The sequence below is a fragment of the Cyclobacterium qasimii M12-11B genome, from assembly GCF_000427295.1.
In the GTDB taxonomy this organism is placed as follows: domain Bacteria; phylum Bacteroidota; class Bacteroidia; order Cytophagales; family Cyclobacteriaceae; genus Cyclobacterium; species Cyclobacterium qasimii.
Window position 1 is genome coordinate 1 of record NZ_ATNM01000134.1, and the last position, 57,671, is coordinate 57,671.

General features: G+C 39.1%; 50 protein-coding genes and 1 pseudogene (1 of these 51 running past the window's edge). 25 read left to right on the plus strand and 26 right to left on the minus strand.

What is annotated here, in order from left to right; genetic code table 11:
* The 5 genes from ADICYQ_RS15770 to ADICYQ_RS15790 all read right to left on the minus strand — a co-directional run.
* The coding region (locus ADICYQ_RS15770; protein ID WP_040416666.1) for a GntT/GntP/DsdX family permease at window positions 1-212 on the minus strand (212 nt) is incomplete at its 3' end.
* A 147-nt stretch (window positions 213-359) separates the two neighbouring features.
* On the minus strand, window positions 360-1,547 hold the full coding sequence (locus tag ADICYQ_RS15775) for an MFS transporter (protein ID WP_040416669.1): 1,188 nt from the start codon (window positions 1,545-1,547) through the stop codon (window positions 360-362).
* Window positions 1,548-1,596: 49 nt separating this feature from the next.
* Window positions 1,597-2,931, minus strand: coding sequence for a sulfatase-like hydrolase/transferase (locus ADICYQ_RS15780; protein WP_051160253.1), 1,335 nt, complete (start codon window positions 2,929-2,931; stop codon window positions 1,597-1,599).
* Window positions 2,932-3,115: 184 nt separating this feature from the next.
* Window positions 3,116-3,688 carry a DUF6515 family protein gene (locus ADICYQ_RS15785; RefSeq protein WP_020890640.1) on the minus strand — a complete coding sequence of 191 codons (573 nt, stop codon included), beginning with the start codon at window positions 3,686-3,688 and terminating at the stop codon, window positions 3,116-3,118.
* A 374-nt stretch (window positions 3,689-4,062) separates the two neighbouring features.
* A complete protein-coding gene (locus ADICYQ_RS15790) occupies window positions 4,063-6,417 on the minus strand; it encodes a hypothetical protein (RefSeq protein WP_020890641.1) in 2,355 nt (784 codons plus the stop codon).
* 219 nt (window positions 6,418-6,636) lie between these two features.
* On the opposite strand from ADICYQ_RS15790, the gene ADICYQ_RS15795 reads away from it, so the two are divergent.
* The 5 genes from ADICYQ_RS15795 to ADICYQ_RS29805 are packed head-to-tail and all read left to right on the plus strand — an operon-like array spanning window position 6,637 to window position 11,045.
* The gene (locus ADICYQ_RS15795) at window positions 6,637-7,857 is read left to right on the plus strand and encodes an Lnb N-terminal periplasmic domain-containing protein (protein WP_020890642.1); all 1,221 of its coding nucleotides are present in this window, start codon (window positions 6,637-6,639) and stop codon (window positions 7,855-7,857) included.
* 55 nt (window positions 7,858-7,912) lie between these two features.
* Window positions 7,913-9,949, plus strand: coding sequence for an excinuclease ABC subunit UvrB (gene uvrB / locus ADICYQ_RS15800; RefSeq protein ID WP_020890643.1), 2,037 nt, complete (start codon window positions 7,913-7,915; stop codon window positions 9,947-9,949).
* Window positions 9,950-10,390, plus strand: a complete 441-nt coding sequence (locus ADICYQ_RS15805; RefSeq protein WP_020890644.1) for a hypothetical protein — start codon at window positions 9,950-9,952, stop codon at window positions 10,388-10,390.
* 5 nt (window positions 10,391-10,395) lie between these two features.
* A complete protein-coding gene (locus ADICYQ_RS15810) occupies window positions 10,396-10,833 on the plus strand; it encodes an AlbA family DNA-binding domain-containing protein (protein ID WP_020890645.1) in 438 nt (145 codons plus the stop codon).
* Window positions 10,834-10,865: 32 nt separating this feature from the next.
* The gene (locus tag ADICYQ_RS29805; RefSeq protein WP_020890646.1) at window positions 10,866-11,045 is read left to right on the plus strand and encodes a hypothetical protein; all 180 of its coding nucleotides are present in this window, start codon (window positions 10,866-10,868) and stop codon (window positions 11,043-11,045) included.
* A 6-nt stretch (window positions 11,046-11,051) separates the two neighbouring features.
* On the opposite strand, the gene ADICYQ_RS15815 is transcribed toward ADICYQ_RS29805, so the two are convergent.
* Window positions 11,052-11,396 carry a regulatory protein RecX gene (locus tag ADICYQ_RS15815; RefSeq protein WP_020890647.1) on the minus strand — a complete coding sequence of 115 codons (345 nt, stop codon included), beginning with the start codon at window positions 11,394-11,396 and terminating at the stop codon, window positions 11,052-11,054.
* Between the two features lie 210 nt (window positions 11,397-11,606).
* Here ADICYQ_RS15815 and tpiA point away from each other — a divergent pair, with 210 nt between their 5' ends.
* Entirely contained in the window at window positions 11,607-12,368 is a 762-nt protein-coding gene (tpiA, locus tag ADICYQ_RS15820) for a triose-phosphate isomerase (RefSeq protein WP_020890649.1), read from the plus strand.
* Window positions 12,369-12,453: 85 nt separating this feature from the next.
* Window positions 12,454-13,287, plus strand: coding sequence for a 50S ribosomal protein L11 methyltransferase (gene prmA / locus ADICYQ_RS15825; RefSeq protein ID WP_020890650.1), 834 nt, complete (start codon window positions 12,454-12,456; stop codon window positions 13,285-13,287).
* Window positions 13,288-13,555: 268 nt separating this feature from the next.
* Here the strand turns inward: prmA and ADICYQ_RS28810 are convergent, their stop codons facing one another.
* The 3 genes from ADICYQ_RS28810 to ADICYQ_RS15835 all read right to left on the minus strand — a co-directional run bounded on the left by ADICYQ_RS28810 (window position 13,556) and on the right by ADICYQ_RS15835 (window position 15,714).
* The gene (locus tag ADICYQ_RS28810; protein ID WP_020890652.1) at window positions 13,556-14,413 is read right to left on the minus strand and encodes a DUF4270 family protein; all 858 of its coding nucleotides are present in this window, start codon (window positions 14,411-14,413) and stop codon (window positions 13,556-13,558) included.
* 79 nt (window positions 14,414-14,492) lie between these two features.
* A complete protein-coding gene (locus tag ADICYQ_RS28815) occupies window positions 14,493-14,942 on the minus strand; it encodes a hypothetical protein (protein WP_235114734.1) in 450 nt (149 codons plus the stop codon).
* Window positions 14,902-15,714 carry a glycogen/starch synthase gene (locus ADICYQ_RS15835; protein WP_020890654.1) on the minus strand — a complete coding sequence of 271 codons (813 nt, stop codon included), beginning with the start codon at window positions 15,712-15,714 and terminating at the stop codon, window positions 14,902-14,904. Before ADICYQ_RS15835 ends, ADICYQ_RS28815 begins: the two co-directional genes overlap by 41 nt.
* Before the next feature lie 127 nt (window positions 15,715-15,841).
* Between ADICYQ_RS15835 and panC the strand changes: the two genes are divergently transcribed.
* From panC to ADICYQ_RS15865, 7 genes are all read left to right on the plus strand, one after another.
* On the plus strand, window positions 15,842-16,549 hold the full coding sequence (gene panC / locus ADICYQ_RS15840) for a pantoate--beta-alanine ligase (RefSeq protein WP_235114736.1): 708 nt from the start codon (window positions 15,842-15,844) through the stop codon (window positions 16,547-16,549).
* A complete protein-coding gene (locus tag ADICYQ_RS30370) occupies window positions 16,549-16,698 on the plus strand; it encodes a pantoate--beta-alanine ligase (RefSeq protein ID WP_020890656.1) in 150 nt (49 codons plus the stop codon). The genes panC and ADICYQ_RS30370 overlap by 1 nt, the downstream gene beginning before the upstream one ends.
* Window positions 16,699-16,706: 8 nt before the next feature.
* Window positions 16,707-17,054, plus strand: a complete 348-nt coding sequence (gene panD / locus ADICYQ_RS15845; protein WP_020890657.1) for an aspartate 1-decarboxylase — start codon at window positions 16,707-16,709, stop codon at window positions 17,052-17,054.
* 81 nt (window positions 17,055-17,135) lie between these two features.
* On the plus strand, window positions 17,136-18,047 hold the full coding sequence (locus ADICYQ_RS15850; protein WP_051160248.1) for a lysylphosphatidylglycerol synthase transmembrane domain-containing protein: 912 nt from the start codon (window positions 17,136-17,138) through the stop codon (window positions 18,045-18,047).
* A 39-nt stretch (window positions 18,048-18,086) separates the two neighbouring features.
* Window positions 18,087-18,779: a zinc metallopeptidase gene (locus ADICYQ_RS15855; RefSeq protein ID WP_020890660.1), complete on the plus strand. Its 693-nt coding sequence runs from the start codon at window positions 18,087-18,089 to the stop codon at window positions 18,777-18,779.
* Between the two features lie 257 nt (window positions 18,780-19,036).
* Window positions 19,037-20,176, plus strand: a complete 1,140-nt coding sequence (locus ADICYQ_RS15860; protein ID WP_020890661.1) for an acyl-CoA dehydrogenase — start codon at window positions 19,037-19,039, stop codon at window positions 20,174-20,176.
* Window positions 20,177-20,317: 141 nt separating this feature from the next.
* On the plus strand, window positions 20,318-21,247 hold the full coding sequence (locus ADICYQ_RS15865; protein WP_020890662.1) for a helix-turn-helix domain-containing protein: 930 nt from the start codon (window positions 20,318-20,320) through the stop codon (window positions 21,245-21,247).
* Window positions 21,248-21,285: 38 nt separating this feature from the next.
* Here the strand turns inward: ADICYQ_RS15865 and ADICYQ_RS15870 are convergent, their stop codons facing one another.
* The 3 genes from ADICYQ_RS15870 to ADICYQ_RS15880 are packed head-to-tail and all read right to left on the minus strand — an operon-like array spanning window position 21,286 to window position 22,664.
* Window positions 21,286-22,008 (minus strand): phosphoglycerol geranylgeranyltransferase, encoded by a 723-nt coding sequence (locus ADICYQ_RS15870; protein ID WP_020890663.1) that lies wholly within the window; start codon window positions 22,006-22,008, stop codon window positions 21,286-21,288.
* Between the two features lie 57 nt (window positions 22,009-22,065).
* Window positions 22,066-22,323 (minus strand): hypothetical protein, encoded by a 258-nt coding sequence (locus ADICYQ_RS15875; protein ID WP_040416674.1) that lies wholly within the window; start codon window positions 22,321-22,323, stop codon window positions 22,066-22,068.
* Window positions 22,320-22,664, minus strand: a complete 345-nt coding sequence (locus ADICYQ_RS15880; protein ID WP_020890665.1) for a phage holin family protein — start codon at window positions 22,662-22,664, stop codon at window positions 22,320-22,322. Before ADICYQ_RS15880 ends, ADICYQ_RS15875 begins: the two co-directional genes overlap by 4 nt.
* A gap of 264 nt (window positions 22,665-22,928) precedes the next feature.
* On the opposite strand from ADICYQ_RS15880, the gene ADICYQ_RS15885 reads away from it, so the two are divergent.
* Together ADICYQ_RS15885 and crtD are read left to right on the plus strand one after the other, a co-directional pair.
* On the plus strand, window positions 22,929-23,585 hold the full coding sequence (locus ADICYQ_RS15885; protein WP_020890666.1) for a DsbA family oxidoreductase: 657 nt from the start codon (window positions 22,929-22,931) through the stop codon (window positions 23,583-23,585).
* A 238-nt stretch (window positions 23,586-23,823) separates the two neighbouring features.
* Window positions 23,824-25,291, plus strand: a pseudogene (gene crtD, locus ADICYQ_RS15890) (1-hydroxycarotenoid 3,4-desaturase CrtD).
* Here the strand turns inward: crtD and ADICYQ_RS15895 are convergent.
* The 5 genes from ADICYQ_RS15895 to ADICYQ_RS15915 all read right to left on the minus strand — a co-directional run bounded on the left by ADICYQ_RS15895 (window position 25,288) and on the right by ADICYQ_RS15915 (window position 36,124).
* The gene (locus tag ADICYQ_RS15895) at window positions 25,288-26,688 is read right to left on the minus strand and encodes an MltF family protein (protein WP_020890669.1); all 1,401 of its coding nucleotides are present in this window, start codon (window positions 26,686-26,688) and stop codon (window positions 25,288-25,290) included. The pseudogene crtD and the gene ADICYQ_RS15895 overlap by 4 nt on opposite strands.
* Before the next feature lie 120 nt (window positions 26,689-26,808).
* Window positions 26,809-28,131 carry a TolC family protein gene (locus ADICYQ_RS15900; RefSeq protein ID WP_020890670.1) on the minus strand — a complete coding sequence of 441 codons (1,323 nt, stop codon included), beginning with the start codon at window positions 28,129-28,131 and terminating at the stop codon, window positions 26,809-26,811.
* A gap of 1 nt (window position 28,132) precedes the next feature.
* Window positions 28,133-31,195, minus strand: coding sequence for an efflux RND transporter permease subunit (locus ADICYQ_RS15905; RefSeq protein ID WP_020890671.1), 3,063 nt, complete (start codon window positions 31,193-31,195; stop codon window positions 28,133-28,135).
* Window positions 31,196-31,204: 9 nt separating this feature from the next.
* Window positions 31,205-32,278 (minus strand): efflux RND transporter periplasmic adaptor subunit, encoded by a 1,074-nt coding sequence (locus ADICYQ_RS15910; protein ID WP_020890672.1) that lies wholly within the window; start codon window positions 32,276-32,278, stop codon window positions 31,205-31,207.
* Between the two features lie 447 nt (window positions 32,279-32,725).
* Complete coding sequence (locus tag ADICYQ_RS15915) at window positions 32,726-36,124, minus strand: TonB-dependent receptor (RefSeq protein WP_020890674.1); 3,399 nt, start codon at window positions 36,122-36,124, stop codon at window positions 32,726-32,728.
* 588 nt (window positions 36,125-36,712) lie between these two features.
* Between ADICYQ_RS15915 and ADICYQ_RS29810 the strand changes: the two genes are divergently transcribed.
* A complete protein-coding gene (locus ADICYQ_RS29810; protein WP_316929315.1) occupies window positions 36,713-36,946 on the plus strand; it encodes a hypothetical protein in 234 nt (77 codons plus the stop codon).
* Window positions 36,885-37,403: a lysoplasmalogenase gene (locus tag ADICYQ_RS15920; RefSeq protein ID WP_316929316.1), complete on the plus strand. Its 519-nt coding sequence runs from the start codon at window positions 36,885-36,887 to the stop codon at window positions 37,401-37,403. The genes ADICYQ_RS29810 and ADICYQ_RS15920 overlap by 62 nt, the downstream gene beginning before the upstream one ends.
* 17 nt (window positions 37,404-37,420) lie before the next feature.
* Here the strand turns inward: ADICYQ_RS15920 and aspS are convergent, their stop codons facing one another.
* Window positions 37,421-39,181 carry an aspartate--tRNA ligase gene (gene aspS / locus ADICYQ_RS15925; RefSeq protein ID WP_020890677.1) on the minus strand — a complete coding sequence of 587 codons (1,761 nt, stop codon included), beginning with the start codon at window positions 39,179-39,181 and terminating at the stop codon, window positions 37,421-37,423.
* Window positions 39,182-39,418: 237 nt separating this feature from the next.
* Between aspS and ADICYQ_RS15930 the strand changes: the two genes are divergently transcribed.
* The 4 genes from ADICYQ_RS15930 (at window position 39,419) to ADICYQ_RS15945 (ending at window position 43,837) form a co-directional block, all read left to right on the plus strand.
* Entirely contained in the window at window positions 39,419-40,687 is a 1,269-nt protein-coding gene (locus ADICYQ_RS15930) for a M23 family metallopeptidase (RefSeq protein WP_020890678.1), read from the plus strand.
* Window positions 40,688-40,844: 157 nt separating this feature from the next.
* Window positions 40,845-41,915 (plus strand): glycosyltransferase family protein, encoded by a 1,071-nt coding sequence (locus ADICYQ_RS15935; RefSeq protein ID WP_020890679.1) that lies wholly within the window; start codon window positions 40,845-40,847, stop codon window positions 41,913-41,915.
* Between the two features lie 56 nt (window positions 41,916-41,971).
* Window positions 41,972-42,754, plus strand: coding sequence for a glucose-1-phosphate cytidylyltransferase (gene rfbF / locus ADICYQ_RS15940; protein ID WP_020890680.1), 783 nt, complete (start codon window positions 41,972-41,974; stop codon window positions 42,752-42,754).
* Window positions 42,755-42,778: 24 nt separating this feature from the next.
* Complete coding sequence (locus tag ADICYQ_RS15945) at window positions 42,779-43,837, plus strand: NAD-dependent epimerase/dehydratase family protein (protein ID WP_020890681.1); 1,059 nt, start codon at window positions 42,779-42,781, stop codon at window positions 43,835-43,837.
* A 72-nt stretch (window positions 43,838-43,909) separates the two neighbouring features.
* On the opposite strand, the gene ADICYQ_RS28820 is transcribed toward ADICYQ_RS15945, so the two are convergent.
* From ADICYQ_RS28820 to rfbC, 3 genes are read right to left on the minus strand one after another with little or no spacing between them, the layout of a single operon-like run.
* Window positions 43,910-44,668 carry a hypothetical protein gene (locus ADICYQ_RS28820; RefSeq protein ID WP_369073257.1) on the minus strand — a complete coding sequence of 253 codons (759 nt, stop codon included), beginning with the start codon at window positions 44,666-44,668 and terminating at the stop codon, window positions 43,910-43,912.
* 20 nt (window positions 44,669-44,688) lie between these two features.
* Window positions 44,689-45,204 carry a Gfo/Idh/MocA family oxidoreductase gene (locus ADICYQ_RS28825; RefSeq protein ID WP_020890683.1) on the minus strand — a complete coding sequence of 172 codons (516 nt, stop codon included), beginning with the start codon at window positions 45,202-45,204 and terminating at the stop codon, window positions 44,689-44,691.
* Between the two features lie 9 nt (window positions 45,205-45,213).
* A complete protein-coding gene (gene rfbC, locus ADICYQ_RS15955) occupies window positions 45,214-45,744 on the minus strand; it encodes a dTDP-4-dehydrorhamnose 3,5-epimerase (RefSeq protein ID WP_020890684.1) in 531 nt (176 codons plus the stop codon).
* 213 nt (window positions 45,745-45,957) lie between these two features.
* Between rfbC and ADICYQ_RS15960 the strand changes: the two genes are divergently transcribed.
* Genes ADICYQ_RS15960 through moeB form a run of 3 tightly spaced genes read left to right on the plus strand, consistent with a single transcriptional unit; the run spans window position 45,958 to window position 49,218 of the window.
* Complete coding sequence (locus ADICYQ_RS15960; RefSeq protein ID WP_020890685.1) at window positions 45,958-47,343, plus strand: polysaccharide biosynthesis protein; 1,386 nt, start codon at window positions 45,958-45,960, stop codon at window positions 47,341-47,343.
* Window positions 47,344-47,353: 10 nt separating this feature from the next.
* On the plus strand, window positions 47,354-47,791 hold the full coding sequence (locus ADICYQ_RS15965; protein WP_161625608.1) for a M67 family metallopeptidase: 438 nt from the start codon (window positions 47,354-47,356) through the stop codon (window positions 47,789-47,791).
* 5 nt (window positions 47,792-47,796) lie between these two features.
* On the plus strand, window positions 47,797-49,218 hold the full coding sequence (gene moeB / locus ADICYQ_RS15970) for a molybdopterin-synthase adenylyltransferase MoeB (RefSeq protein ID WP_020890687.1): 1,422 nt from the start codon (window positions 47,797-47,799) through the stop codon (window positions 49,216-49,218).
* A 117-nt stretch (window positions 49,219-49,335) separates the two neighbouring features.
* Here the strand turns inward: moeB and ADICYQ_RS29815 are convergent, their stop codons facing one another.
* The 5 genes from ADICYQ_RS29815 to ADICYQ_RS15995 form a co-directional block, all read right to left on the minus strand.
* Window positions 49,336-51,699, minus strand: coding sequence for an OmpA family protein (locus tag ADICYQ_RS29815; RefSeq protein WP_051160250.1), 2,364 nt, complete (start codon window positions 51,697-51,699; stop codon window positions 49,336-49,338).
* A gap of 2 nt (window positions 51,700-51,701) precedes the next feature.
* Entirely contained in the window at window positions 51,702-52,676 is a 975-nt protein-coding gene (locus ADICYQ_RS15980) for a PorP/SprF family type IX secretion system membrane protein (protein ID WP_020890689.1), read from the minus strand.
* A 40-nt stretch (window positions 52,677-52,716) separates the two neighbouring features.
* A complete protein-coding gene (locus ADICYQ_RS26155) occupies window positions 52,717-55,659 on the minus strand; it encodes a T9SS type B sorting domain-containing protein (protein ID WP_020890690.1) in 2,943 nt (980 codons plus the stop codon).
* A gap of 237 nt (window positions 55,660-55,896) precedes the next feature.
* A complete protein-coding gene (locus ADICYQ_RS26160) occupies window positions 55,897-57,384 on the minus strand; it encodes an LruC domain-containing protein (protein ID WP_020890691.1) in 1,488 nt (495 codons plus the stop codon).
* A 30-nt stretch (window positions 57,385-57,414) separates the two neighbouring features.
* Window positions 57,415-57,671 carry the 3' portion of a hypothetical protein gene (locus ADICYQ_RS15995; protein WP_040416681.1) on the minus strand. It continues 205 nt past the right edge of the window, so the window shows 257 of its 462 coding nt (coding positions 206-462); its start codon lies off the right edge, out of view; the stop codon is at window positions 57,415-57,417.

The following is a 57,671-nucleotide window of genomic DNA, read 5'->3' on the forward strand; positions in this document are numbered from 1 at the left end:
AGCATTGCCCCAAGAACAATCACGATTACCAGGGCTCCCATTAGGTTACCAATTCCCGTTTGAATAGAACCTGATATTTCGGGCAGTGGTATTCCCAGCAAAAGTCCCGCTAAAATGGAAGTGATCAAAAAGGCAATAAACGGTTCAACCTTGATCCAAACGATCAAAGCAACCAGGAGTATAATACTTGTGGCGACAATTACAAAAGTCATAGTGGTTTTTAAACGAAACCAAAAATTACAGCATATTCTGCTAAATGCCTATTTCACTATTAAAAACTTCTATAATTAATTCAATCTTTCATTTTCTCGACAAATCTGTCAGCACCCTTATAAGAAAACCAGAAAGTTTTAGAAGGATTAATTCAGCACTAACTTAGTTTTATTTTCTCCTTTTAAAGCCAACAATCCTAAAATAGGGCCAATGGCCAAAAGGACATAAATAACATTTGAATCCGTAAAAGTCATCAGCACGGTTATCAGCTGAATGCTTAGTATAGAAATTGAAAAACCCAAACAATTTACAATTGTAAGGGCTGTTCCTTTCATTTCTGCTGATGCATTTTGAGCTACCAATGTTGACAATAATGGTGAATCTGCAATGACTACAATTCCCCAAAAAACAAGGAAGCCAAGAAACAAACTTTCAAATTCACTTGCAAAAACCAGAGGGGAAATAAGACAGCAAATTCCTGACAACAATAATGAGATAAAGGCTAATCGTTTGCCGCCTACCCTTTGTGCAAGAGCACCACTAAGCACACAAGCCAAACCTCCAATTCCGATAATGAGGAAAGATAAAACCGGAACATTGAAAAGCACTTCTGGATGTTCAGAACTGTACTTCTTTAAAATAATGGGCACAAAAGCCCAAAAAGTGTACAATTCCCACATATGGCCAAAATAGCCGAAGGATACCGAACGAAATTCACGATTTTGAAACACCTTAAAGAAGGCAGTGGGTTCTGCACGTTGACCTTGTTTTCTGAATGGACCATTTGGCACCAAAACTACCATTAGTAAACCGCCTACTACAGCAAGGGATGATGTTGCCACCAATACATATTTCCATGGATAATCTCCAGTCATCTCCTTAAGAAGATGAGGAAAAGCCGTACCAATTACCAAAGCACCAACCAGGAAACCCAGTGACTTACCAAGCCCTTTCTCATAATAATCAGCAGCTATTTTCATCCCTACTGGATAAATTCCAGCAAGAAAAAAACCAGTAAAAAAGCGAAGGGTAAGTAAACTTATTAAGCTGTTCCCTTCCCATACCACACCTAAATTAAACAAGGAAGCGAGTAAAGCACTTACCAGAAACACTTTTGAGGGTGAAAATCGATCTGCAATGGTTAAAATAGCGAAAACCAAAGTGCCGATTATAAAACCAAATTGTACCGCTGAGGTCAAATGCCCCAAAGCACTGCCTTCAAGATCAAAATTTGTAACAAGGTCATTGATCACACCATTTCCTGCAAACCAAAGTGAGGTACAACAGAACTGCGCAACAACAATTACTGGAAGAATTATCTTAGAATGTCTCAATTGTGATTTTATTCATTCCCATAAAGGGAGTTGTACGCGATTTGGCCTATTATTTAGCTACCAAATCTACACCGTCCCTTACTTCAATAGCCCAAGATTCAAGTTTCCCTAAAAGTTCACCCGCCAACGCTGGCTTATCTGCACTTAGGTCATTCTTCTCTTGTAAATCATCCAATAAGTTATAAAGTTCAATATCCTTACCATTTTTGCCATCAATCGAGATTAACTTCCAATCCCCACTTCGGATGAAGCTTTTGTTCCCGTAAGCAAAAAACACATCTCTTTTAGGCAGATTCGTTTGTTGCAGTAAGTTTTCTTTAATGCTCACACCGTCTATTTTGGCAGCAGGCTTCTTGCCAATAAAATCTAATAAAGTAGGCATCAGATCCATAGAAAGCACAATTTGATCATTAACGCTTCCATCTTTTATAACACCTGGATAACTAAAAATAGCAGGGACACGACTTCCTCCCTCATAGGGGCTTGCCTTATGTCCTCTCAAGCCTCCATTGTCGCCAAAATGATTTGCCCCATTGTCTGAAATAAAGATTAAAATGGTGTTTTCGTACTGTCCAGTTTCTTTAAGGGACTGCACTATCTTACCTACACCCTCATCCATTACTTCAACCATTTCTTTGTAGATGGACGAAATACTGTCCTCAATTACCTCCTGCGTTCCAGCAGTACCAACTTCCCTTAAAATCTTATCAATCCGTCTTTGATAAGGGGAATGTGGCGCTTCATGAGGAAGATAAAGAAAGAAAGGTTTGTCAGTCTTCTTAGGATCATTGCGAAGAATGAATTTCACCCCATTTTCTGTGATCAAGTCAGTAGAATAACCCTCTTCATTTTCAATCTCAGCACCTTGCCACCAATCAAGATAGCCTTCCTGATCTATGTGTGCATGGTAATCAACGTTTCCACTCACAAAACCTGTAAATTCATCAAATCCCTGCAAGGTAGGGTTGAACCCCTTGTCATATCCCAAATGCCACTTGCCAAACATGCCAGTAGTGTAACCGTATTGTTTTAATTCTTCTGCGATGGTGATTTCATTCAGGCTTAGGCCTACTTCCCTGTGGCTTTTGGCTGTAACGACACCCTCCACCCCAGTACGCTGCTGGTATCGCCCTGTCATTAAAGCTGCTCGAGTGGGACTACAAACAGCTCCATTAGAATGAAAATCTGTAAAAAGAACACCATTGGCCGCTAGTAAATCTAAATTAGGGGTATTGATCGTAGCACTTCCATAGCAAGATATGTCCCCATAACCCAGGTCATCTGCCATAATGAGAACTATGTTAGGCCCTAATTCAGAAGTTTCATTTTTCCCATTACAGGAAAAGAACAAGACGTTTACCAGTAGGATAAGAAATATTTTCATATTAAGGAATAGGTTCATTAGACACCAATTAAACTTATAAATCGGATTTAGGGGAAAAACACTAGCCCCTAAATCCGAATTAATACAAAAGTAATCTGAGACATTCATCCCAAAGACTACTCTTCTTAACCAAATCTAACCGATCATTCCCAATATTCAATTCTCTAATAATAAAACATTCTACTTACTGATCTATAAATCCGATTACCTCATAAGCCCTTTCTCCATTTACCTGGATTTTCTCGTAAAGCACATTAGAGAATTCGTAATAGGAATTACCATCAATTTCTACACGCTCATAATTTTCTGGAAGCTCATAAATCACCGTTCCCATTTCAGGCTCAACTACTTCATAGGCATTTTCTACATTGGTATAAAAAACACCATTAAACCAGAAATAATTTCTGTTCGGATGGTTTATTCTAATGTAGCCAACGGGCAATGATTTTATCCTAAAGCCCTTTTGGGGAGCTATTGAAATATACCTTCCGCCTGAATAAGTGTAAAACCTATTGTTGGCATAGTAATAATTTACCTCTTTGTGTTTAACGATTGTTCGGTTTGGTAAAGACCTAACAGCTACCACTTTTCTATTCGGTTTTTTGTAAACCACTTTTTTACTTGGTACCCGTCTGCTCTCTTTCTTAACGACAACAGTTTTTTTTGCGTTTCTTGAGCTTTGTGCATCAACCTTTTCGACACTAGAAATAAAGAAAAGGAAAACCAAAATGCAGGATATTTTAACAACATTTTTCATAATCAATAGGTTTTAAATATACTGTTTTGACCATTGATTTGTTAAATGGTTTAATAGGATAGAAAAACAAATATTGACCTGACGAGGAATTCACCCCAAAAAAGGCGCTCTAATGACCACTAGAACGCCTTTTAATTTATGTTAAATTGTATTTTTAAATGGGAGATGCCAATACGACCTACTAGCACCTCCAAAATTTCTTTTTATTACTCCAAGTACCAAAGCGGTTAGGACCATAGAGATAATCAAATAAACCACTACTAACAAGCCTTTGTTCTTCCAGATTAGTTTCATAATTCTAATGCTGCTATTAAGCAATTAATTTATCTTTTTACCAGCTTTTTTATTTAAAATACCCCAGTAATCAAACCTAATTAATTAACCTTTAACCACCTTAGCCGAAACAATTTGTTTTGGGATTTCAGCAGGATAAAGTAGCTTCCGATGGGAAGGACTTTCAACCCTTCTTCTAACTGGATTTTATCCGATGCTCCCTCAAGGTATCCCTCCAAAAACAATTTCCCGCCTGAATTCCAGATGCTGTAGGCAATCCGCTGCTTGGGTTGTAAGCCAAAAAGAGCTACACGAATCTCGCCTCCATAATAAGGGTTTGGATAAATGAGCAGCTCAGCATTGCCGAATAAGGGGTTATTTACCCTGACCACTGGACTATAGCTCAGATCACCCTCGACATCCTCGGCTTTAACCTGATAGTACCAGTAAGCCTGATCTACAGGAAAGAACTGGTCTTGAAAAGACAATTCAACCCCAAAATCTTCACTAGAGAAAACCCCTACAGGAACGAATTCCATTGTTTGGCCCTGGGCCCTCAAAACGGTATATTGGGTTGGGGATTTAGGGTCATTGACCCAAGAAAGCAGGACTTCATCCCCCTGAAACAAGGCTTCAAAATCCAACCATTCCAAAGGCAAAACACTTAACTCGCTAATGCTGGCAATCGCAAAAGCATTGTTCACCAACTCATTTAAGGGCAGTTCCCTGCCGGCCCAAAGTTTACCACCAATATCACGTGCTGCAACATGTATACCGGCAGCTGCTTCTCCATCTCCCGTCAACCGTAAATGGTTGACATCTTGTATCCCTAAATCATCCGAAAGCACCCAAATATTAACTTCTTGGGCAGCACCAGCAGTGCCAGTAATTGCAAAATAGCTGTTGAGCTGGTAAACGACCCTGCTCCCATCCGTATCATTAAATCCTGGATCATAAGTTACACCAGGATTTTCTACATGACGAATCCCCAGGCTATTGCCAGATCCGGCAAGTGTGCCTTCTAAAAGTAAATGCCGTTGAAAGCCAAACTCACTGTCAAAAAATGGAAACAAGGCATTCCCCTCGTCCAAAACTGTGGGGAGATTCTGATAAACCAGTTCATCCAAATTAAGCCAATCACCACTGGAATAATTGTAGGCCCCCGAAGACCCAAAATCAAGCAACAATGAATTGCCTAAAAAATCAATGGCCCCTGCTATTTGGTCAAAAGTATTTAGAATGCTCAGGTCGTTTTGAAGGGAAAGCATTCCTGTTGCCTTCTCCATTTCAAATTCATTCAGGGAAAAAGAGGGGATATCAATTTGCTGATCCTTTTCTCCAACTGGTATAAACCGAGTTGCTACCCCATTCACATTCCCTCCATCCAAAAATGTCATATCACCGCTTACCTTTAATTCCGCAGGTAGCACTTTCTCTGCAACTCCGGTAAAAGACAGGTGATTGTATATAAACTCAGTATCGGGTGTTGTCAGGCTACTTTCTAAAAATTCTTGGTCAACTCCTTCCCCCGCATAAGTCACATTCCCATCCAACTGCACATTTACAGCATCAATAACGGGAGCCTCTCCTAAAAGCAGCAGATTGGCTCCTTCTTCAAGAATAAATGAACTTGCAGGTTTGGAAATTGTTCTTCGAATAATCTGATCGAAAGCTTTGGAACCTTCAGAGATCAACTTCGCTCCAGACATTATCCTGAACTCGCCATAATCAAGACTTCCAAAATCTGCATGTGTATTAAAAGAAAATGTTGAGGTATAGCTAGGAGATTGCTCCTCATTTACGGTCTGCAATACCGTGCCGCTACGAATAATAAAACTATTGGCTTTAAAAGCTGCATTGACTACCAAAGTTTCGGAGGGATCAGCATCGAAAATCACTCCGAAACGGCTACTTGAATTATTGGCACTCCATGAATTTCGATCAACCACAGTTCGACTTTCTCCTTTGAAAACTATGACTCCTGTCTCCGGGTAAATCCAGTCTGTGATTCCGGAAGTGACGTTATAAAAAATAAATCCTTCATCATCTTCTGAAATACTATGAAGTTGCCCAAACACCCACAATTCATTGGTTTGCAAATTAAGTTTAGGTCCTGGGTCAACACCCCCAATAGTTTCCGCAAAAAGATATAAAGCGTTTACTTCCTCATTTTTGGTCAGCCGCACTTCATTTCTCCTACCAATAAATACCCTTGCGTCTCGATTCGGGTAGTCAATGGCCGGAACCCAAGTAGTTCCATTGTACCAATCCCAAGTGGCAGGGTCGTCCCAGTCTCCTATGCCATTATCGAGTAAACTCGTTCTGTAGCAGGTGTTGTCTAGTGGAATTGCCGCGAATGAAGGGTAACAAGCAAGTAAAAATAGCGCAGCAAAAAGCCCGGTCGATAAAAACCATTTTAAATAATTAAAAAACACTATTCTATAAAAAATATCCATAATAAAAATGAATAATTAATTAAAATAGGGATTTTACTTTACTTTTCAAAACTTATAATCAACATAACTACAAAACACACCTTTATATATCGCATTAAACCAACCCAACCAAGCATTCTAAAGATTCCCCATTAAAAAAAACGGATGTCTGGATAACCCAAATATTACTTTAAATTTGTGGGGTAATCTGGTAACTCTTTCCATACTGCTTTAAAAGTTATGCAATTAGAAATTCAAAAGTCCACCTTTCGCAAACTACTCCTTCTAGGGTTTTCTCTTGTTCTTGGAGTCCTACTTACCCTACCTGCTAATGCCGCTCAGTACAAAATAAGTTTGCTTACCTGTGACCCAGGAGATGAACTTTATTCCACTTTCGGACACACTGCTGTACGCATCTTAGAACTGGAAAGTGGGCAAGACCTGGTATTTAATTATGGAACATTTGATTTTAACACCCCCTTCTTTTACATAAAATTCATGCGAAGGACCTTGGATTATCAACTGTCATTGACCACAACGGAGAATTTTTTACGTGAATACAACTATTTCAAGCGAAATGTTAGAGAGCAGGAGCTAAACCTATCACCAGAACAAAGCCAAAAAATCGTAGCCTTTTTACAAACCAATTACCAACCCGAAAACAGAAAGTACAGGTACGATTTCTTTTTTGACAATTGCACTACAAGGATCACAGACATGATGGAAACTGTTTTAGGACAGTCATTGAAATGGAATTATCCTACTGAAAATGAGAGTAAAACGTTTCGAAATCTGATCGATGAATACGTTTACACGCTTCCTTGGTCTGATCTGGGTATAGACCTGGCCCTGGGTGCAGTTATAGACAGAGAAGCAACTGAAGCGGAAAAAGCATTTTTACCTGACTACCTGGAAGCTGCTTTTGAAAGCGCCACAATCATAGGCGATGGTCCTGAGCGGCCTCTTGTTAGTCAAAACAACATGATTTACGATTTCCCAGAAACAAAGGGAGAAGGGATTAACCTAATCAATCCTTACGTAATCTTTTGGGCCTTCGCCATATTGGTAGGTATACTGACATTTATAGGTTTTAAGAAAAAGCGATTGTTTAAAGGCTTTGATATAACCTTTTTCACTGTTTTGGGCTTGCTTGGAATATTGATTATTTTCCTTTGGTTTTTTACTGCCCACTCTCAAACAAAAAACAACTGGAACCTATTTTGGGCATTTCCCGGTCATTTGTATATCGCCTATTTATTGTTCCGAAAACCTAATAAAGCCATTTTAAGAACGTTATTATTAGCCGCAATGATTTTGGCTGATATAGCATTGATTGTATGGATACTGGGCTTTCAATCCTTTCACCCAAGCATCCTGCCATTACTACTGATTATTATTCTTAGAACAAACTTCCTGTATTACAACCTGGATCGGTTTAACATTTCAAACAATAGAACCTGATAGCTAAAACTATTCAGCCCCCATCTGACGTTGTAGGTATATAATTAAAGAATAGATGAGCTTCAATATTATTTCAGATTATGTTCCCACTGGAGACCAACCTAAGGCAATTAAAAAACTGGTTGAAGGGGTAAATGCGAATGAACCCTCACAAGTATTGTTGGGAGTAACTGGTTCGGGCAAGACCTTTACCATTGCCAACGTGATTCAGCAGGTTCAAAAGCCTACTTTGGTCCTGAGCCATAACAAAACCCTGGCTGCGCAATTGTATGGAGAATTCAAGCAGTTTTTCCCTGACAATTCGGTTGAGTTTTTTATAAGTTATTATGACTATTATCAGCCAGAGGCTTTTATACCCACCAGTAGTACCTACATAGAAAAAGACCTTGCTATCAACGAAGAAATTGAAAAGCTTAGGCTTTCTGCCACTTCTGCCTTGCTTTCTGGAAGGAGAGACGTTATTGTGATCGCCTCTGTATCCTGTATTTACGGTATAGGAAACCCGGAAGAGTTTGGTAAAAATGTCATAAAAGTTCAGGAAGGAGACCGAATACCAAGAAATCAGTTTTTATTCAAGCTCGTAGAAATTCTTTACAGCAGAACTTCAGGAGACTTCACAAGAGGAACTTTCCGGGTAAAAGGCGACACTGTAGATATCTTTGTGGCTTATGGAGATTTTGCCTATAGAATATTTTTCTGGGGAGATGAAATAGAAGCAATCCAAAGAGTGGATCCTGAGAGCGGCAAAAAATTATCGGACGAAAAGATAATCACCATTTTCCCTGCCAACCTATTTGTAACCGGTAGAGACGTTATCGATACAGCCATCCATGAAATCCAGGATGACCTTGTCGCTCAAGTGGGTGCATTTGAGCGAGACATGAAATTAATGGAGGCCAAAAGACTAAAGGAAAGAACAGAGTTTGACCTGGAGATGATCAGGGAACTTGGGTACTGCTCAGGTGTAGAAAATTATTCCAGGTATTTCGACAGAAGGCTACCTGGCACCCGACCTTTCTGCCTTTTGGATTATTTCCCTGATGACTTCTTAATGGTCATCGATGAAAGCCATGCCACCTTACCCCAGGTAAAAGCCATGTGGGGAGGAGACAGGTCCAGAAAAACCAATCTGGTAGATTACGGATTCAGGCTCCCTTCAGCACTGGACAACCGACCGCTAAAATTTGATGAATTCGAAGCCCTTACAAGCCAGGTAATCTATGTTAGTGCAACGCCAGGGGATTATGAACTAAATAAATCTGAAGGTGTGGTAATCGAGCAGATTATCCGTCCAACAGGTCTTTTAGATCCAGTAATTGAGGTAAGACCCAGCGCCAATCAGATTGATGATTTGCTGGACGAAATTGACAAGACGATAAAAAATGGTTTCCGAGTTTTGGTTACCACACTAACCAAAAGAATGGCTGAAGAGCTGGACAAGTACCTGGCTAAAGTAGGTGTCAAATCAAGGTACATTCACTCGGAAGTCAAACCACTCGACAGGGTAGAGATTTTGAGAGAGCTCAGATTGGGGATTTTTGATGTTTTAGTTGGGGTAAACCTTTTGAGAGAGGGTTTGGACTTGCCAGAAGTGGCCTTGGTGGCAATTTTCGATGCTGACAAGGAAGGTTTTTTACGTAACGTAAAAAGTCTGGTACAAACCATAGGTAGGGCTGCTAGAAACTCAGAAGGAAAGGTGATCATGTATGCGGATAAAACAACCGACAGCATGCGCTTATCCATAGATGAAACCAATCGAAGAAGGGCCAGGCAGATGGCCTATAATGAAGAACACGGGATCACGCCAACAACCGTTATCAAATCACATGACAAGATCATGGGACAGACCAAAGTTGCTGACAGCAAGAAAAACGCTAAGATATATGTGGAGAACAACCCAGAAGACATAGACGTAGCAGCGGATCCGGTTATTCAATATTTAAGTAGAGAAAAACTCGAAAAGCTCATTATTCAAACCCAAAAAAGAATGGAAGCAGCTGCCAAGGAATTAAACTTTATGGAGGCAGCGAGGTTGAGAGACGAATGGATGGGATTAAAGAAAAGACTGGACATAATAAATGTAGGCAAGTAAATGAAAATTATAAAAGGCATTCTTCTAATAGCAACTTTCATACTTTTAATTACTGCCAATTTACAGGCCCAACAGGCAGGTGGTAGCTTTCTGGTAAGTGCGGGTATGGATTTAATAAGAACAGATTTGGACAAAATCCTTGAAAGAGCTCAATTTGGAGCGGAAGTCAATTATTTCTATCGCCATCAGCTGTCCTTTTCAGGGGGATACGAGTTCAATGTCAACCATCCCAATCAAGTAACTGCAGGCTTAAGGTATTATCCGTTAGAACCTATATTCCTTCGTGGGAGGGCACTTCTGGGAAATGGCGCAGATCTTGGCCTTGGAGCTGGTTATACCTACAACCTAACCTACAGGCTCCGATTGGAAGGTATTACAGACTACTATATTCAACGGCAGGCACTTGGATTAAGGGTCGGCCTGGCGTTTTTGATAAACTAAAGAAAATGACCTTACAGGACATTACAAAACTAGCTCAAAAAGGAGAAGGCCTGCATGTGGAATTCAAAAAGAAAGCGGCTCACCCTGAGAAAATCGTTAAAGAAATTATAGCGATGGCCAACACCGATGGTGGTTATTTACTCTTAGGCGTAGATGATGACGGTACAGTAAGTGGGCAACGTTATATTGAGGAAGAGGTATATGCGATGGACAAAGCAATTAAAGAATTGATCCATCCACCTATGGTTGTCGAGCGAAATACCCTGGCGATCAATCAAAAAAAGGGTGTGGCAATTTACAGGGTTCTAAAAAGCAAGGATGCCCCTCATTTCACTTTAGAAGAAAAAAAGAGAAAAGCCTATGTGAGAGTTGCCGACAGAAGTATACAGGCCAGCCGGGAGATGTGGGAAATCATGAAACGAAAAAAAGCCCAAAAAATGTAATTTTCAAATATGGAAAGAAGGAAGAGTTGCTTATGAAAGCCTTGGCCACACAGCCTTATATAACGCTGAGAGAATACATGGCAATGGCCCGCATCCCCGTTTACATCGCTTCCAGAACGTTAGTAAAACTTGTCCTGGCCAATGTCTTAGAGATAATTCCACAGGAGTCTGAAGACAAATTTATTACTAAAGCGCATCATTTGTACTCATAGCTTCTACTACTTCCCATACAAGGTCCGGTTCAAAACCCCTAAAACTAAAAACCGGACAACCTTGGTTTTCCTTTTGTACAAGTTTTCTTCATTGGTAAGTTTCCATTTTCTTTCAGCAAGGTGTAGTAGGGTATCTTGGTATTCCTCAGGAGCCAATAGCTCCAGTCCTTCTTGAATCAATTGATTAGGAATACCTCTCATCTTCAGCTCTTGACGAATTCTGATTCTACCCCATCTTTTCAGGTTAAACCTACCCTTGACGAAGCTTTCAACAAATCGCTTTTCATTGATGAAATCCTGATCTTGGAGCGTCTGTAAAATCTTTTCTGCATCCCCCATCTCCAATTCCATTTCATCCAATTTGGAAACAACTTCAGAAATGGCCCGTTCCTGATACGCACAATAACCTGCTATTTTTTTTAATGCTTTAGAATAGCTACTTTTCTTTTTGAACCTGAATCCATATTTCCTTTTTCTGGAACTGACATTTTACGTAATTTTAACTTTTGGTATATTAACGGGATAATCCTGACCAAATATATAAATCTAAATAGAAATATCATGCGAAAAAAAATTGTTGCTGGTAACTGGAAAATGAATTGCTTACTTGAAGAAGGCCAAAAACTTACTTCTGAGATAGTAAACATGATAAATGATGAACCAATTAAGGACGTTAAAGTAATCTTGAATCCTCCTTTTGTTCACCTGCATGGGGTTAAAAAACTTATCGCAGGAGTTGACACCATCGCTCTAGGTGCTCAAAATTGCTCAGACAAAGATGCTGGTGCTTATACAGGAGAAACTTCTGCTGCTATGTTGGCCTCTTTTGGTGCTGAATTTGTAATCATTGGTCATAGTGAAAGAAGGGCTATTTTCAATGAAAGCAACGAATTACTGACAGAAAAAACCAAACAAGCGCTTTCAAATAATTTGACTCCGATTTTCTGCTGTGGAGAGCCTTTGGAAATCAGAGAAGCAGGAACGCATGAAGATTATGTAAAGAAACAGCTTACAGAAAGCCTTTTTGGATTTAGTGAAGACGAAGTAAAAAAATTAGTTCTCGCTTACGAACCAATATGGGCAATAGGAACAGGTAAAACTGCTTCTTCTGATCAAGCACAAGAAATGCATGCTGCCATCCGTCAACACATTACATCGAAATATGGTAAAGCAGTAGCTGAAGGGATTTCTATTCTTTATGGAGGTAGCTGCAAACCAGACAATGCCAAGGAAATTTTCTCCAAAGCAGATGTAGATGGTGGATTAATAGGTGGTGCCTCATTAAAATCCAGAGACTTTGTAGATATCGCAAAATCTTTCTAAACCCTATCCTTAACATTGAGGACAATTGCCCGGGCTGTAAAATGCCCGGGCACTTTTATATTTTTCAAATCAACACATTTCGTCAATGGAATACTTAGAATTTAAAATTAGCTGTAAGGAAGAGTACAGAGAAATTCTGATGGCCGAATTGGCAAATATAGGCTTTGATTCCTTCTTGGAAACCCCGACTGGCTTTGACGCCTACATTCTTCAGGAAGATCAAGTGGAAGAATTATGGCAAGGGGTAATTACCCAATACCAAAAAGAAGCAGAGATTAAAATCGAAGAGGGTGTATTGGCCAAAATCAATTGGAACGAGGCTTGGGAAAAAAACTACGATCCTATATCCGTAGGGGACATGGTATATGTGAGGGCTACTTTCCATCCTTCCAGAGGTGATGATCACCGGCATGAGATTGTCATTAATCCTAAAATGTCTTTTGGGACAGGGCATCATTCTACGACTCACCTCATGCTCGAATGGCAAAATGAAATTAGCCATGAAGGAAAAACAGTAATGGATGCTGGCTCAGGAACAGGAATATTGGCAATAATGGCCATGAAGCTGGGAGCTGGTAAAGTCACTGCCTTTGATATAGATGAATGGAGTGTAGAAAATGGGAACGAAAATTTTGAAATCAATGATTTTCATGACCTTTCCATGCAGATAGGTGACATTAGGTCAGTAAAAATGGAGGAAGCCTATGACCTTATTCTCGCCAACATCAATAAAAATGTATTGTTGGATGAAATGGAGGTTTACGCAGCTAAACTGTTGCAAGGTGGTAAACTACTTCTGAGTGGATTTTACGACACTGACATCGCTGATATTAGCCTAAAAGCAGAAGAAAATGGATTGCTACCCATAGGTCAAAAGATTCGCAATAAATGGACCTCTCTATTGTTTCAGAAAGCCTGATTTAAAATGGGTCGTTATGGAAATAGAACTGCTATAACAGGTTTTAACCATAGACCCTTTGTAAGGGATAAAAATCAATCCTCCTTGATTGAGATTTGCACTGACAGAAAACAAAAAAGAGACGGTAAACAATTACTTGCTACCGTCTCTTTTAATTTTATTGAAATTCCTCACGCTTAAAACTTCGGATCAACAGTAACATTTGAGACTGACTACTAGACAAGGTTCCTATTGGAAACTAATCAATGATCTCAAGTTTCAATTGTCCTTATCTTATTTTGGAGTAATATATTTTAATTTTAATTTGATCCTTATCCACAACGAACTCTTTTAGGGAACGCTTGAAAGCATCATAAGTCACAACACCACTTTCCGTACTTGGCGTATTCGGGTATAAAAGCAAGTCTGTTTTCACCAAACCTGACCGGTACAACGCATTCACATAGGAAGTAATCTGATTGGCATAAACACCCGTTTCGGTATTAAAAGCCAATCCTGTTTGGTTACCAGTCACTGGAACAATATTTCCATCCTGGTCAAAACCTACTTGGGTATTGTTTTCTCCTTGTACAGCCACTTTCGAGTCATCAAAATCCCTTCGGTAGAATTCACCGCCATCAGTTGCAAAATACATGACTAGCGCACCATAAGGGTTTTTACCTACTGGATATTCGTCTACTGGGCCGACCTCAAGCAAAATCTGGTTGAAGGTAACATTCTCCAGGGTATCAAGAAATTCATGCAAAGGGTTCATGTCTAGCTTTAATAGCATTCCCAAACCAGCTTTGACACCAACTTTATCACCTGCCACATCATAGGCAACATTTTTTTCAACTATCTGCTCTGTGACAGTTCCCTGCCTGTCACTGATAACCTGATTAAAATGCCTTGACTGAATGGTGTTAATAGGATACGCTGTTGACACCGTATCCTCCTCGTAATGGTAATACATGGTGATACCTGTTCCGCTTCCAATAGCCAAGGAAATGGATGTATTTTGAGCTGGGTCGCCCTTGATAACGATTCCCGGGAAATATTCTCTGAAGGCAAAAATATCATCGAAGACAGGATCTTGCGAAGTAAGTTTACCAAAAAGCTCAGCAGCAAAATCAGGATTAAGATCCATACTCACCAGATTGACAGTATCTGCTTGCAATAAGAAGGAGCCTTCCGCCAGGGTAATGTCCTCTTCAAAATTAAGGGCATCAAAAACTGTAATAGGTAGTATCCTCTATCGCCTCTAACAATCTATGCACTTTGAATTCCTTTTCTACATCAAAATCATCAGCTATTAAGTCAACAATATTGAAATTAAAAATTGCGGAATCAAATATGGCATTGTCCTCAGGTAAAGTTCCACCCGGATTAAAGGAAAGCCTGCTATAGCCTATTGATTCGGTAGTACCGAACATATCGCTATGATCACCTCCAACTACCAACCGACTCTGATTTGTAGTATTGAGTGAATCTTCCAGCACTAAGAAAGAAGATAGGGGTATTTCTTCATAAAATACCCCTATCTGATTGGATCCGGGATCCAATACCAATCCAATTTCGGATGGGTCGGAACAAGCTCCGGCAAATATAACAATTGAGCACAGGGCCCCGAGGAATTTAACCCGCAAGGTCTGTGTAGATATTGTAATAGCTTTCAAAAAGCTCGTCTTGTTCATCACTATTGATTTCAAACTGTTTTTCTTTAGATGATTCTTGTATCATGGCAGCCAGGCTTTCGGAAATGTCCTCACCCTTAACAACAACGTCAGCATATTCCATTCCCAGTTTCACAAATCCTTCATAGTCTTTGGACTTCAATGGGGCAAGAAGCGCGTCGTCGATATCAACCATTTTTATTTTATCGAATAAGTCGTCTCCAAATTTATGACTAAATCCGTTATTATAAATGGCATATACAGATTTTGTTTCTTTGAAAAGGGGCTCATTTTTGTAAGTGGTTTTCAGATACAGCGGTATAAGGCTGGTCATCCAATCATTACAATGAACTATATCAGGCGCCCAGCCTAATTTCTTAACGGTTTCAAGTACTCCTTTACAGAAGAAAATGGCTCTTTCGTCATTGTCTTCGTAAAATTTATTCTGCTTGTCAAAGAAAACGCTCTTCCTTTGAAAATAGTCTTCATTGTCTATAAAATAAACCTGCAATTTGGCATTTGGAATAGAAGCAACTTTAATTATCAATGGTTTCTCCTCCTCACCTACTGATATATTGATACCTGAAAGCCTTACAACCTCATGCAACCTGTTCTTTCTTTCATTAATCAATCCGAATCTAGGTACCAAAATTCGGATTTCCATTCCTTTTTCCTGCATTGCTTGGGGCAGGGCTCTTACAAAATTAGCAACTTCAGAAGTTTGAAGAAATGGGTTAATTTCGCTTGCTACGTAAAGGATACGAAGTTTAGACATATCGTGTGTGTTTAATTTAGGGATATAACGGGACTACAAATTTACAAAAAAATCAGCAAATTCCATTGTTTTTATTCAGAATAATATACTTTTGCACCTATTTTCCTATTCCATTTCAAAACAGGCCTTGGAAATACACGAAACGATACCTTCTGTAATACAGCACTTAAGGGCTTTAAAAAGCCTTGATAAGACTATCGGTCTTGTCCCTACTATGGGGGCATTGCACAGTGGTCATTTAGAATTGATCCGTCAGTCTAAAAAGAAAACGGATCTCACTATTGTGTCCATTTTCGTAAACCCCATCCAATTTAACAACTCCGAGGACCTCCAGAAATACCCAAGGACCTTAAATGCTGACTTAGCCATCTTGAGAGAAGAGGGTGTGGACATAGTTTTTGTTCCTTCCGAAAAGGAGATTTATCCTGAGCCCGTAATGATGAAGTTTGATTTTGGGTCCATGGAACAGGTATTAGAAGGCAGGTTTAGACCTGGCCATTTCAATGGTGTCGCCATAGTTGTTTCCAAGCTATTCCATATTCTCAAACCCGACATTTCTTTTTTCGGCCAAAAAGATCTTCAGCAAGTCACTGTTATTCAAAAGATGGTGAGTGATCTTTCTTTTGACATAAAAGTAGAAGTTGTCCCTACCATTAGAGAATCCGATGGCTTAGCGCTTTCATCCAGAAACCAGAGGCTCAGCAATGATGGCCGGGAAATTGCACCTATCCTCTACAAAGCCTTAACGAAATGTAAGGATGAACTTTTAAGTGGCGGAGATTGGTTGAACATAAAAACAAAGCCATTGAGGAAATTCTCTCTCCACATAACATAATGCCCGAGTACCTGGAACTGGTAGAAACAACTAATTTCACTCCTGTCCAGAACCCATTACCCGGAAAACCGTTCGCCATTTGTATAGCGGCACACATTGAACAAGTACGACTAATAGACAATATCATCATTCGTGCTAGTCACATCTAACTAATGACATGCAAATTCAGTTATTAAAATCAAAAATTCACCGGGTAAAAATCACCCAGGCAGAACTTCATTATGTAGGCAGTATCACCATTGATGAGGCATTAATGGAGGCAGCTAATATTATCGAAAATGAAAAAGTTCAGATTGTAAATATAAACAATGGTGAACGCCTTGAAACCTATGTCATCAAGGGAGAGCGTGACTCAGGGCAAATCTGTCTTAATGGTCCAGCAGCACGTAAAGCACAAGTTGGAGACGTGGTCATCATCATTTCCTACGCAACCATGGAATTTGAAGAAGCAAAAAAATACAAACCCACTATTATTTTCCCTGATGGCCAAAACAAATTGATTTGAGCAATAGGTTAATAAATAGCCTTCAAGCAATCGTCCCCTTATTTGCGGCACTTTTGATCTTTTATTATCTCTACAGAGATATTGAAAAGCGAAGTCATTTTAGAAGCACTTAAGGGTACGGATCTTTTGTGGTTTTCCGCCGCAATGTTTATTGGCTTGCTAGGCTTTTGGCTCAGGGCATGGAGATGGAAGAACTTAATTGCTACCAATGAAACCATCACCGTTAAAACAATCCCGATATTCTGGTCATTAATGTTTGGCAATTTAGTCAACCTAATTTTCCCAAGAGCGGGAGAGGTGGCCAGGTGTGGAGCTGTTCGAAAAACCTACCCTATTAAATTTGGGAAAATCTTCGGAACTGTGGTTTTGGAAAGAACAATAGACATGCTTTTCATGCTATTTATAATTGCCCTGGCCTTCTTACTCGAAGGGAGCATTTTCATTGAAATTTTTAAAAATTTAGTTTCCCTCGACGCCATTAAAGGTTTCATTGTCGAATACTTCTATTGGGCGCTCCTTTTCTTTTTGATGTTGTTGCTAATGGGCGTATTTGCTTATCAAAAATTCAAGAAGACTGCCTGGTTAGGTAAACTTCGTCAGTTTGCACGACAATTTGTCAGTGGCTTAGAGACACTGATCCACATGGAAAATAAAGTCGGATTTTGGGTCGCCACATTTTCAATTTGGATAATTTATTTTTTAATGATGTACTGGATGGCTTTGTCCATACCTGCTACCCACACATTATCAGCCACTTCCGTCTTGATGGTGTTGGTAATGGGTAGCATAGGCATGATCGCCCCAGTTCAGGGAGGCATAGGTACCTTCCATGCAATGGTTGCATTCATCCTACTTTACTATGGTGTATCAGAGGAGCAGGGCAAGATATTTGCAATGTTAGTTCATACCTCTCAGATCATGATTGTTTTAATTCTGGGCGGGATTAGCTTTCTTTACCTTTTCAGGAAGAAGAAAGTAACCTTGAATGTATAAATTCGTTTACAAGAAAAAACCAAGTAATTAAAATAGAAAATGGGAATCATACTAATTGTAGTTGTTTTTGCAATTCTAGGCTATGTTGTTAGTAACAAGCTTAAGAAAAAGTTTAAAAAGTACTCACAGGTTTCTTTAAAAGCCAATCTATCCGGTAAAGAAATTGCGGAGTTGATGTTGGCGGATCATAACATCCACAATGTAAAAGTCAATTGTGTTGAAGGGCAGTTATCTGACCACTACAACCCAATGAACAATACAGTAAATCTAAGTACTGATGTTTATTATGGCAGAAATGCTGCAGCTACAGCTGTGGCAGCTCACGAATGCGGTCATGCGGTACAACATGCAAACTCTTATGCCTGGTTGAAACTAAGATCAACCTTGGTACCTATTCAAAACATAAGTGGTAAAATATTAAACGTAGTATTGATTGCCTCCCTTTTTGGAGGAATAGCTTTATTTGGCCTGCCTTACGAAGCCGTAGGCGTAGTAGTAGTGGGCGCTTATAGCATGTTAACACTTTTCAGTGTAATAACCCTACCAGTGGAATTTGACGCTAGTAACAGGGCTTTGGCTTGGGTTAAACAGAGAAACGTAGTGACTCCTGAGGAGTATGACATGTCTAAGGACGCATTAAAATGGGCAGCTATGACTTATGTAGTTGCAGCATTGGCCTCAATGGCGACATTGGCTTATTATATGTTTATCTTCTTTGGTAACAGAGATTAGGTTAACAAACTTATTTTAATATAATTAAAGGGGCAGCGTTGCCCCTTTTTTAGTTTTCGGGTATATCTATTAGAGACTAAACCTAAATCGGATGGAATTCAGTGATTTGAGTAACATCAAGACTGCACTACAACCTATAATTTAGGTCAAAAATCATCCAAACCCACTTCCCCTACTCAAAATGAGGGAGTAATGAAATTCTATTTAATGGTTATACTGTCACGAGCTTAATGAAGTATTAATTTTAATTCAGAAATATGGATTTTGAACTGAACGAAGAGCAACTGGCCATAAAAGAAGCGGCTTCAGACTTTGCCAAAACAGAACTTTTACCAGGAGTAATCGATAGGGACATCAAAGGAGCGTTCCCAAAAGAATTGATTGCAAAAATGGCTGAAATGGGCTTTATGGGAATGATGGTCCCCCCTGAATTTGGCGGAGGAGGAATGGACACCCTTTCCTACGTCATTGCGATGGAGGAGATATCTAAGGTGGATGCCTCAGCTGGTGTCATCATGTCCGTTAACAATTCTCTTGTTTGTTGGGGTTTGGAAAAATATGGAACAAAAGCCCAAAAAGAAAAATACCTTACACTCCTTGCCTCTGGCAAACGCCTTGGTGCATTTGCTTTATCAGAACCTGAAGCAGGATCTGATGCCACCTCTCAAAAAACTACAGCCATCGACAAAGGCGATCACTACCTCATAAACGGCACAAAAAATTGGATAACCAATGGCTTTTCTGCTGACTTCTACCTGGTAGTAGCCCAAACCAACAAGGAGAAAGAACATCATGGAATATCAGTATTCATAGTTGAAAGAGGATGGGAAGGTTTTGATGTTGGTAAAAAAGAGGACAAAATGGGCATTCGGGCTTCTGACACATGTTCCTTGATGTTTACTGACATGAAGGTTCCTAAAGAGAACAGAATTGGTGAGGAAGGTTTTGGGTTCAAATTCGCCATGGAGACATTGAACGGTGGGCGCATTGGTATTGCGGCTCAGGCACTTGGTATTGCAGCTGGAGCATTGGACCTGTCCGTAAAATATGCCAAAGAAAGAAAAACTTTCGGCAAGCCTATCAGTGAACATCAAGCCATACAATTTAAGCTGGCAGACATGGATACGGAAATAGAAGCCGCCCGCTTGTTATGTTATAAAGCTGCCTTAAAAAAAGACAAAAATGAGTCCTATGTAAAATCGAGTGCAATCGCCAAATTGTACTCTTCAAAGGTAGCAATGGAAACCACGATTGAGGCGGTCCAAATTCATGGAGGTTACGGTTACGTGCGAGAATACCACGTTGAGCGAATGATGAGGGATGCGAAAATCACACAAATCTATGAAGGTACCTCAGAAATTCAAAAAATAATTATATCCAGAAAGCTTTTAAGCTAATTGTATAAGTAGTAGAAAATTAAAAATATATAGTAATTTTCAAATCGGAATTTAGTTTATTCTAATTTTTTATCTCAAAATGTCATAACAAATCAGAAAAAAAATATACTTTTACAAAAAATAACTCTAAATGCACTAATCATGGAATATTACAATAAGGTGATAGAGTCGGTTGGCGTAAGGTACGTTAAAGGAAACAACTTCAAAATTGAGCGACCTGTAACCATCACCGATTATACAGATTCTGAAAATACAGCCATCCTGCTTCACCGAGGATCGTTGAATTATGGCGAAGACCAGGAATCTGTTAACGAGGGGGAAATTCTATTTATTCCAGCAGCTCGACCTACCAGGGTATCTTTCGGTACAGTTACCAAAAGAAACGAGACTAACAATGATAATTTTTTAGAAAATAAAAAGAAATATCTTCAGACTATCAGCTTCAAAAACATAAAAAATTTAGAAGATGACTGCATCACCTCAGTCACTTTTGAAGCAAAGGTATTCGATGTTGTCAATTTCTTTAACTCATTAGGCATACCTGCCTTTGTAATCAGGTTTAACGACCGGATCGCTTCAATAATTGAAGATGTAGTGAAGGAATCAGAACAAAATACACCTGGCAAAGAAAGAGTCATAAAGCTCTATACCGAGTTACTTGTGGTCGAATTGGTTCGTCACATCCTTAAAAACAGACTATTTGTAGAAGAATTATCTACCAACAGTACCTATTTCAAGGATCCCCGTTTGATAGACATGTTCAATTATATCAAAAAGAATATTGGTGGAGACTTGTCTAACAAAGTATTGGCTAAGGTTGCCAATGTTTCTGAAGATTATGTCGGCCAATACTTTAAAATGCTTACAGGTATTAATCCTCAGGATTATATTGAATACCAAAGAATGGAAGCAGCTGTGGAACTGTTAAGAACCACGAAAAAGAGTATACGCGACATCGGTAAAGAGGTCGGATACAAAGACACTGCCTATTTCTGTAGAAGGTTTAAAATGATGTACGGACTGCCTGCGGGAAAAATGAGACGTAGAGAATCGTTAATTAACGTTCAATGATGAATTATAAAATTTAGCATATTGTAAAACCTCAGTGATCAAGCTGGGGTTTTTTCTGCCCCATTACCAATAACGAGTACATCCGCACCCGCCTTCCATGCATCCTTTGCTTGTTCCAGAGATTGTATACCTCCCCCTACTAATAGTGGGCATTTCACTTCTTTACTTACCGCTTTTATCATTTTCTTAGAGACGGGCAGACTTGCGCCTGAACCAGCATCAAGATAAAATAAAGGCAATCCCAGGAAGTTGCCAGCCAAAGCCGTGGCCACTGCAATATCTGGCTTATTGTGAGGGATTGGAATCGTTTGACTCATGTATTCTACACTAGTACTTGCCCCTCCATTGATCAGCATGTACCCTACAGGCAATACTTCAAGTTTACTTTTAGACAAAGTTGGTGCAGCCAATACGTGTTGGCCAATCAATAAATCAGGGTTCCTACCAGATATAAGGGATAGAAACAAAATAGCATCGGCTTCTTCTGAAAGCTGCATTACACTTCCAGGGAACAAAACAATTGGAACATTGCCCTTGGTGACTTCTTTAAGTCTCCGCAAACATTGATCAAGGCGCTTGGTATTTACCAGGCTGCCCCCTACAAAAAAGAAGTCTATCAAAAAACCGTGAGAAAGTTTGTTAAGTAAATCCAGCGATGGCTGCTTGTCAATCTTCTCTGGATCAATCAGTAAGGCAAGGCTCTTTATTCCCTTCTTGTTCCTTTCATAAAGTAATTCGCGAAGCTCGTTATTCCGCTTCATCTTCCGTGACCACTCTAGCCATTAAGGTTTCCATAAGTTTCGCTTTTCCAACGGTTACTAACATCCAAAAAAGCCTACTCCGTAGGTTTCCAAAAAAGCTATAGCCTTTCTTCTTAACCCCTTTTTCTTTTTAGAGACCTTCTTTTTATTCTTTCCTCTTAAATGGTTGACTGAATAAACGGCAAGAATGCCTCCAAGTATGGCCAAGCCACCAACCTTAAGGTATACTTGAGAATCCTGTTTCAAAAACTGGAGCTGTTTCTCCAACGTTTGTTCTAATTCCTTTGACTGCTTTAACAAATCTTCTTTCATCATCCGTCTTTTCTGTCTTTAAATAAGAAAACAAACTTGTAAAGGGAGTTTTTGAGCACCCTTTGAAACGACATCGCATTCCTCAATAAGACCAATAATAAAAATATTATTAAATAAATGCCTGTTAACAACAGAAAGCCAATTGAGCTGCTTCCATATAATTCGCTAAAATAAAAAGCCAGCGCTATACTTCCAAAAAGCAAAATAAACGAAGCAGATAAAACGATCAAAACAATGACTGCAACCCTTGCTACGACTGAACTTATTTGGTCGACGATTTCGGCTTTTATGATATTAACCCTTACTTCTATCAATTTTTTAATTGTAGTAATAATCTCATTCATATTAACATAGGGGTTTTATTAACAATTTTTAAAATGTGTAAGTCAAGTTACTATAAATTACATCAAAAACCTTGCAAGAAAAGTTGGCTTACTGTAAAATCAATTTCACTATTCCATTTCTCCATAAATTTACAAAGAAAATTAACTTCTGGTAAATTTTAAATTTCAACCATTAGAACCGAAGTACCTGATGAATTGTTATCAGGAAAGTTTGCAGCCCTAATTTTGGGGGAAATCAAAAAGAAATTTTAAGCAATTTAAGTAATGAAAATAGAAATCTGGAGTGATGTTGTTTGCCCATTTTGCTACATAGGCAAACGACGTTTTGAAAAGGCATTGGCTAATTTCGATCAAAAAGACCAAATCGAGGTCATTTATCGGAGTTTCCAATTAAACCCTGAAATTAAAACTGACACGGACAAAACGGTAGTTCAGTACCTTTCCGAAAGCAAGGGAGTTCCTTTAGAACAAGCTGCAGAGATGACAGCATATGTCACCCAACAAGCCGCCATTGAAGGACTTGAGTACCAAATGGATCATGCTGTAGTAGCCAACACTTTTAGAAGCCATAGGCTCTTACAGCTTGCTTTGGATCAGGGGTTACAATTGGAAACGAAAGAGCGCTTGCTTAAAGCCTACTTCATCGAAGGAAAAAACATCGATGATATTCCCACATTAATTGAGTTATCCAACGAAATCGGACTTACCGATGTAGCAGAAACCTTACAAGGTGACAATTATGCTGACGAGGTCGAAAGAGACATCTTGGAATCCAAACAGTTCGGAATTCAAGGCGTTCCCTTCTTTGTCTTCAACCGGAAATATGGAATAAGCGGTGCTCAGGAAGTTAAAGTTTTTGCTGAGGCAATTGAACAATCTTTTAAAGAATGGGTAGAATCACCACAACCAACTGATTTTTAGATCACGTAAACAGCCCTAAATCGCTATATTTTAATTGCAATAAAAATATAGCGGAATGGCCAAATTGGATAAGAGGACGAAAAGTGTGCTTTTTTTGTCAAAAAATGTGAAATGAGTTAACAAAAACCACCTGTATCAGGTTATTCTAAATCATTTGTTAAGGAAAAGTATTTCTTATAAATTGAATTTCTTCCTATCACCTAAGTGTTTGATGGAGGATTCAATTTGATTTAAATCCATGGGAAAGAAGGTAATAATAGTAGGTTCTGGCATTGCAGGAATGGCAGCAGCTATACGATTGTCGATAAAAGGGTACGAAGTCACCGTCTTTGAAGCCAACTCATATCCTGGAGGTAAATTATCTGAGATTAATATGAAGGGCTATCGTTTTGATGCTGGCCCTTCTCTATTTACACTACCGGAACAATTAGAGGAATTATTTGAATTGGCAAATAAAAAACGGAAGATTTTTTAAGTACAAAAGGCTTGAGATCAATTGCAATTATTTCTGGGAAGACGGAACAAAATTAAGCGCTCATGCAGATGTAGCTAAATTCGCAGAAGAAGTAAAAACCCAACTTGGGGAGCCAGCAGAAAACATCAAAAAAGCCTTAAATAACTCAGCCTATATCTACCGACACCTCGCCCCCTTGTTCATGCACAGGTCTTTGCACAAGTGGAGCACCTGGTTCAATAAAAAAGCATTGAGTTCCTATTTAAGAATGGGGAAGTTAGGGCTTTTCAAAACGATGAATAAGGCCAATACACAGCAATTCAAACATCCAAAACTTGTACAGCTATTTAACCGATATGCCACTTACAATGGATCAAACCCTTATCAGACTCCTGCCACTTTAAACATCATTCCGCACCTGGAATTCAATAGGGGAGCTTACTTCCCTATCAAAGGGATGCATGACATTACCTCCAGTCTTTTTAATCTTGCCAAGGAGCTTGGAGTTCACTTTCAATTCAATCAGCCAGTAGAAAGAATCCTCGTTAAAAACAATACAGCTAAGGGAGTAAAAGCTGGAGGTAAATCCTATTATTCCGACTTCGTGATCAATAATATGGACATGGTGACCGCCTATAAAACCATCCTAAAAGAAGAAAAACAACCAGAGAGACTGTTAAAACAACCAAAATCCAGCTCAGCTTTGATTTTCTATTGGGGAATAAAGAAAAACTTCCCAGAACTTGACCTCCACAATATTCTTTTCAGTAATGATTATGAAAAGGAATTTAAAGCCATCTTCGAGAAAAAAGACCTGTACGAAGATCCAACGGTATACATCAATATCACTTCAATCCATAAAAAGGACGATGCCCCAGATGGCTCCATGAACTGGTTTACCATGATAAACGTACCAAATAACCAAGGTCAGGATTGGGATACATTAAAAATTAAAGCAAAGGAATTCATTGTCAGAAAAATTAATACAACGCTTAATACAGACATCGAACCATTGATCGAAGTGGAGCAAATTCTAGATCCTATAGGTATTGAAACCAAAACGTCCTCTGCAAATGGTGCTTTGTACGGAAACAGTTCAAACAACAAATACGCTGCTTTTTTAAGGCATCCCAATTATAGCTCATCAATAGACAAGCTCTATTTTTGTGGTGGAAGCGTTCATCCAGGAGGTGGGATTCCCTTGTGTCTGTTGTCTGCAAAAATCATGGTGGACATGATTCCTAAGGCTTAGGAATCTACCAATACCTTATACGATTCATACAAGCCGTACACTTCGCGTACATACCTCACCGTGACATGGCCTTTGGCATAGCCACTTTTCACCCAAGGGTCCCGATAAACTTCAGGTTTTGATTTTCTTTCCAGGTAATAGGCTACATTGTCCCATCTTTTATTGTCTTTCCCATATTTATAGGCCAATCGCCAGGCATCCTGTACGTGCCCATGTCCTACATTGTAAGAAGCCAAAATAAACTTTATCCGCTCATTGTTATCAGGTACCCGATCAAGCCAAAACCCATCCAGGTATTTCAAATAATTCACCCCACCTTTTAGACTTTCATTGGGGTTATTTGGGTCATTGACGCCAAATCTTTGTAAAGTTACTGGCATGAGCTGAAGTAATCCAACAGCACCCGCATATGACACTGCAGAGTGATTAAAGCGACTTTCTTTATAAACCAGTGCTGCTAACAACCTCCAATCCCAACCCAGATCATCTGCTCCTTCTTTGATGATATCATCGTAGGCAGATATTCTATCTCCCGAGACGGAAGAAAAAGCGGAAGATGACCTGTGATAACTGTTTTTCTTATTTAAAAAATATTTATGGTACAATATGGCTTTATAACCAGTCCTATCAATTCTTTCTATCCATTCATTAATTTTGGCCCCCAACTGAGGTGCATTCTTACGGATAGCCCAGGAGACAGGGTTTGGCTGACTGACCATAAGGCCAACATCCAAAACATCATTGTAGGTGGCATTCACCAATGCAATGTCATTGTCTACTACAGTATAGTCGATTTCTTCCTGAATCACCTGATTGATAAGGTCTTCAAGGCTGGTATTTATTTCTTCTATCGTGAGGGACAGTGCGAGCGAGTCACTGAGTGACATAAGACGCTCTTTGTAAATCGTGCCTTTTTTAATAAATACTTTCTTGTTTGAAAGCTGAGACAAACTATCTATATGAGAATTATCTTTCCGCTGGACCACTACTGTTTTCATGGTATTCACGGGGTCGGTAAAAGCGGCAAATTTCTTTCGCTCCTCATTTACCTCAAAGTTGATCGCTACAATATCAGCCTTTCCTTTGTTCAATAAGCGGAAAGCATCTTCCAGGTCGTGCCTTACGATTAATCTTAAGTTAACCCCTAACTGGTTGGCTAGATTTCTGAGCAATTCAAACTCATAGCCCATTGTTCTTCCTCTGTAGATATAATAGCTAGTAGAAGAATTGTCTACTACGGCCCTGATGAAGCCTCTTTTTTTTATGGCATCAAAGTCCAATTCTGCGGGAAATTCCCAATATTTTGGTGCTTTCTTTTCATCTTCTTTTGGCTTGCAGGAAGTCAATGCAAAGGCAAAAATGATCAAGAAACAGTAATAAATATTGGTTTTTGACATAGAGTGGGCGCCCTAATCCTGCTTTGGTGACCTCAATTATAGGTTATTATCCTTAATATACCAAAATTAGCCCCTCAAAATGTTAATGATAAATAACGCAATTAACAATTGATATTATCATTACATACTCATATTTGCAAAATAAATCTTTCCAGAAAGCCGCATGAGCTCTATTTCATTTTCCTTAATCGTATAAAGAGACTCTATCAATCTACTCTCCGCTTGGAGCCTGCTGACCTGTGCATCTCTAAATTCAAGGTAATTGGTGATACCCAAACGGAACCTATCCAAAGTAATATCTGAACTCTCCACAGCTACTTCATAGTTCTTCCTTTCGATTTCCAAAAGTCTCTTACTATTTTCATAGGTATTGTAGGTTCGCTGCAAATCTGACACCATTTGATTCTGATATTGTTCCATCAAGTGCTTTTGATTATTGATCTGTATTTTCGCTGCCTGAATTCGTCGGTTAAGCGACAAACCGCTGAATAGGTTTAAACTGATGGTAGCTCCCAGGTTTATGCCTTGCTGCTGGTTGCTCAATAAAAAGCCTGCATCAGAATTCAAGGTGTTGTCAATATAGGAACCATTCAGTGTAATCGTAGGTAAACGTTGCGCCCTTAATTCCTTTAATTGCAGGTAGGCAACATTTTCCATTCTTTGCGTAGCCAAAAAGGTTTTGTTTTGATCGAATGCACTCTCTCTTAATTCTTCTATCGAAAGGGATTCCTTAATAATGATGGTATCCTTCACTACAAAATCCTTTTCAGGCCCAACAGCCAATAATTCGTTTAGGTTTATCCTTGAATTTTGTATGACCTGTTCTTGAGAAACCAGTGCAGTAAGATCTGCATTATAATCCACCTGGGCAGCCAAGAAATCTCTTTTGGATGCTCTTCCAAATTCGTACTGTGCTTTGGCTATTTCTAGTCTTTCGTCTGACAGTTTTAAGGTGTGCTCAAGTACTTCATAGCGCTGCTGCTCCAATACCAGCCTGTAATAGGTCGTAGCTATAGATGCTACTGTATTTTCTATCACCACTTTTGCTTCCAGCTCGGTCACCTCCGTTAGCTTCCCCAATCGCTGCATGGCAACAACTGCATCCGCCCTAAAGCCATAAATGGCAACCAGACTATAATTATTGTTTCTGGTTTGGGCATTGGGAATGATCCTGGGATTTTCAGGATCACTTACAAAAGCCTGCTCTGTATCTTCTTTTCTATAAATTCTGGTATTGTTTAGATCAAGCACCGGCATTAGAAGACTTCCAGCCTGCTTTTTCTCATTTTCAGCCAATAAGACCTGGTTGGTAGCTATTTTAACATCAAAATTGTTCTCTAAACCAATTTCAACGGCCTTTTCAAAAGTTAAAGACTCTTCCTGCTGTGCATACATGCTGCAGGAAATTACCATCACCAAACCTAGCAATAAAAATTTTCTCATATTAAACTCTTGCTAATCTTCCTTGTTTTGATGTCAAATAAGTATAAATCCCTGGAATAATAAATAAGGTAAGGGCAGTGGCCAGTAACATACCTCCCACTACAGCCACACCCATAGGCACTCTTCCTTCTGAGCCTGCTCCCAGGGCAAGTGCAATCGGTAGAATTCCCAAAATTGTAGACAAACTCGTCATTAATATCGGTCTAAATCTAGCAGCTGCTGCTCCTTCAATGGCCTCTTCTATAGAAAATCCTTGTGCCTTGCGTTGGTTGGCAAATTCTACGATCAGAATTCCATTTTTAGTAACCAGACCAATAAGCATAATGATACCAATTTGGCTAAAGACGTTAAGGGTGAAATCAAACAACCACAAGGACAATAAGGCCCCGAAAATAGCCAATGGAACGGTAAACATGATTGTTAATGGGTCCATGAAACTTTCAAACTGGGCAGATAAAACCAGGTATATCAAAATCAGTGCAAACACAAAGGCAAAGACCAAACTACTAGAGCTGTCTCTGTATTCTTTTGAAAGCCCTGCTACATCTGTTGTATACGTTTCATCAAGTACCTCTGCGGCAATTCGATCCATTTCTGCCAGTCCTGTCCCTACTGTTTCACCAGGCGCCAGTCCTGCCTGAACCGTAGCACTCACAAATCTATTGTAACGATAGAGCTGTGGTGGCGTACTTCTTTCGGAAATCTTGACCACATTATCCATTTGGATCAATTGCCCATTTTCACCTTTCACATAAAGCATCCTCAGGTTAACCGGTTCGTTTCTATCTTCCAGTTGCATTTCTCCCACCACCTGGTACTGCTTGCCGTTCATGATGAAATAATCAAACCGCTGACCAGAATAACTTAGTTGAAGGGTCCTTGCGATCTCTTGAACAGATACGCCGATGTTTCTCGCCTTTTCCCTGTCAATCTCGATTTCTAATTCAGGTTTGGTAAATTTTAGGTTGACATCAGGAAAAGTAAACACCGGACTTTCTCCCATTCTCTCCATGAATACAGGTATGATGTCCTTCAATTTCTCCAATGTTTGAGATTGAATGACATACTGGATCGGCAGACCTGCCCTTCTATCACCTATAGAAGGCTCCTGAGCACCAAAGGCCCTCACAGATGTTTCATTCTTTAAGTAGACCGCTATATCATCAAAAATCTCTTGCTGACTTCTATTTCTTTCAGCCGCATCATTTAAAATCACTCTTATAAACCCTGAATTAGTACTTGAAGTACCAAATCCTGGTGAAGTAACCGAGATCAGACCTGCTCTTTCCTCCTCTGGGATGATGGCTGACAATTCTTCTGTCATTTTATCAATGACCCTGTCCATGTAGCCAAAGGTTGCTCCTTCAGGCCCTGCCATATTGATCCTTATCTGCCCTCTATCTTCTAAAGGTGCCAATTCTGAAGGAATCTCACTAAAAAGGAAATAAGTACCAATTCCCATCGCCCCTATAAGGACAAAAGACATCCACCTTATTTTCATAAAAGATTGAAGCGTTTCAACATAAACCCGGTTTAACCACAGAAAGAAGGGCTCTGTCTTGGTGTAAAGCCAATTGTGTCGCTCTCTTCTTTTTAATAGTTTGGAACTAAGCATTGGCGTCATGGTAAGGGCCACAAAGGAGGATATAATAACTGCTCCTGCCACCACTACACCAAACTCTCGGAAAAGCCTACCAGTAGTTCCCGTAAGGAAAATTACAGGTAAAAACACTGCTGCCAAAGCTACGGTAGTAGCGATAACTGCAAAGAAGATTTCCTCAGAACCCTTTTCGGCTGCTGTTTCCGGATCTTCTCCATTCTCAATTTTTGTATAAATATTTTCTAAAACTACAATGGCATCATCTACCACCAGTCCTATTGACAATACGATACCCAATAAGGTAAGGACATTGATAGAAAACCCTGCCACGTACATGATGAAAAAGACACCAATCAAACTAATGGGAATAGTAAGAACAGGAATGAAAGTAGTCCGCCAATCTCTTAGGAAGAGAAAAATGATAAGCACTACGAGTAGGAAGGCTACAAAAATGGTCTGCTGCACTTCACTTATAGAATTTCTAATGTATTTAGTGGTATCAAAACCAATACCTAGTTCGATGTCTTCTGGAAGGTCTTTTTTAATAAATTCCAGGCGGCGGTAAAATTCATCTATGATCTCAATGCTATTGGATCCTGGCAAAGGCACCAAAGCCACCCCCACCATGGGCACACCGTCTCTTTTAAGTACTGTCCTTTCATTTAATGGCGCCAATTCAGCCCTTCCCACGTCCTGAAAGCGAACCACATTGTTTGATTCTTCCTTTATGATCAACCGATTGAACTCCTCAGGAGTACTCATTCGACTTCTGGTCCTTACTGATAATTCAATGGATTCACCTTCAATCCTACCTGTGGGAAGCTCAACATTCTCACTTTGCACCTTAGTAAGAATATCCAGAGGCGTTATCCCATAGGAAGCCATCCTTAATGGATCCATCCTCAGGCGCATAGCATATTCTTTCTCTCCCCAGATTCGAATCTCACTTACCCCACTAATCGTCTGAAGCCGTTCCTTAAAAATATTAGTAGCAATATCAGAAATCTCCAATAGGCTTCTTTCATTGCTTTGAACGTTCAGAAAGACAATCGGCTGAGTATCCGCATCTTGTTTAGAAACAATCGGAGGTTCGGTATCTGGCGGAAGATTTCTTTGTGCTCTGGAAACCTTGTCACGAACATCGTTCGCTGCAGCTTCCATGTCAGCACCGATTTCAAATTCTACCGTTATACTACTATTTCCATCATTACTTATAGACGACAAAGACTTTATACCAGAGATACCATTAATGGCTTCTTCTAGTGGTTCTGTGATTTGCGCTTCAATAACATCCGCATTGGCACCCACATAAGTCGTTCTCACATTGACTACGGGAGGATCAACACTAGGAAATTCACGAATACCTAAAAAGGATATACCAATAATCCCAAATATCAATATAGTAATGGACATCACTATAGACAATACCGGTCGGCGAATACTGATGGTAGATAAACTTGACATATTGTTCTATCAGTTCGTTAAATTAACTTCAACGGGCATTCCATCCCTTGCTTGTAATACACCTGTGGTCAACACAAGTTCTCCAGGTTTAACCCCGTCCAATAACTGCACCCTGGTGTCCGTACGTTGTCCGATCACCACTTTTCGCGACTCTACTATGCCATCGTTTGAAATAAAAACCTTATACCCTTCTAATTCTGGAATTACGGATTCGGAAGGAACAAGAATAGCATCTTCCACTTCTTTCAATACCAAACGTACCCTGACAAACATTCCAGGTAAAAACTTCTTTTCGTTATTGGCACTTTTTGCTCGAATCTTAAGGGTACGAGTTGCGGCATCTATATTTGGTTCAATGGCATAAACCTTACCTTCTGCTTCAGAAATACCAACATTAGATCGGAAATAAATAACTGACCCGGCCTTGATGTCGTTGGAGTAGCGCTCTGGTATAGAGAACTCAATTTTTATTGGGTTGACATTCACAATGGTGGCTATCAGGTCTGTGGTACCTATTACACTCCCTTCTGAAATCTGCCTAAATCCTAGTTCTCCATCAAAAGGAGCTCTAATGGTCATTTTATTTAGTTGGGCTTCAATCAAGCGCAAATCTGCAAGGTTGGTATTGTACTGGTTCAATACAATATCATATTCCTCCTGACTAATGGCCTCTTTGGTTAACAATTGCTTTTGCCTACTTTCCTGACTTTCGTACAGTTTTTTGGTATAAACAAGTCTATCGAATTGCGCCTTTAACTCATCATCATTCAAATACAATAAAGGCGTTCCTTTTTTTACAAACTCGCCCTCCTGAAAAGAAATTTTTTCTACCAAACCAGCAACTTCAGGCCTAAGATTTACTATTTCATTTGGAATAAGTGAGCCAGTAATATTCAAGTTTGTCTCAAGACGCTCTTCCTTTAATTCAATTGCCTCTACCCTAATATTTGTTTTGGCCACTGTAGCAGCATTGGCAGTTGAGGTTTCCTTTTCAGTGAGTATATCCATCCTTGGATAAAAAAACATAAATCCTATCACCAATAGGATAATTACAATCAAAATGATTTTAGTTTGGTTTTTCATTCTGGAACTAAAGTATTGTTTTACCTATAAGTATGCTATAAAATGTGAAATCAATTGAAGGAAGAACTTAATGAGTTATTAAATCTTGTCAATAATATAGGGTTATATATTATTGACAGCCATAGCTGTTCTTTAATGCAAATCCCATCAATTGTAAAGTTAAAGTAAACTAAATTTCAATAGCAAAGAAACAATAAAATTTAAGAGGTAAAACTAAGCTATTAATGGCAGTCGGGATAAATCAAACCCTAATAACGTTCTAATAAATCCATCCCAGATTATGCGATAAAATTCGTACCCCCGTCCGGACGCTATAAAGATGTCTGGAGATTTCCTCACACGACAGTAAGGCAAAAGCACATTGCGGAATCAACCAAGCCTTGAGGACATAAAAAAAGGCCACCCAAATGGGCAGCCTTCTCTATAAAAACAATTTTATCGTATCTCTTAAAATAAATACCTCAAACCTACCTGCATGCTCCAGGTAGTTCCGAAACCACTAGCATTTCTGAAAGGAGTTGTTGGAAGGTTTCCTGAAACACTATTGAGGTTGAAATTAGGAGTAGGACTCACAGACCCAGCTCTTGAAAGAAGACTTTCGGCTCCATTTAAATCCTCCTGGATTCCCCAATCACTATTGAGCAAGTTGCCTAAATTAACAATATCCACACTCAGTTGAACGGTATTTTTCACCTTACCAAATGTTTGAGAAACATCCTGTAATATCCTTACATCAAATTGATTTAACCATGGATTAAGGAAAGCATTTCTAGGAAGGTATTCACCTCTATATTTGCTCAACCCATTTTCTTCTACATAAGTATCAAAGGCGCTTCTTTGCTCAGCAGCGGTATATACTACCCCATTATCATCGGTAATATCTACAAAATTCATGGTAGAGGAATTTTCAGGTAAATAAATTAAATCTCCAGTAATACCATCTCCATTAAAATCATTGCTATAAATATAAGAGAACCTTCCTTGATGCACTCCATTATAATACATCCCAATGGTAGTGGCCAATGAATTGCCATATTCTATTCTATAACTCACACTCCCTACTATCCTATGTGGAATAGCATAATTAGAGATATGAAGCATTTGATCATTCGGGCTATTAATAGTAGGACTTGCACCCCATGCCGAACCTGCGTTAGAACCTGCATTAGCAGTGACTTCCTTTGCTGATGAATAAGTATAATGCAAAGATGCACTTAGACCTCTGTGGTAAGGAACAGATAAGCCCACTGTTCCACTAAAGCTTCTTCCTTTGATATTTGTATTGGAAAGGACAGTAGCATTGTTTCCACCCATCACACTATTATACGCAGTGCTTTGACCCGGAAGGAATACTTCTCTAGTATCACCATAATCTCCTTCAGCAGTGCTAGCACCATAATCCATGGTATTGTTAGACCTGATTCGGTTTGCACCAAATTGGAAAACAGCGTTGATATCTCTTGTATACAATAAATCTGAAGTCAAGATCAGTGGGGTATTCGGGATTTGATAATCCAAACCAAAACTAGACCTCCAAACCATAGGCATTTTAAAATCTGGATCTACCAAAGCAAAAGATCCAGGAGCGCCCTCAGTTGGAGAAGATATAAATACGTCTTCAGCACCTTCTGGAACATTCTCTACGTAATAGTAACGCTCTGGCTGGAAATTAATATTGTCTATCCATCCTTCTACATCCGAATAATCACCAGGTTCAATGTTATTTTGAATAACACCCGCATTGGTTGGCATATTGGTCAACCATACAAATGGTACCCTTCCTGAGAATACACCTGTTCCCCCTCTTAAGGTAAGGGAACGATCTCCAAACACATCATAGTTAAAACCAAATCGCGGAGAAACCATCAATTTTGATTTAGGCCACATCCCTGAATTGTAATTGGTTGGCATACCAAACTGATTGGTCAACGTAATCTCATTGATTGAAGGATTAGCCGTTAACTCATTAAGGTAGATTGGAAGTTCCGCACGAAGGCCGAAGGTAATGCTAAGGTCATTATTGACCGCATATTTGTCCTGAGCATAAAGCGAGGCCAAACCAAAATTAACCGTTGAATAAGTGTCTTTTCCTTCGTAAGGATAAGTTAATCCAAACATGGTAGGAGCGACTTCATTGGCTGTTCCTGTAGAAAGGAAATCTTCTACAGAGGCATACCTGTAATAGGACGTTCCCATTCTGGTGTAGCTATTACCAAAATTTTGAAGTTCAAAGGCCGCACCCATTGTAATGTTGTGCTTGCCTTCTACATAGTTCAGGTTATTAATGATTGAATAGTTATTGTTAATAACATCATTGTTATAGGTAAATAACTCTGTACCAAAGGATATATAATTCATAGAACCTTTGTTCTGCACCATATTTCCTTCATCGTCCGCTATTAATCCTCCACCGTCCCAGATGTCAACAAATGGAAAAAGTTGATCAGATGGAGAAGTTCTTTTGTCCTGAATTTTTGAATAGGTTCCCAATAGCTGATTGGACCAACTAGAACTAATATAACTGTTCAATTCTGCAGTGATAGACCTAACTGAATTCTCAAATCCATAATTCGCATTCTCAAAAGTGATAGCATTTTGGCTAACTCTAGCGCCGTTTGGCCATGGTGCTCTTGGACGAGGACCTGAAGTGGCATTGACAAGTTGATTGGAAGTACCAATCACCTGGTTGTATCTTACAGCAAGTTTATTTTTATCATTGATATTCCAATCTATTCTTGCTAGTAACTTGGTACTGGATTGTTCTGCCTCATTGGCATACCCTTCATATCTTCCCGGGTCATATCCCCATTGGTTGATGAGGTGATTTTGGACTGCATCTAAATCTGTCCTTGTAGGTCTGGCGATATTGTTTTCAGGATCTGCAATACCATCTTCTGATGGTCTCCAAAGGTTAACACCAGAGGCATTTGCACCTGTCAGGATTTCACGCTCTGCATTTACAAAGAAGAACAATTTGTTTTTGATAATTGGTCCACCCAATCTAAATCCAAAATTATTGGTTGCCGCATCTACAGCTTCCAATTCATTGTCTCCAATTTTCCTACCCTGAAGAGACTGATTTTTAAGGAAATAATAAGCAGAACCTTCAAAAGTATTTGTACCACTTCTAGTTACTGCATTTATTCCTGCTCCTGTAAACCCGCTTTGAAGCACATCATAGGGAGCAATATTTACCGTAATTTCTTCGATGGCATCAAGGGAGATGGGTTGAGAATTCCCTCCTGGAAGGGGATCACCACTTAATCCAAAGCCATTGTTAAAGTTGGCTCCATCAATTTGAAGATTATTGTACCTGGAATCTCTTCCTGCAAAGGAATTACCACTGGCCTGTGGTGTCAATCTTGTAAACTCAAGCACACTCCTGTTGATTTGAGGGAGGTTTTTTAATTGTTCATTCGAAATATTAGTAGCAGTACCTGTTCGGTTGGAGGTAAAATCAGAACCTCTTTCCCCTTCCACTACAAATTCTGTCAGCTCAGTGTCTCCATCTGATAATGCTGCATTGAGATTATAGGTTTCTCCCAACCTTAATATAATCCCTGTAAAGACCTGAGATTCAAAACCCAGGTAATTAATTTCAATTGAATACGGTCCACCAACTCTCAAATTGGGTAGATTAAACCTACCATCAACGTTGGTTACAGCGCCATACACAGACCCTGATGGCTCGTGAGTAGCTTTTACAGTAGCACCTATCAGTGCTTCTCCCTCATTGTCCAGAACCGATCCTTGAACGGAACTGGTGGTTACCTGCCCATAACTGCTTCCAACGGCTAGAAACATTAGGAGCACAACAATCATTTTCATTTGTAATAGTTGCCTCATCTTAAAACATTTAATAGGTATAAATAAATAATAGAATCACAAATTAAGTTGGCTATATTGGGTGCAAATATATACTTAAATCAGCGCTATAATAACAGCTAAACATTAAGTTTTCAATTCAAACAACAAAATTAATTAACAAATCGCTAACATTAGAATTTACAAGAGATTTTTTTGTTTCAAGTAGTATTTTGGTGAGAAAAAAATAAAAAATTGTTTTTTAAATAACGACTTAATGAATATTTCATAAAAGCCATTTCCCTTTTATTTGCTTCGGAAAGCCTATTGAAACAAGTCATAATGACCTAAACATTCAAATCTACTCCGCTTTAAAACTGGAATAACTTTATTATATTTTTTTCATATAAACTCATTAACTTGAACTTTCAACCCGAAATAGACTAGCTGTTTCACTCTTAATAGAAATATTTCAAATCCATTTACTTTATTGCGGCTTCCGCCTACATCGTAGAAAGCCTATGGATTAATTTCCATTCCTTATGATTTACATTTTATTTAAACAATAACTATGTAACTCCTTGATTGGTTCGGATTTAAGCCGAAATAAAAAATACTAAATTTCAAGAAATGCGCAAAAAAGAAATCTTATGGCTGTACGTCTTCCTGTTTGCCGCCCTGGCAGATGTAGCGATGATCGTTAACGCAGAGATCAGTTACAGGTACTTCACCAAGCCGTTGATAATGATCGCTTTATTGTTGTATTTTTTTGCAGAGCACAAAATTGATCAAAGGCAGTTTGTTGAGAATAACCGTTTCGGTAGGACTATTTTCTTCTTTCCTGGGGGACGTCTTACTTCTTGATGGAAGCTTATTTCTATTCGGGCTAGGTGCCTTCTTTATGACCCACATCTGCTATATAGTGGCTTTCAAACTGACACAAAATCACACTTTAAATCTTTTTAAAGTGAATTTTATAAAAATGTTTGTTTATAATCTTCCACTTTACATTGTGGCAGCGCTAATCTATTTTCTAATTCACTCTCAATTAAACGAGCTAAAAATTCCAGTTATTATATATATAATGGCCATTGTCATGATGGTGACAATGGCCAGAGAAAGATTTGGAAGAACCAATAAATCGAGCTTTTGGCAGCTTTTCATCGGTGCTTTTCTTTTCTTTATTTCAGACAGCTTGTTGGCATTGGATCGCTTCTTTCATCCAATTGTGGACGGCGACCTATTAATTATGAGTACTTATATCCTAGGGCAACTGCTTATCGTGATGGGGATAAGAAGTCACCTGGTTCAGATTAAGTAAATCACCAAGCCAAACAACTATTCTTTGTCTTTTTCCTTAATATTTAAAGACAATTCAACCAATTGCTCTGCAGAAATACCGCTTGGAGAATTGATCATAACGTCTCTTCCTGCATTGTTTTTTGGGAATGCTATATAATCTCTAATAGAATCTGTTCCTCCAAAAATGGCACATAACCTGTCAAAACCAAAAGCAATACCGCCATGTGGAGGCGCTCCGTATTCAAATGCCTCCATTAGAAATCCAAATTGAGATTGCGCATCTTCCTCGCTAAATCCAAGGTGCTTGAACATCAACTGTTGGGTCTCTTTGTCATGTATTCTTATAGAACCACCACCAATTTCTACACCGTTGATTACCAAATCATAGGCATTGGCACGAACCTTTCCAGGATCCTGGTCTAACAACTCCATGTCTTCCTTTTTAGGAGAAGTGAAAGGATGGTGCATGGCGTGGTACCTTGAAGTTTCTTCATCCCACTCGAGCAATGGAAAATCCAATACCCATAAAGGTCTGTAGACTGATTTGTCTCTCAGCCCCAATTCATCACCCATTTTCAGCCTTAATTCAGACATTTGCTTTCTGGTTCCTTTTTCATCCCCGGAAAGCAATAGGATTAAGTCACCTGCAGTAGCACCAGCTTTATCAGCCCATGCTTTTAAGTCTTCCTGACTGTAGAATTTATCAACAGTAGATTTGAATGAACCATCCGCATTGCATTTGACATAAACCAATCCTTTGGCTCCTATCTGAGGTCTCCTCACCCAATTGGTAAGGGCATCCAACTGTTTCCTAGTGTATTCAGCGGCTCCTTTGGCATTGATACCAAGTACCAATTCAGCATCATCAAAAATACTGAAACCTTTCCCTTGAACTAAATCATTGAGCTCGACAAAAGGCATTCCGAAACGGATATCCGGTTTGTCATTGCCATACAAACGCATGGCTTCATCATAGGTCATGCGTTCGATATTCCCCAAATCCATCCCTTTTACTTCTTTAAAAAGGTGGCGGGTAAGTCCTTCAAATACTTCCAAAATATCCTCTTGGTCTACAAAGGACATTTCACAATCTATTTGGGTAAACTCAGGCTGCCTGTCTGCTCTCAGGTCCTCATCCCTAAAGCACTTCACAATTTGAAAATACCTATCGAAACCACTGACCATCAAAAGTTGCTTAAAGGTCTGTGGAGATTGAGGCAAAGCATAAAACTCACCTGCATGAACACGGCTAGGGACTACAAAATCTCTAGCGCCTTCAGGTGTAGATTTGATCAACACAGGCGTTTCCACTTCCATGAAGTCTTTTTGATCCATGTATTTCCTGGTTTCCTGCATCATTCGATGCCTGAGCTGGAGTTTCTCTCGGACTACATTTCTTCTCAAGTCCAGGTACCGGTACTTCATTCTGAGTTCCTCTCCTCCATCCGTTTCGTCTTCGATGATAAAAGGAGGCACCTTGGCTTTGTTCAATATATTCAATCCACTGACGCGAATTTCAATCGCTCCAGTAGGAATTTTGTCGTTTTTAGAAGTTCGTTCAATCACGACACCTTCTGCCTGAACGACAAACTCACGTCCTAAGGATGTTGCTGTTTTTAATAGTTCGGGAGCGACTTCTCCTTCTTCAAAAATCAGTTGGGTAATTCCATATCGGTCCCTTAAGTCTACCCATACTAATCCTCCCTTATTCCTTACCCTCTGCACCCATCCGGAAAGTTTCACTTTTTTATCCAAATCCTCCAGACGGAGTTCTCCACAAGTATGTGTTCTAAGCATTGAATTAGATTTTTATTTGCAAATAATCGCCAAAGATAATGATTCAGACCAGAGATTGCTATTTTTAAGCTCAAGATAAAGCAATACATTTAAGGTTAATGACGTTTATACGAAGAAATACAATGTAGTTGTTGCAGGAAAAAAACGTATATTCGCATGGTCTGCTAAAAATACATTGCAATTTATCAAGACTACCAACTTAAATTAGCCAACAAAACATTACTTACCCTAGATTTTATGAGAAAATATTGGACTATCGGAGGATTACTATTCATTATCTGCATCACTTTCTGGATTTTCGGCGGAAATGACTCTCTAGTCCAGAAAAAGGAAGCATCGGAAATAATAGCCACAGAAATTATTCCAGTAGAAGAAAACTTACTATATGGTATCAATGTGGACGATTTAGACATTATAGAAGGAGTTGTTGAACGCAACCAAACTTTGTCCACCCTTCTGGCTCCTTTTAATGTACCCTACCAAATCATCGATGAAATTGCAAAAAAGTCCAAATCCATCTTCGATGTCAAAAAAATAGCTTTCAATAAAAAATATACTGTCCTGACACCAAAAGATTCTTCGCAGGCCCAATTTTTTATTTACGAACCAAACAGAACTGAATTTGTAGTCTTCAACCTTGGTCAACCGGCTATTTACAAAGAGAACAAGCCGATGGAAATCAATAATAGGGAAATAGGTGGTACTATCTCTTCTTCCCTATATGTAAACATGACTGAGCTGGGCCTTACGCCAGACCTCATTGATCAATTTGCTGACTTGTACGGATGGGTAGTAGATTTTCAGAGACTACAGAAAGACGATAAATTTAAAGTCATTTTCAAAGAGCAAGTAGTAGAAGACCAAATTGTCGGCATTGAAGACATAGAAGCAGCTTATTTTGAGCATATGGGCCAGGTTTACCATGCCATACCTTTTGAACAAAATGGAATAATTTCTTATTTCGATGAAAAAGGCAACAGTCTCAAAAAAGCTTTCCTTAGGGATCCTTTGAAATTCTCAAGGATCAGTTCACGGTACAGCCTAAGTAGATTTCACCCAGTACAAAAAAGATACAAAGCGCATTTAGGTACTGACTATGCTGCCCCTAGAGGTACAGAAATTCGTTCCGTAGGTGATGGCACAGTTCTGGAAGCAACTTACAGAGGAGGAAATGGGAATTTTGTTAAAATCAGGCACAATGGCACCTATACTACTCAATACCTTCACATGTCCAAAATTGGGAATGGCATCAAAAAAGGCACAAGAGTAAAGCAAGGTCAGGTAATAGGATATGTAGGCAGCACCGGCTTGGCAACTGGCCCTCATCTTTGTTTCAGGTTTTGGAAACATGGCAAACAAGTAGATTGGTTGAGAGAAGAAATCCCTCCTGCTGAGCCTATTGAAGAAGCAAATAAACTCGCTTTTGAACAGGTGAAAAAGGAGAAGATCAGCAAACTATCTGAAATTCAATACACTGAAGTTTTACCACTTCTTACAAGTAACTAATTTAAAAAATATAGTTTCGGAGAAAAAACAAGCCACTTCTTTCAAAGTACCGTTGGAATTGAAGCAAATATTTTATTGTTTAACATTTAATTTTTAAAAAAATCTTTTTGGTATTTAATAAATGAAACCACGGGTATTTTTAATAAACAATTATTCAATGGAGCGGGCTTATTCTCTTTGGGAAAAAGGCCTAAGTGGTAGCCACCATGTTTGGGGCAAGGTAGAGCTTGATCAACGTGGAAAAGTGGACATGAAGGTATTCCCTCATGAGAAATATCCGTTTCTAAATAAAATAGGAAAGATTTTCGGAATTGGTCATTTGGACCAGCAAATCAGGATTTTATTTAATCTGCGCAATTTTGACATTTTATATTCGCCTTATTCAAAATCAAACACAAAGTTATTACTCTTTTTAAAGGCCTTGGGGTTATTTAGAAAACCTATCGTTGTCACTATTCACCAACCATTCTGGAAAGGAAAAAATGAAAATAAATTTTTCCGGTCCTATTCCAGGTTTTACATTCTTAATTATACGGCATCAATATTTTTAAGTGAGCCACTACTCGATAAAACGATTAAACTCCTTAAAATACCCGAAAAGGATTACAGAAATAAATTCAGCTTGGCGCAATGGGGACCTGACATGACCTATTACGAGCGCTATTGTGTGAAACGAAAATCATTTGAAGAGTGTGATTTTTTCATGAGTGCTGGTCATACAGACCGAGATTTCGAGACCCTTATAGAGGCATTCCGTGGCTTGGACTATAAATTGAAAATATTCTGCACTCCAAAATCGGTTCCAAAAACGCTTGATATTCCTCCAAATGTAGAATTAAACTGGGAAGTAACGTTATCCTTCGACCTAATCCCCTATTATCAACGTTCAATTGCAATATTGATTCCTTTGAAATATCCAATGTACAAAGAGGGATGCCAGGGAATGACCAGTCTTCAGGATGTAGTATCCTTTGGCAAACCATTAATAATGACAAGAAATCCTTGTTTAAATTTAGATGTGGAAAAGGCTGGAATTGGCTATTGTGTGGATATGTATGACGTTGAAGGCTGGAAAGAAAAGTTAAAAATACTGAAAGAGAACAAGGATATTTGGAATAAAATGAGTGATAATTCTGAATTAACTTTTAAGGAAACATTTAATTCAGACATTTTTGCAGCCCAATTAGAAAAGGTACTGCTGTCCGTTTACAAGGACAAAAAAGAGTAATAGTAAAGGCATTGTCTAATGCTATCTTAGTCAATTTTAAATTTTTATTTTAACATATGAAGGCAGTAATTTTAGCAGGAGGTTTTGGGACTCGTATTAGCGAGGAAAGCGCCGTTCGCCCTAAGCCGATGGTAGAAATTGGACAAAAGCCCATTCTTTGGCATATCATGAAAATCTATTCCTATTACGGAATAAATGAATTCGTTATATGTTGTGGGTACAAGGGGGAAATTATAAAAGAATATTTTTCCAACTATCACCTCCTTAACTCCGATTTCACTATTGACTTGAGCACCAATCAAATTAAGGTGCACCATGCGAAGTCAGAGCCCTGGAAAATAACCCTTGTGGATACAGGCTTGGACACCATGACTGGTGGAAGATTAAAACGAGTGAAGGAATACATCGGAAACGAGACCTTTTGCATGACTTATGGGGACGGCGTATCTGACGTAAATATCCGAGACGCTATCTCCTACCATCAGAAAGAAGGCGCAAAGGCCACTTTGACAGCGGTAAAACAGCCAGGAAGATTCGGCGCATTCATCTTGTCCTCCAAAGATTCCCGAATTGAGAATTTCAGAGAAAAACCACAAGGAGATGGCAATGAAGGCGCCATGATCAATGGGGGATTTTTTGTCCTGGAGCCTGAGGTGCTTGATTTGATAGAAAATGACCAAACCATCTGGGAAAGAGAACCACTTGAGAAGCTGGCTGCTAGTAAAGAATTGGCGGCCTTTGTGCACCATGGATTTTGGCAAGCCATGGATTCCCTTCGGGACAAGAATTACCTCGAAGAATTATGGAACAATCAAAATGCCCCTTGGAAAGTTTGGTAAAATAGACCTTATAAAATTTCAAACATGAAAATTCTCATCACAGGCAATATGGGCTATATCGGCCCCATTCTAGTCAATCATTTAAAAACTGTTTATCCCGACAGCACAATTATAGGCTTTGATATTGGCTTCTTTGCCCAATGCATCACAAGTAAAGGGGCTTTTCCTGAAGTGAATGTTGATCAACAAGTTTTTGGAGATGTTCGAAATTTTCCGGAAAAATTATTAGAAGGCGTAGATACCGTTATAAATCTCGCAGCTATATCCAATGACCCTATGGGTAAAAAGTTTGAAGAGATTACATTGGACATTAATTACCGGTCTTGCATCAATCTGGCTAAAATGGCAAGGAAGGCAGGCGTCAGGAATTTTGTCTTTGCCTCAAGTTGTAGCATGTATGGGGCTGCTGATGACTTCCCTAAAACCGAAGACGCTTCGCTGAACCCACTTACCGCATACGCCAAATCCAAGGTGCTTTCAGAAAATGACCTTCAGGGACTGGCAAGTGATGATTTCATCGTTACCTGTCTTCGTTTCTCAACTGCCTGCGGCTTTAGTTCCAGGTTAAGATTAGATCTGGTGCTGAATGACTTTGTGGCGGGCGCAATCACGTCTGGAGAAATTTCTATCTTGAGTGACGGTACCCCTTGGCGGGCAATGGTTCATGTCAAGGACATGGCTAGGGCAATGGAATGGGCTTCAACCCGCAAATTATCCAATGGAGGATCATTTACTGCTGTGAATATTGGCACGAATATATGGAACCATCAGGTAAAGACCATGGCATTAGCAGTACAACAATTAATCCCAAATATTAGCGTAACGATCAACAAGGATGCTCCTTCTGACAAACGTTCTTATAAGGTTAATTTTGAAAAGTTTGAAAAAATGGCTCCTGATCATCAACCGCAATATGATTTGGAAAAAGCCATAAAAGACCTGGAATCAGGATTAAAAAACATTGGTTTCAGCAACCAGGAATTTAGAAATTCTAATCTGATACGCTTAAAAGTATTGAATGATTTTCAGGAACAAGGACTTTTAAATGAATCCTTAAACTGGACCAATAAGACCCTCCAGTAGAAATATTGAAAAATGGCTAAGAGCGTTTACACTCTTAGCCATTTTTATACTGTAACATCTGCAACTCTTTTTCTACAGGTTAAAGAAATGTTTGTTTTGTTCCTTCCTTAACTTGTCACTCAATCTACCCTCCGGCACAATGACATCCTCATAGGTCAATACCTGGTCCTTAAGTATATCCCTGGTGAGCACACAATCCACGGCCAATCCCAAGGGCAACAGTTGCTGTTCCAAAGAAGTAGACATGTTTTCGCACAATCCATAGGTCATGTAATGCCCTATTCCGTCCAGTGTTTCTCCTTTTTTCAGGTCTCTTTTGGCAGTAGTGACAACATCTACCATTGGTTTTTCAGGAGCTATGGCGGCATCGTGAAACAGCACCGCTCTGGCTACCGTGATCGGCACCTCAAAATGGCACAAATGATAAGGGTTATAAAAACAATATAAAGGACCTTCACCTACCTTGTACAAATTGAGGTAATGCTTTTGAATCGGATTGTCCACTGTACCAAGCACAAAAACGCCTGGTCCAGGACTAGCCCCTACTATATAATCTACTATACCATCCCCTTTTAAAAGGTCCTCTAACGGGTATTCCTCCAGGCAATCTTTTATGTGTTTACCCATCTCTACGGTAGGCCCGTGCATTCCTCTTTTGGCCACATGCATTCCTGTAGCATTGGCAATAATCGCCTGCTCAAATGAAATCTTGCTACCATCCGCAAATGAAGTAACCATGGCCGGATTTTGCTTCCATTTTTTTGCAAAACCCTCTTGGGTTGTAGGATTTCTATAGGGATCATGCAGTCCCTTTATATTTCCACAAAGCACAGGTTTCAAGCCAATTTGTTTTACAAAACGGAAAGGTTAAGCGTTACACCTGGCTGATCACCATCGGCATTTGTAAAGACCACTCCTTTTTTGTCGGCGCGCACCTTTAATATAGGGCCTATTGTCCCATCTGTCTCAGCATTCATCATGATGATATGCTTCCCATTCTCAATACTTTCAAGGGCAATTCTAGCTCCCAAATCAACTGCACCAGTCACCTCTATCACCGCATCAATCCCTTCGGCTTGACAAATCAGGAAGGGGTCTGTAGTGACAGCCCTACCACCGTCTTTAATAACACGGTTCAATTCCTGTAGATTGGCAACCTCTGTAGGATGATCATGACCAGCTTTTTGGTAAACATCTATAGCTTTTGAAAGCGTTCTGTTGGCAATAGCTACCAACTCCATTCCTTGGGTATACAATTCCATTTGGATAGCTATCCCCTGAGCCATAAACCCAGCTCCGATCATTCCTACCCTTACGGGCTTACCTTCTGCTTGCCTCTTTTTGAGCGCTGTGTCTATTATAATCATACTAATAAATTAAGAATTGAAATAAGGATGGGAATTGTCTTTTTCTGAAATTACGGCTATATCAATAGGCCATTTAATATTAAACTTGGGATCATCCCACTTTATTCCTTTCTCAGCACCTGGTGCATAAAATTGGGAAACCATGTATTGAATGGCCGTATTGTCTTCCAATGTAATAAAGCCATGAGCAAAGTCCCTCGGCACAAAGAGCATCCTATTGTTCTCTTCAGATAGCTCCACACCTGTCCATCTTAAATAAGTAGGAGAATCTTTCCTTAAGTCAACGATAATGTCAAAAATAGCTCCTGATACACATTTAACCAGCTTGGTTTCTTCATATGGAGCCACCTGATAGTGCATTCCTCTAAGCGTACCTTTTTTGGGATTAAAAGACATATTGGCCTGGGCAATATTTGGTTCAAGCCCTACCTTTTCAAATTCATGTTTACAAAATGTCCTTGCAAAATAGCCTCTTTCATCCGCTATTTTATTAATATCAATAATATAAGCACCTTTCAATTCAGTCTCTGTAAAAATCATTCGCTTAATAATTAACGGTATAAGAATTAATAAAAGAAAAATTTGAATTTATTAACGAATTCAATCTTTTTCCAATTTAGGTATTCAAAATTAATCATCAAAAATTTTTTTGGCCCCATATTGGCTCTACCTTACACGCAACATTAATTTTAGTTACAATTAATAAATTTCCTTAATCTACCTCTTATAATATTACGTTAGTACTCTTAAAACATGGAAGCTAATCTATTTAATCAGATATGGGCTCTTTCATTTAAAGAAAAGAGTGACTCTATAACAACGCAACTTGTTCATTTAACGGAAGAACTCATACAATTGTATGAAGCTCAAGGAAGATTGCAAGAAAATCCTTTAGATCCTTCCCGAAAAAGAAGGTTATCACTTCCTTCTACTTCCCTCTCAGCATTACTACGGGGAAAGGTTTGTTTGGTCACAGGTGGTCTTGGCAGCGTTGGTTCAAAATTGGTCGAGCATCTACTGAATCATTCACCGGATAAAATTATCATTGTTGATAAATTACCCAAAGAAGAAAGTCCTTATGAGCTCCCTAAATCCAGCAAAATAACAGTCATTCAGGCAGACATTCTCGACGAGCAAAAATTAAGGGAAATATTTAAGGAATATTTACCGGAATTTATCTTCCATACTGCTGCTCAGCGTGATCCTGGCTACGCAGAAAAAAACATTGTAGAGACTGTTAAAACAAACATCCTGGGGACATTAAATGTTCTCAATGCCTGCGAAAAATATCCTTCCGTAAGGCAGTGTGTCTTTTCATCTACTGGAAAGGCAAGTAGGTATTACACCAGTGAAATATATGCTGCCACTAAAAAGGTATGTGAAATGTTGCTCGATTCCTTTTCCAGAGAAGGAACAAAATTGTACAGCATGGTTCGCTTTACACATATCGTGGACAATAGTCTTATGGATCAGCAATTGAGAGAAGCGGCACAAACAGCTGATAGAATAGCAATTCACTCACCCGGTAAATTTGTAACCGCCCAGAATGTGGAAGAAGCTGCTTGCTTAATGGAAAACGCTTTGATCTATGCGGAGAAAGGGAAATCAAAGTTTTTTCTTGTAAAAAACCTGGAGTGGCCAGTGGAAAGTTTAGAATTAGCGCTTTATTATATTAAAACGTTCAAGAGAAAAATTCCAATCGTATTTTCAGGCAATCCCAAAGGCTATGGGGAAAAATTCTATAGGGGACAGTTGGACTGGAAAAACCCTTTAGAACTAAACTTATTGATCAACGTTTATGAAAACAGATGGAGAACACTTAATACAGAGGAAGATATAATAATTTCTTCGATCGTCCCATTTACTATACCCTTGCTTAAAAACCTTATCACGGAAATCAAGCAAACTACAGAGGAGGAAGCAACAAAAGAAGTGCTGGTAAATGGATTAAAAACCATTTTCGAAGACTCACTTAAAAATGTTCCCGCCACTCAAACTGTGGAAATTTTAAAATGGGGCTTGGACCCTAAAACACTGGCAATGGAAGGTTTAACTGCTGCTGATTTTGGAGAGATGGTGCCTGCTATGATTTCTTCTTTGGCTGGAACGCCGTATGAAAACAGCTTTCATATACAATAAGGCATACTATTTGAATAAGATAGAATTGATGTTACATTTGGAAGAAAAAACTTTAAGAGAGATCTTAAATAAAGTCGAAAAAAACCCTGAAGAGACTTGCGGATTCTTACTCGGTAAATCAAATAAGAATGATAAAACCATTGCAACCTTTATAGCGGCAAAAAACGTAAGTAAAAACAACAAAGCGCAAAGGTATGAAATCAGTCCCAAAGCTTACCTTATGGCAGAAAAGGCTGCATTAGAAAATAAAATGGAGATCCTTGGCATTTATCACACCCATTTAAATTGGCCAGCCAATCCCTCCGAAACAGATCGCCTGGCGGCATTTCCTGGCTTATCCTATATGATCATTTCTCTTAGAGAACAGGTTTTCTCAGACATCAAATCTTGGCTGCTAACTGAAGACTTCTCGTTCAAAGAAGAAAAAATAGAACTAAAAATAATTTAAATTTTATGGCAACTGTTTTCATCCCAACTCCTCTTCGGAAATTCACAGAAAATGTTTCCAAGATTGAGGTTGACGCTCAAACAATAAGTGACTTATTGGATGCTATGTCCAAGAAATATCCTGAGTTAAAAAAATATTTATACACACCTGAAGGCAAAATCCCTTCTTTCATTAATATTTTTGTTGATGAAGACGACATAAGAAATTTAGAGATGGAGAATACCCAGATCTCCTCAAATAACTTGATCAGTATTGTTCCTGCCATTGCCGGAGGCATAGACGACATAACCTTTTCCAAGGCTGAGCTGGCCAGGTATAATCGGCACATCATTATTCCGGATTTTGGAATAGAGGCACAAAAGAAGCTGAAAAGTGCCCGCGTTTTAGTCATAGGTTCTGGAGGCCTGGGAAGTCCATTGCTTTTATACCTTGCTGCTGCAGGTGTAGGGACAATAGGTATAGTCGATTTTGACATCGTAGAAGACAGTAACTTGCATAGGCAGGTGCTATTCGGTGTTGATGAAATTGGTCTTCCAAAAGTAGTCGCTGCGAAAAAAAGATTAGCCGGTATCAATCCTTATATTACTATCAATGCATACAATGAAAAATTAACCAGTGAAAATGCACTGGAGCTAATTTCACAGTATGATATAATAGCAGACGGAACGGACAACTTCCCTACAAGATACCTGGTAAATGATGCCTGTGTTTTGTCAAATAAGGTAAATGTATATGCCTCAATATTCCAATTTGAAGGACAGGTCTCTGTTTTTAATCACCTAATCGACGGTGTGAGAGGCCCCAATTACAGGGACTTATACGAAACGCCTCCACCAGCAGGCCTGGTTCCTAATTGTGCTGAAGGCGGAGTTTTAGGGGTATTGCCTGGTATCATTGGAAGTTTACAAGCCCTTGAAGTAATCAAGGTCATCACGGGAGTAGGTGAAGTGCTCAGTGGGAAACTATACACTTTTGATGCCTTGTCCTTCCACTCCAGTACATTTAAGGTGAGAAAGAAGGACACCAATCCATTGAATGGAACAAATCCTACCATCACCACCTTAATTGATTATGAGGAGTTCTGTAACATTGGCAATGAGGAAGGGTCGATCAAAGAAATAAATGCAGAGGAGTTGAATGCGCTTATGGAAAGTGATGAGTTATTTCAGTTGATCGATGTCAGAGAACAGTATGAATACGACTTTGTCGAAATTGGGGGAGAGTTGATTCCTTTGGAAACAGTTTTAGCTAATTCCAGCAAAATCAAGCGAGACCGAAAGGTGGTGTTCCATTGCAAAATGGGTGGCAGAAGTGCCAAGGCAATCCGTGCACTTGAAACTCAGTTTGGATTTGAAAACCTATACAACCTAAAAGGTGGAATAATCGATTATTTAAAACAATATGAGCCTGATATAAAGGCATATTAAAGTAGGATAAGGGATTATAGTAGGTTTTGTATCTACGAGTATTAAATAACAAAGCCCCTTAGTGATACTAAGCGGCTTTGTTATTATTAAATAGGAGCTATCCGAAAACCGGAGTGGCTATTCTTCTTTTTTAGACCAATTTTTATTTAGTTTTGGCAAACTAAGCTCTGTTCTACGGTTGATCTGGTGCATGGCTGGAGTACATGGTGTTTCACCGCAATCATTGATAGGGTTCTTTTTTCCAAAAAACTCATACTCCATTCTTTCAGGGGCAATGCCTTTTTCTTCAAGGTATTTCTTTACCACCAAAGCACGCTTTTCAGATAACTTTTGATTGTAAGCATCACTACCTCTATTGTCGGTATGTCCACTAATTTCCAAACGGTGCTGAAGCATTTCTCTAAGTAATAATGCCACCCTTTCTAAGGCCATCATGTCGTTTACATTCAGCGTTGCTTTATCAAAACCAAAATAGATTGTAGGCAACTCTACAGGCAATTGTACATTGCTAATGTCACAAAGGTCCAGGTCTTTCATTTCAGGAGGTAAATTATATGCTTTCCCTTCCTCTGGAAAGGCTAGCAACAATAGCTCCGTTCTTCTGTTGATCTGGTGCTTGTTTTCTGGACATGGAACACCTTCTCCGCAATCATTGGCTGGTTCTTTTTCTCCAAACCACTCTGCTTCAATTCTAGATCGGGCAATACCGAATTGTCCTAAATAATCCCTTACTGCATCGGCTCTTCTTTCACTGAGTGCTTCATTATAAGCTTCACTAGCACGTGAATCTGTGTGGGAACGAACAGCTACATTCAAAAACGAATAAGATTTCAATAGCTCAGCAACTTTGTCTAAAGAAGCTTCAGCATCTTTTCTTATGGCTGATTCGTCAAGGTTGTAAAATACTAAATCTACGTAGGCTGTTGTATTATAAGGAATACGAACCATCTGATAGGTTTTTTCCAAGGAAGCTTCTTTCAGCCCTTTGGTGCTTAGTGTTTTGTCTTGAATAGAAAAATACCCTTCTTTCTTTATAGCGATCTCAAAGTCTTCTTCAGGAGCTACTGATGCTTGTAATTTTCCTTTTCCATCGTTCTTAACAGCTATATTTACCTTTTCAGCTCCTTCCATCAGCGTAACCTCCAAAGGACCTGACAATTGTTCTCCATTACAACCCAGGATTAAAGCCTGAAAGTCTTTGTAAAGGGTTTCAACTTCAAAAATATCGTCCCATCCTTTACTTTCAGGTCGGTTAGAGGAGAGAATTGTTTTATTTTCTGACGTAATGAATAAGCCAAAATCATCCTGAGATGAATTATAAGGAATTCCCAGATTTCTTATGTCTGAAAACCTAACTCCAGTAACACTGGACTCAAATAAATCAAGCCCACCAAGACCAATATGACCATCCGATGCAAAATACAGCTTGCCATCTTTCAGGTAAGGGGCACTTTCATTTCCTTCGGAGTTGATTTTACTACCTAGATTGACAGGGGTATTAAATTCAAAATCTCCATTATAATCCATATAGTACAAGTCAAACCCACCTAGTCCACCAGGCATGTCTGATGAAAAATACAGCCGCTTGTTCGTTTCATCTACAAATGGATTCTTTATCCCGTATTCAAGGGGAGAATTGATCGACAAGCCTTTGAAATCTGACAATTGACCTTCCGCGTTAATCTGGCTATAATAAATTTCTGAATTGACCTCATAGCTTCCCGACTGCCTAATGTCTTTGGTTACTGTATAGAAAAGGACAGGGCTTTCTTGTAAAGCATAAGGATCCGTAGCATGAAATACATTTGGTACCGGAATAGCAAGCGAGACAATTTCTCCTGATTCATCCATTCGGTAAATACTCAAAAAGTCTCTACCGGTCCAATCTGAATTCTTATCGTAATATTTATAGCTCTTAACAAACCTAAGTCCTCGTTTCTTTCGGTCGGATTCTCCTCCTCTATCTGATGAGAAATAAATATTGCCATCACTATCTTTGGTAAATCCGAAATCAGCGCTTGTAGTATTTACACCACCAACCCCGATTACTCCAGCATTTGCTTTGGTACCATACCAGTGTTTTAAAGAGTCTAAATTGAGATTTGTTGTTGGAGAGGAAAGTTTTCCATTTTTTGATTCCAATGCTTCAAATACTTCATCTCTTTTATCAGCTTGGTTAGCAGCAGCTATATACGATAACTGATCCTCATTGGTGGCATCTGAGAATTCCACAGCTTTTTTCCACCAATCATAACTTTTCTGATAATCCCTCAACAAGGTAAAACCCTCGGCCGCACCTTTCGCAGCCCTATAGGTCGCTTTCTTATTGTATGCTTCCGCATAACCATTGGCAGCTTCATAATAATTTGATTCCACAGCTTTTTGCTGGGCATACCTTAACAGTCCATTCTGAGCCTGCACTTGACAGACCATGGCACTGAATAAAATTACAGGCAAGAAATAAATAAAAATCTTTTTCATATTTAGAACCATCTTGGGTTTTTCATATTCACTTTTCTTGGAGAGATATAGTAACCTAAAGACATCTCATGACTATTGTTTCTCAGTCCACTAAGGGCATTGGTTTGCACATCATAGGCATATCCCAATCTGAGTTTTTCTGTAGCAAACAATTCGAGTATTAAGGCAACAGCATTTTTAGAAGAAAGGCCTGTTGGCAATTCAGTTGCACCAACCTTTAGGTTCGTCCGGTAAGAAGCACCTGCCCAAATCCTATCCATAAATAAGAACATACCGTTAAGGTCCAGGTTAGTTGGGCCACTCCCTCCGTTTCTCATGAGAAAAGAAGGTTTAAACTGTACTTCGTCAGAAATAGGAAACAAGGCCCCTGCCGTCAGGTAATAGTGAACATCATGATAAGCCAAAGCAACTGCTTTATCTTCAAGGCTATTTTTACCTATTAAATTGTATGCACTGAATCCCGCATAAAATTTGGGAGTATGAAAAAAGATTCCCGTGTTTAAGTTAGGCGTATAAACATTGATCCTTCCTTCTGGTAATTCACCATCTCCAAAATCATTGGGGTCAAACATGGTACCGTCTATAGCATACTCTGAAACCCCTCCACTCACTCCAATTCCTAAAAAGGATGAATTTCCAGTTTGAATTCTATAGGCATAGGTCACCAAAGCAGTATTGGTTTTAGTAGGACCTACTTCATCAGTCATAATCGATGCACCAAAACCCATCAAACCTTCATTTGCACTTAGGTCAGCCGTTACCGTAAAAGTGGTAGGTGCGCTAGGCAAGCCTCCCCACTGGCTCCTGTAAGTAGACTGAACATAATGCTCCCCTTTGTATCCTGCATAGGCAGGGTTGACATGTAAGCCATTAAACATGTATTGGCTAAACTGGGGCAACTGCTGGGCCACAGACCAATTGGTCCCAACAGGAAATAATATCACCAAAAATCCAAAAACTCTAAAAATATTCTTCATCGAACTTATTATTTTAATGCTGCTACTATACACAAAATCACTATTTTATGACTTGAACCCAACCTTTATAGGTCTGCTCATCACCACTATTGTCCGTGATCACTAAGACATAAAAGTAAGCTCCCGCATTCAGTCCTGGTGCTGACCAATCGTTATTGTAATCCTCAGATTCAAAAACATGGTCACCATTCCGATTGAGAATAGTCAAAGAACTTTTCGCAAAAGCTTCAATGCCTTTTATTTCAAAAGTATCGTTCTTACCATCCAGATTTCCCGGGGTAATAACATTTGGAACAAAAAACCTGATGATTTGATTGGTATCACTATCATCCTGATTGGCTGAGTTGTTGTCTTGATCATCTGGTACTGCCACATTCACCGTATTGGTCACTGTGCCTAAACCGCTAGCCTGCACTTTGATCAGGTAAACGATTTCCTGACTTGCCGCTATGGTTGGAATAGTCCAGCTTAAAGTATTGCCCGAAAGCGTTGCTCCTGGGTCTGTACCCGTAAAGCCAATAAACACCACATTGGTTGGTAATTGATCACTCACCTGAACATTCTCGGCTGAATTTGCTCCATTGTTTGTAATTCGAATTTCATATTCAAATTCGTTCCCTTCATATATGGCCTTGCCAAAAGAGGTCTTCGAAACACTTATATCGACAGATTTGGCGATTACCTCCACAGGAGAAGCGATCACCAGGTCTGTAAATTCACCTATATTGATATTAGCAGTGTTGATTTTTTCACCACGTTCAACGCCCATTGCTTCTAGTTGAAGGCTTGTTGATTGTCCCGCAGCAAGTGCAGCAATCACCCAACTACCGTCTGTACTTTGGGCTGGTGTAGTTCCCATGTTTAATAAACCTGAAGGAAGCGGATCTGAGACTAATATATCTGTCAAGTCAAATTCCGAGTTATTGGTCAATGAAATGGTATAAGTCACTATTCCTCCAATCTGGATTTCTGACACATTGGAAGTTTTACTCAATTCCAAAATAATTGGTCTTACGAGAATACTCACCTTCGCCTGATCGCAAAACAGCCTATCTGTATTTTCACAGATTTCATAGGTAAATGTATCACCTCCTGAAAAATTAATATCAGGAGTATAAGTAACTAAACCTCCAACACCAACAGCAATTGATCCATTTTCAGGATTTTCTGTAATCAATAAGGTCTCTTCAAGTATTGCGCCTACATTGGTAAAATCATTGTCCAAAATAGAAATGTCAATGGCTACATTTTGATTGGTAACCACTTCATCAGCCTTTGCTTCTAGTTTAACATCCTGTAGTGAGAACCTTATTTCTCCCTGATCTTTATTGGTAGGGTTGATGGCCTCAACAAGATCGTACATCAACACGTAATCACCTTCTGGCAAACCGGTAGGCAACTCAAGCACACCGTCTTCAGAAAGGGTAACTCCTGTAAGCCCATCATTGTCTGTCAAAACAGCATTCACCCGATCTGTTGTTACAGGTTCATTATTTAGTAAGTCATTGTCCAGTACATTCCCTAGTTCACCAGCCCTATTCAAGTTGATTGGCCCAAAATCATCATTTACCGCAACCAAAACTGTAGATTCTACAGTGATTGTTACTTTGGCCTGATCACATTTTCCAGGATCTTCTTTGTCACAAATTTGATAAACCAATTCATAATCACCTGCAGGAGTTCCTTCCTGAATGTCAATCGAACCATCGTCAGTCAATACAATTTTTCCACCTGAATTATTGCTAACAGTGGTCAGGTTTACGTTCTCAACTAGTGCAGGCAATCCGTTTAACAGGTCATTGTCCAATACATTCAATACGCTGTCTTTGCCAAAACTATCGTCGAGATCGATGCTATCATCAAAGGCTAAAGGAATGTATTCTATGACTTCTATGGTAACTTCTGCCTGATCTGAGTCTCCACCACCTGTAGAAATTTCATATACTAGTTTATATTCACCAGGTGGAGTATTAGGTGCTACATCTACTGTACCATCAAGATTTAATTTCACATTCCCAATAGGGAAAGAGGTGATGGTTTCCAAAGTCACATCAATGGGATTCAAAGGAAAACCATTCAGCTCATCATTGTCAAAAACATTGAGTACTCCTTCAGCTCCTAATTCACTGTTTACTCTTTCTGCCAAATCTGGCGTTGCAGAAATAGCGTTTACAAAGAAAACCAGCTTTCCATCAGGTTCATTTACGGCTATTATTCTAATTCCAAAAATAGGTTCAGCCGATTCAAATATAGCTGGAGAAAAAAGAACCATGTATTGGGTTTGTGTTGGCACATTGGACACGTGGTTAATCCCAGTATTCCACTGATAACCCCTTACCTGAATTATTTTTGCACTTTCTATCGGGTTGCCGGCCTTGTCCAAGGCGATAAAATCTGTCGCTGAATTTCCATTTCTTTCCGTGAAAAGTAAATAGCCTGAGGTTACCACCTGATCCTTGTATTCCAAGTCTACAAATGCTTCACCTTGGGGAATAGACGGTTGCCCGTTGATATCCCAGTAGGATCTAATGTCGGGTGTTGAAACCACCGTTTCCAAACTACTCAAAAACTCAGGGTCCCTGTGGTTTGTGATCGTATTGTCAGAGTGTACAATTTGAATGGCCTCAGCCCTAACGTCCAAAGAACCAATAACTGGGTTTGGGTTCTCTACACTTGGGTCTCTTGTCGTCGCATAAATCACCTTATCCGAACTAATCTTAATAGAACTAATCACTACAGGAACATCTGCTGGACTAGGATTTTCATTTCCATCAGGAGAGGTCTGAATTAATTCATTGCCCTCAATGACATACCGCACTTCCTCTATGAGGATATTATTCTCGGTACCCGTGACAGTTACAGTTTGAGCTGAAACGGGTCCAAAAATGGCAAAACAGAATAGTAAAACAAATGGAATAAACTTTATGGGCTTCCTTAAAAAAAAATCAAGCCCAAGCTGTACCAATAAAATTAATCTTTTCATATAAAATTAAACTTAAAAACTAGTAACAACACCGCTATACAAAACAAAAGAATAAAATAGTCCCCAAAAATAGGACTTTTATTTATAACTGACAATAGCCTGAAAGGCACATATTTACTATATTATATAGTTTTTCTGTTCTATTTAATTTCTAAAAAGCCAGGTAACTCAATAAAGAGCTACCTGGCATTTAAAAACATAAACCAACCTTTGTAATAAAAATACTATTAAGAAAATTTATTTCGCATTTAACAATACTTTCTCGGTGCGGTAACCTTTGTTATCCTGGTACCAATCTGGATAGGCTTCCCCTCCAGTAGCGGCCCACTTATAAAACATATTGTATCCTGTGGTGATACTTTCTTTGTTCATTAAGTAAGGAATACTTTCAGTCACATTTAATGCCCATGGAAGTCCATTGTCTTTTCCTCTGTAGAACGCATCTTCATCCCCTGTGGAATTGTCTTCTTTTGTTCCAAATAGGGATTTATCTACATGTGCTGTTGGCATTTTGCCAGGCAGGTGAATTTCGACACCACGCTTTTGATTAACAATTAGAAAGGGATTGAAATTATCCAACTTAATTTCATCAAGCTTTACGTTTGCCGCTACTTTGTCACCAATCTTTAGGTACATTGTAATCCGCATTTTCTCAACAGCCTGCATAGGGAATTTTGGATCGGTATTGATCCCTACGGATCCTCCACCTGGGTGGGTCAATACATTCGCAACATCATCAAATGCTATAATGGTAGCAAATTCATTGCCCTCTTCCAGACCATTATCTATAAATTTATGTATGGTATTGGCCTTAATTTTGGAACCTTCCACTTTATAAACCTGCTCTGGTGAAATACCCGTAATCTCTATACCGAAACCATTGGAATAGCCAGCACCTGCAGCCCTTGGTAAAATATCAATCAACAATTCAACTATCTCTCCTTCAGCGTCAGTAACCCTGTTGATCTCGTAATCCAATACCAAGTCATTGAAATCATAATCTCCTTTAGCTGGCCATAAATCTTCAAACATCAATGTGCCAGGACCTTCCGGAGTAAGGTAATTATTATACGCTTTGTATTTATCATCTGGGTAATCATCTTCATCATCTATCACGCCGTCACCATCTGAATCTATTTTCTCTCCTTTAGGAAAGCAATTGGTAGAAGGGTCTGAATAATACTCACCAGGAATCTCAATATTATCCATTCCTAATAAAACATCATCTCCATAAACCATGAAAACCAATTGAATTTTTCCTATCTCCCCTTCCATATCTTTGGAGATTTTAAAATCGGCTTTTTTAGTTTTATCCTTATTTTTACTCCCGGCGTTTACTTCATGGTAACCTAGGTATTCATAATCTGAGCTCTCTCCATTTTTCTGGTTATCAGCGTCAAAAGGTATAAAGAAAGCATAAATCTTTGCTTCATCTACACCGGAATAAGGCGTCACATCCAATTCAATCTTACCTTGATCCATCTTTAACCATGGAGATTTTATATCACCCCGATATCCATCACTGCTTCCTTTGGTTAAAAAACTGTACTTTCCTTCACTAACATAATCTGACTCATCCGTCAAAGTTACATTATAAAAATCCCAACATGCGGAATAGTAATCTTTTATATTACCCAATTCCCCATCATTCTCAATATAGTCTGACTTGGCAAAAGACTGAAAACTAACCAATCCCAATAAATAACAAAATAATAATTTTCTCATTGCATTAATAGTTTAAAAATTTTAGTGACTTTATTCAGCGCTTAATTCAGCGAATTCTACATTTAGTGCATCGGCTTCTCTTTCGGTTTCAAAACTAAAAGAGGCTACTTGGTTTGTAACTTCAGCTGACTTCTCAGTAGCACCATATTTCATAACAATCACATCGATTCCGGTAGGTAAGTCAAAGGTCATTTCAAAATCTTCATGCATTTTATGTGAGCCTCCAAAAAATTCAGTCCCTTCACCTGTTAATAAAGAAAGCTTTTGATCAACACCTACATCAATTG

What these genes read in the sequence shown, in the direction of transcription:
- ADICYQ_RS15900 (WP_020890670.1), bottom strand. Translation starts at nt 28,131, where the DNA reads ATGAGAAAATTTTTATTGCTAGGTTTGGTGATGGTAATTTCCTGCAGC.
- ADICYQ_RS29815 (WP_051160250.1), bottom strand. Translation starts at nt 51,699, where the DNA reads ATGAAAAAGATTTTTATTTATTTCTTGCCTGTAATTTTATTCAGTGCC.
- ADICYQ_RS28825 (WP_020890683.1), bottom strand. Translation starts at nt 45,204, where the DNA reads ATGATTATAATAGACACAGCGCTCAAAAAGAGGCAAGCAGAAGGTAAG.
- ADICYQ_RS15945 (WP_020890681.1), top strand. Translation starts at nt 42,779, where the DNA reads ATGAAAATTCTCATCACAGGCAATATGGGCTATATCGGCCCCATTCTA.
- uvrB (WP_020890643.1), top strand. Translation starts at nt 7,913, where the DNA reads ATGAGCTTCAATATTATTTCAGATTATGTTCCCACTGGAGACCAACCT.
- ADICYQ_RS15885 (WP_020890666.1), top strand. Translation starts at nt 22,929, where the DNA reads ATGAAAATAGAAATCTGGAGTGATGTTGTTTGCCCATTTTGCTACATA.
- ADICYQ_RS29805 (WP_020890646.1), top strand. Translation starts at nt 10,866, where the DNA reads ATGAAAGCCTTGGCCACACAGCCTTATATAACGCTGAGAGAATACATG.
- ADICYQ_RS29810 (WP_316929315.1), top strand. Translation starts at nt 36,713, where the DNA reads ATGCGCAAAAAAGAAATCTTATGGCTGTACGTCTTCCTGTTTGCCGCC.
- moeB (WP_020890687.1), top strand. Translation starts at nt 47,797, where the DNA reads ATGGCAACTGTTTTCATCCCAACTCCTCTTCGGAAATTCACAGAAAAT.
- ADICYQ_RS15860 (WP_020890661.1), top strand. Translation starts at nt 19,037, where the DNA reads ATGGATTTTGAACTGAACGAAGAGCAACTGGCCATAAAAGAAGCGGCT.
- ADICYQ_RS28810 (WP_020890652.1), bottom strand. Translation starts at nt 14,413, where the DNA reads ATGGATCTTAATCCTGATTTTGCTGCTGAGCTTTTTGGTAAACTTACT.
- ADICYQ_RS15865 (WP_020890662.1), top strand. Translation starts at nt 20,318, where the DNA reads ATGGAATATTACAATAAGGTGATAGAGTCGGTTGGCGTAAGGTACGTT.
- ADICYQ_RS15795 (WP_020890642.1), top strand. Translation starts at nt 6,637, where the DNA reads ATGCAATTAGAAATTCAAAAGTCCACCTTTCGCAAACTACTCCTTCTA.
- ADICYQ_RS15875 (WP_040416674.1), bottom strand. Translation starts at nt 22,323, where the DNA reads ATGATGAAAGAAGATTTGTTAAAGCAGTCAAAGGAATTAGAACAAACG.
- rfbF (WP_020890680.1), top strand. Translation starts at nt 41,972, where the DNA reads ATGAAGGCAGTAATTTTAGCAGGAGGTTTTGGGACTCGTATTAGCGAG.
- ADICYQ_RS26155 (WP_020890690.1), bottom strand. Translation starts at nt 55,659, where the DNA reads ATGAAAAGATTAATTTTATTGGTACAGCTTGGGCTTGATTTTTTTTTA.
- ADICYQ_RS15855 (WP_020890660.1), top strand. Translation starts at nt 18,087, where the DNA reads ATGGGAATCATACTAATTGTAGTTGTTTTTGCAATTCTAGGCTATGTT.
- ADICYQ_RS15880 (WP_020890665.1), bottom strand. Translation starts at nt 22,664, where the DNA reads ATGAATGAGATTATTACTACAATTAAAAAATTGATAGAAGTAAGGGTT.
- ADICYQ_RS15815 (WP_020890647.1), bottom strand. Translation starts at nt 11,396, where the DNA reads ATGGAATTGGAGATGGGGGATGCAGAAAAGATTTTACAGACGCTCCAA.
- ADICYQ_RS15915 (WP_020890674.1), bottom strand. Translation starts at nt 36,124, where the DNA reads ATGAGGCAACTATTACAAATGAAAATGATTGTTGTGCTCCTAATGTTT.
- ADICYQ_RS15790 (WP_020890641.1), bottom strand. Translation starts at nt 6,417, where the DNA reads ATGGATATTTTTTATAGAATAGTGTTTTTTAATTATTTAAAATGGTTT.
- ADICYQ_RS15870 (WP_020890663.1), bottom strand. Translation starts at nt 22,008, where the DNA reads ATGAAGCGGAATAACGAGCTTCGCGAATTACTTTATGAAAGGAACAAG.
- panD (WP_020890657.1), top strand. Translation starts at nt 16,707, where the DNA reads ATGCAAATTCAGTTATTAAAATCAAAAATTCACCGGGTAAAAATCACC.
- tpiA (WP_020890649.1), top strand. Translation starts at nt 11,607, where the DNA reads ATGCGAAAAAAAATTGTTGCTGGTAACTGGAAAATGAATTGCTTACTT.
- ADICYQ_RS15935 (WP_020890679.1), top strand. Translation starts at nt 40,845, where the DNA reads ATGGAGCGGGCTTATTCTCTTTGGGAAAAAGGCCTAAGTGGTAGCCAC.
- ADICYQ_RS15960 (WP_020890685.1), top strand. Translation starts at nt 45,958, where the DNA reads ATGGAAGCTAATCTATTTAATCAGATATGGGCTCTTTCATTTAAAGAA.
- ADICYQ_RS15835 (WP_020890654.1), bottom strand. Translation starts at nt 15,714, where the DNA reads ATGTCTAAACTTCGTATCCTTTACGTAGCAAGCGAAATTAACCCATTT.
- ADICYQ_RS15910 (WP_020890672.1), bottom strand. Translation starts at nt 32,278, where the DNA reads ATGAAAAACCAAACTAAAATCATTTTGATTGTAATTATCCTATTGGTG.
- rfbC (WP_020890684.1), bottom strand. Translation starts at nt 45,744, where the DNA reads ATGATTTTTACAGAGACTGAATTGAAAGGTGCTTATATTATTGATATT.
- prmA (WP_020890650.1), top strand. Translation starts at nt 12,454, where the DNA reads ATGGAATACTTAGAATTTAAAATTAGCTGTAAGGAAGAGTACAGAGAA.
- ADICYQ_RS30370 (WP_020890656.1), top strand. Translation starts at nt 16,549, where the DNA reads ATGCCCGAGTACCTGGAACTGGTAGAAACAACTAATTTCACTCCTGTC.
- ADICYQ_RS15905 (WP_020890671.1), bottom strand. Translation starts at nt 31,195, where the DNA reads ATGTCAAGTTTATCTACCATCAGTATTCGCCGACCGGTATTGTCTATA.
- ADICYQ_RS15785 (WP_020890640.1), bottom strand. Translation starts at nt 3,688, where the DNA reads ATGAAAAATGTTGTTAAAATATCCTGCATTTTGGTTTTCCTTTTCTTT.
- ADICYQ_RS15780 (WP_051160253.1), bottom strand. Translation starts at nt 2,931, where the DNA reads ATGAAAATATTTCTTATCCTACTGGTAAACGTCTTGTTCTTTTCCTGT.
- aspS (WP_020890677.1), bottom strand. Translation starts at nt 39,181, where the DNA reads ATGCTTAGAACACATACTTGTGGAGAACTCCGTCTGGAGGATTTGGAT.
- ADICYQ_RS15895 (WP_020890669.1), bottom strand. Translation starts at nt 26,688, where the DNA reads ATGTCAAAAACCAATATTTATTACTGTTTCTTGATCATTTTTGCCTTT.
- ADICYQ_RS15980 (WP_020890689.1), bottom strand. Translation starts at nt 52,676, where the DNA reads ATGAAGAATATTTTTAGAGTTTTTGGATTTTTGGTGATATTATTTCCT.
- ADICYQ_RS26160 (WP_020890691.1), bottom strand. Translation starts at nt 57,384, where the DNA reads ATGAGAAAATTATTATTTTGTTATTTATTGGGATTGGTTAGTTTTCAG.
- ADICYQ_RS15930 (WP_020890678.1), top strand. Translation starts at nt 39,419, where the DNA reads ATGAGAAAATATTGGACTATCGGAGGATTACTATTCATTATCTGCATC.
- ADICYQ_RS15805 (WP_020890644.1), top strand. Translation starts at nt 9,950, where the DNA reads ATGAAAATTATAAAAGGCATTCTTCTAATAGCAACTTTCATACTTTTA.
- ADICYQ_RS15810 (WP_020890645.1), top strand. Translation starts at nt 10,396, where the DNA reads ATGACCTTACAGGACATTACAAAACTAGCTCAAAAAGGAGAAGGCCTG.